The following is a 55,414-nucleotide window of genomic DNA, read 5'->3' on the forward strand; positions in this document are numbered from 1 at the left end:
CCCCCCCCCCCCCCCCCCCCCCCCCCCCCCCCCCCCCCCCCCCCCCCCGGGTCGGGGTCCATACGCCCTGCATACGCGCACGTACAGACGACACGGGGGATTCGCCCTTATCATGGCCCGCTTCGATTGCAACAAGCGGATGACCGCGTGACCGTATCCACCCTCGCATTTGTCTTCCCCGGTCAGGGCTCGCAGTCCGTGGGCATGCTGGCCGAGCTGGCCGAGCTGCACCCGCAGGTGCGTGAAGCCTTCACCGAAGCATCCGATGGTGCCGGCGTCGACCTGTGGGCGCTGTCCCAGGGTGGCCCGGAGGAAATGCTCAACCGTACCGAATACACCCAGCCGGCCCTGCTGGCGGCGAGCATCGGCGCGTGGCGCGCCTGGAACGCCGTCGGCGGTCCGCGCCCGTCGGTGCTGGCCGGCCACAGCCTGGGCGAATACACCGCCCTGGTCGCTGCTGGCGCGCTGAGCCTGCATGACGGTGCCCATCTGGTGCGCCTGCGCGGCCAGCTGATGCAGGAAGCCGCGCCGGCCGGCGTCGGTGCCATGGCCGCCGTGCTCGGTGCCGAAGACCAGCTGGTGCTGGACGTCTGCGCCGAAGCCGCTGGCAGCCAGGTGGTGGTGCCGGCCAACTTCAACTCGCCGGGCCAGATCGTCATCGGTGGCGACGCCGCCGCGGTCGACCGCGCGCTGGCGCTGCTGGCCGAAAAGGGCGTGCGCAAGGCCGTGAAGCTGGCCGTCAGCGTGCCCTCGCACACCCCGCTGATGCGCGAAGCCGCCAACCGCCTGGCCGAAGTGATGGCCGGCCTGTCCTGGCAGGCGCCGCAGCTGCCGGTGGTGCAGAACGTCGATGCCAAGGTGCACGACGGCGTCGACGCCATCCGTGCCGCGCTGGTGCAGCAGCTGTACCAGCCGGTGCAGTGGACCGGTTGCGTGCAGGCCCTGGCCGCCCGTGGCATCACCCAGATCGCCGAATGCGGTCCGGGCAAGGTGCTCACCGGCCTGGTCAAGCGCATCGACAAGGCAATCGACGGCCGTCCCCTGGCCACCCCAGGCGACTTCGAAGGCGCCCGCGAGGCGTGGTCGGCCTGATCCCCCTGTTCCTGCCGACCGTGCCGGTGGCCGCTGCAAGCGGCACGGGCGCGGTCGCTGCCCACGTCTGAGGACAACATCATGAGCAAGCCCCTGCAGGGTGAAATCGCACTGGTCACTGGCGCCAGCCGTGGCATTGGTGCCGCCATCGCCGATCTGCTGGCCGCCCAGGGCGCCACCGTCATCGGCACCGCCACCACCGACTCCGGCGCTGCCGCGATCGGCGAACGCCTGGCCGCCCACGGTGGCCACGGCCGCGCGCTGAACGTCACCGACGCCGCCGCGCTGGACAGCGTGCTGGACGGCATCGCCAAGGAATTCGGCGCGATCTCGATCCTGGTCAACAACGCCGGCATCACCCGCGACAACCTGCTGATGCGCATGAAGGAAGACGATTGGGCGTCGATCATCGACACCAACCTGACCAGCGTGTTCCGCACCAGCAAGGCGGTCATGCGCGGCATGATGAAGGCGCGCAAGGGCCGCATCATCAACATCGCATCGGTGGTGGGCGTGACCGGCAATGCCGGCCAGGCCAACTACGCCGCTGCCAAGGCCGGCATCATCGGTTTCAGCAAGTCGCTGGCCAAGGAAATCGGCTCGCGCGGCGTCACCGTCAATGTCGTCGCCCCCGGCTTCATCGATACCGACATGACCAAGGCGCTGCCGGAAGAAGCCCGCACCGCCCTGATCAACGATATCGCCCTCGAACGCCTCGGTTCGCCGGAAGACATCGCCCATGCGGTGGCCTTCCTGGCCAGCCCGGCGGCCGGCTACATCACCGGCGAAACCCTCCATGTGAACGGCGGCATGTACATGCCGTAAGCAAGGGGCGCATGGATTGCGCCGCAAGTGGTTGATCTGCGAGGTTTTTTGCATGCATGCAAGGCCCCGCCGGTTTCCACTACACTATCCCACGGCCATCGCCATCCGATGGCGATCACTTTTGAACCACTACTCCATCTGGAGCGATACCCCATGAGCACCATCGAAGAACGCGTCAAGAAAATCGTCGTCGAACAGCTTGGCGTCAAGGAAGAAGAAGTCACCAACAGCGCATCGTTCGTCGATGACCTGGGCGCTGACTCGCTGGACACCGTTGAGCTGGTGATGGCCCTGGAAGAAGAGTTCGAGTGCGAGATCCCGGACGAAGAAGCCGAGAAGATCAGCACCGTGCAGGCCGCCATCGACTACATCAAGGCCCACGTCAAGGCCTGATGTCAGACGGCAGTGCGCGCGCGGGTTCCGCTCGCCGCGCACCGCACCCCATGGGGCCGCAGTTGCGGCCCCGTGTGTTTGAGCATCACATCGAAGCAAACCGAGTTGCCCGTTGACATCATCGGGTCAGGAGAATCAGCAATGAAGCGTCGCGTCGTCGTAACCGGCCTGGGTATCGTCTCGCCGTTGGGCAATGATCTGGCCAGCAGCTGGGAAGGCATCACCCATGGTCGTTCGGGCATCGGTCCGCTGACCAACGTTTCTGATGCCTACCTGGATCGGTTCACCACCAAGATTGCAGGTGAGGTCAAAGGCTTTGACATCACCGCCGACAACGAACTGTTCGGCAAGTACCGGGTCAGCGGCAAGGATGCCAAGAAGATGGACCCGTTCATCCATTACGGCCTCGGTGCCTCCTTCATGGCCCTGCACGATGCGGGCCTGGACATCACCGAAGCCAATGCCGAGCGCATCGGCGCCATCGTCGGCGCCGGCATCGGCGGCCTGCTGGGCATCGAAGAGCAGACCATCGATTTCCACGAGGGCAAGAAGATCTCGCCCTTCTACGTGCCCAAGACCATCATCAACATGCTGCCGGGCCAGCTGAGCATCATCACCGGCCTGAAGGGTCCGTCGTTCTCGGCGGTCTCGGCGTGCGCGACCTCGAACCATTCGATCGGTACCGCGATGCGCATGATCCAGTACGGCGATGCCGACGTGATGGTGGCCGGTGGCGCCGAGCGCGGTTCCTCGCCGACCGCCCTGGGCGGCTTCTGCGCGATGAAGGCCATGAGCACCCGCAACGATGCCCCGGAACAGGCCTCGCGCCCGTGGGACAAGGACCGCGACGGCTTCGTGCTGGGTGACGGCGCCGGCATCCTGGTGCTGGAAGAGTACGAACACGCCAAGGCACGCGGCGCCAGGATCTACTGCGAACTGGCCGGCTTCGGCGCCAGCTCCGACGCGTACCACATGACCGCGCCGAGCGAGAACGGCGAAGGCGCTGCCCGCTGCATGGCCATGGCCATGCGCGATGCCGGCGTGACCCCGGACCAGGTCGGTTACCTCAACGCACACGGCACCTCCACGCCGCTGGGCGACCTGGGCGAAACCATGGCCATGAAGGCCGCCTTCGGCGACCACGCCTACAAGATGATGGTCAGCTCCACCAAGTCGATGACCGGCCACCTGCTGGGTGCCGCCGGCGGCGTGGAAGCGATCTTCTCGGTGATGGCGCTGCAGGACAACGTCATTCCGCCGACCATCAACCTGGAACAGCCGGGCGAAGGCTGCGACCTGGATTACGTGCCCAACGAAGCACGCCAGGCCAAGGTCGACGTGGTGATGTCCAACGGCTTCGGCTTCGGCGGCACCAACGGCACGCTGATCTTCAAGCGCGTCTGACCGAGATGCGGCGCCGGGCCATTGCCCGGCACCGCATTGGTAGAGTCGAGCTTGCTCGACTGGACGTGTGCCGCAGTCGAGCAAGCTCGACTCTACGCAGCAGGAAGCCGCCGCAAGGCGGCTTCCGTGCATCTGAACCCCGAACTGGCCGCCATGACCCACGCCCCGCTGATCCACCCGCTGCCGCATACGATCGACCTGCTGGCCCTGCAGCAGCACGATCCGGCGCGCTTCCCGCTGCTGATGGAATCCACCGCCTCGGGCACCGCCCAGGGCCGCTGGAGCCTGCTGCTGGCCGCGCAGGGCGACTGCCTGCGGCTGGACGCTGACGGCCAGGTGCGCGACCAGCACGACGTCGTGCAGCCGGGCAGCTTCCTGCAGGTGCTGGACCGCGCCTGGCAGGCCGTGCGCCTGCCGCATGACGGCAGCCACAGCCTGCCGTTCCGCGGTGGCTGGGCGCTGATGCTCGATTACGAAGTGGCCAGCCAGATCGAAACCGTGCTGCCGGCGCGTGCGCGCGATGACGGCCGCCCGACCGCGCTGGCCCTGCGCTGCCCGGCCGCGCTGCTGCACGACCACGAGAACGACGCCAGCTTCGTCATCGCCGAGGCCGGTGAGCAGGCCCTGCTGGACGCGCTGGTGGCGCAGGCCTCGGCCGCGCTGCCCGAAGCAGGGCAGGGCTGGCAGCCGCCGCAGTCGGTGGGCGAGGACGCGCCGCAGCGCTTCACCGACGGCGTGCGCCGGGTGATCGAGTACCTGCGTGCCGGCGACGTGTTCCAGGTGAACCTGTCGCGGCGCTGGAGCGCGCAGTTCGCCGCGCCGGTCAGCCCGCAGGCGCTGTACGCACAGCTGCGCCGCGCCAATCCCGCGCCGTTCGCCGGCCTGTTCACCGCGCACGGCCGCCACGTGGTCAGCTCCTCGCCGGAACGGCTGGTGTCGGTGCATGCCGGCCACGCGCAGACCCGGCCGATTGCCGGCACCCGCCCGCGCTTCGAAGGCGACGACGATGCCGCGCGCATCCAGGAACTGGTCGGCCACCCCAAGGAGCGCGCCGAGCACGTGATGCTGATCGACCTGGAGCGCAACGACCTGGGCCGCATCTGCCTGCCCGGCACCGTGGTCGTCGACGAACTGATGACCGTGGAAAGCTATGCCCACGTGCACCACATCGTCAGCAACGTCAGCGGCCACCTGCGCCCCGAGGTCACCCCGGGCGAGGTGATCGCCGCGACCTTCCCGGGCGGCACCATCACCGGCTGCCCCAAGGTGCGCTGCATGCAGATCATCAGCGAGCTGGAACAGGTGCCGCGCGGCGCCTATACCGGCGCCTTCGGCTGGCTGAACCGCGATGGCGACCTGGACCTGAACATCCTCATCCGCACCGCCGAAGTGGACGGGCACGAAGTGAGCTTCCGCACCGGCGCCGGCATCGTGGTCGACTCGGACCCGGACAAGGAACTGGACGAGACCCGCGCCAAGGCCCGCGGCCTGCTGCGGGCGCTGGGCCAGCAGGGGTAACCGGATCCCCGGTGGGGCCGGTCATGGATTGTGGTGGGTGCCGACCGTTGGTCGGCACGGACGCCTCCGCCGGGCATGGCCCGGCGCTACCGACGGTTCATCCACGCATGGCGTGGCTCTACTGGTAGGTGCCGACCGTTGGTCGGCACGCAGACGCCGCCCCGGTCATGACCCCACACCACCCGGCACGGTATCCTGCACGGCGGAATCGCATTCAGAGGTAGTCCATGGCGGGAGCCAAGCGCGGGTGTCTGTTCGTGGTCACGCTGGTGGTGGTGCTGGGCGCCGTCCTCGCCGGCGCGGGCGCGTGGTTCTTCTACCAGCAGGGCCAGTTCGCAGACCGCCACATCACCCCGTCCGCCGAGAGCGTGGTCATCGCCAGCGGCGATGGCATGAACAGCGTGCTGCGCAAGCTGCGCGAGGCCGGCGTGGACGAAGGCCAGGACACCCAGTGGCAGTTGCTGGCCCGCCAGCTCGATGCCGCGGGCAAGCTGAAGGTGGGCGAGTATGCGCTGGACAACAGCCTGACCCCGCGCGAGCTGCTGCTGCGCATGCGCGCCGGCAAGGTGCTGCAGCACCGCGTCACCATCGTGGAAGGCTGGAACATCCGCCAGGTGCGTGCCGCGCTGAAGCGCGCCGAGCCGCTGCTGCACACCACCGATACCCTGGACGACGCCGCGCTGATGCAGCGCCTTGGCTTTGGCGGCCAGCATCCGGAAGGCCGCTTCCTGCCGGAGACCTACGTCTACCAGCGCGGCGACAGTGACATGGACGTGCTCAAGCGCGCCCATGCCGCGATGGAAAATGCGCTGGACGAGGCCTGGGAAAGCCGCGCCGCCGACCTGCCGATCAACAGCCCGTATGAACTGCTGACGATGGCCTCGATCATCGAAAAGGAAACCGCACTGGCCAGCGAGCGCCCGCAGATTGCCGGGGTGTTCATGCGCCGCCTGAAGATCGGCATGCGCCTGCAGACCGATCCCACCGTCATCTACGGCATCGGCACGGCCTACGACGGCAACATCCGCCGCCGCGACCTGACCACCGATACGCCCTACAACACCTACACCCGTGCGGGCCTGACCCCGACCCCGATCGCCATGCCCAGCCGCGATGCGCTGATGGCCGCCGCACAGCCGGCCGCCGGCGACGCGCTGTACTTCGTCGCCGTGGGCGATGGCAGTGGCGCGCACGTGTTCTCGCCCAGCCTGGACCAGCACAACGCCGCCGTAGCCCGCTACCTGCAGCAGCTGCGCCAGCAACGTACCAAGGAGACCCCGGCGCAATGAGTTCCGCGCTGCTTCGCCACCCGCGTTTCGTCAGCCTGGAAGGCGGCGAGGGCGCGGGCAAGACCACCGCCATCAACGCCATCCGCGATTGCCTGCGCAGCCACGGCCATGAGGTCGTGCTGACCCGCGAGCCGGGCGGTACGCCGCTGGCCGAGCGCATCCGCGGCCTGGTGCTGAAGCCCGACGCGGAGATCGCCGCCGAACCGCTCAGCGCCGAAGCCGAACTGCTGCTGGTGTTCGCCGCACGCGCCCAGCACGTGCGCCAGGTCATCCAGCCGGCACTGCAGCGCGGCGCCTATGTGCTGAGCGATCGCTTCACCGATTCCAGCTACGCCTACCAGGGCGGTGGCCGCGGCCTCGACCCGCAGTGGATTGCCGACCTGGAGCGCCGCGCCGTCGGCCTGCTGCCGGGCCTGACCCTGCTGCTGGATGTGGACGTGGCCGTGGGCCGCGCCCGCGCCAATGGCCGCGACCTGTGGCCGGACCGCATCGAAAGCGAGCAGGACGATTTCTTCGAACGAGTGCGCCAGGTCTTCCGCAGCCGCGCCCAGCAGGATCCGCAGCGCTTCGCCCTGATCGATGCCGGCCAGGTGCAGGAACGCGTGGCCGCCGATGTGGTGGCCAGCGTCGAGCGCTGGCTGCAGGCCGGGGAGGGCGCATGAGCAGCTTCTCGCCTTGGCAGCAGCGCGCCTTCGACCAGACCATTGCCGCGCTGGATGCCGACCGACTGGGCCATGGCCTGCTGATCTGCGGCCCGGCCGGGCTGGGCAAGCATGAAGTGGCGCTGGCCCTGGCCGACCACGTGCTGGCCCGTGGCGATGCCGCGCACGCCACGCGCACGCGCCAGCTGATCGCCGCCGGTACCCATCCGGACCTGCAGCTGGTCAGCTTCATTCCGAACAAAAGCGGCGACAAGCTGCGCACCGAGATCGTCATCGAGCAGGTGCGCGAGATCACCAACAAGCTGGCGCTGACCCCGCAGTACGGCGTGGCCCAGGTGGTGATCGTCGACCCGGCCGATGCCATCAACCGCTCGGCCGCCAACGCGCTGCTGAAGACCCTGGAAGAACCGCAGCCCGGCCGCTACCTGTGGCTGATCAGCAGCGACCCGGCGCGTTTGCCGCAGACCGTGCGTAGCCGTTGCCAGCGCCTGGAATTCAAGCTGCCGCCGCGCGATGAAGCGATGGCCTGGCTGCAGCAGCAGGGCCACAGCGAAGCGGCCGCACGCGAAGCACTGGATGCGGCGCGTGGCCATCCCGGCCAGGCCGACAACTGGCTGCGCGAAGACGGGCTGAGCCTGCGCCGCGACGTCGGCCGCGAGCTGGAACAGCTGGCCGCCGGCAAGACCGGCGCGGTGGAGCTGGCGCAGAAGTGGTGCGGTGATGAAAACGCGGCGCTGCGCCTGCGCTTCGCCGCCGATCTGGCGCTGGCCCAGGCCAGCACCGATGCCTTGACCGCGCCGGACCGATTGCACAAGCTTGCAGCCTGGTTCGATGCTGCCAACCGCACCCGCGACCTGCTGCGCACCACCGTGCGTGCAGACCTTGCGGTGGTCGAGTTGCTGCTGGCCTGGAACAAGGTGAACGAGCGGCCTGCCGCAAGGGGAAATCGATGAGTGCCAGCAACGCCCGCCAGGGCATCCTGTCCCTGGCTGTAAAGGACAAAGCCGCGCTGTACAGCGCGTACATGCCATTCGTGAAGAATGGCGGCATCTTCGTGCCCACGCCCAAGCGTTACTTCCTGGGCGACGAAGTGTTCCTGCTGCTGACCCTGCCCGATTCCAGCGAGCGCCTGCCGGTGGCCGGCAAGGTGATCTGGGTGACCCCGGCCGGCGCACAGGGCAACCGCGTGGCCGGCATCGGCGTGCAGCTGGCCGACGGCCAGGAAGGCGAGAACGTGCGCCACAAGATCGAGACCCTGCTGGCCGGCCTGACCAGCTCGGACAAGCCGACGCACACGATGTGAGGTAGCGCCGGGCCATGCCCGGCGACGCCTTCGAAACACCCGTGAACCGCTACCCAGTAGAGCCGAGCCATGCTCGGCTGCAGGCCTCGAAAAGGCCCGTGAACAGAAATGTGAAAAACTGTTGACGGCCTCTGAAAAGCCCCTATAATGAGCGGCTCAGCAACACACCGGGCGGTTAGCTCAGCGGTAGAGCATTGCCTTCACACGGCAAGGGTCACAGGTTCGATCCCTGTACCGCCCACCATGTTGCAGAACGAAAGAAGCCTCCAGCAATGGGGGCTTTTTTGTTGCCCGCGATTCCGTACAGATGCCGTATTGGCGCATCGTCATGCGGAACCTGCCAGACAGTGGTTTGCCTCGCGCACCAGTTGCCGCGCCGCCACGATCAAACCATCGGTGTGGAAGTTGCCCAACTGTTCCTCCGGCACACCTTCGACGCGCGCACGGTCTGCGGCCTGCAGAAGATCGAGCAGCGCGCTGAGCCCCGCCAGCGAGCGACTGAGTGATGCTTGATTGCCGGCGCCGATCCTGCGGGCGTGGCACGGCTGACCATCTGCACCATCACCTTTGCGGATGGCATCGAGACAGGCGAAGAACGTGGGTGCCTGCACGGGCAGATTCTGTTCGTTCAACGCGCATTCGATCTCGCGCGCGAGGTCTTCGGGCACGTCCTTGGCGAGGTCGCCGATCAGCGCGTGCAGGCGTGGGTGGGATGCGGTTCGATTGCTCATGGCGAAACCCTCACTGGCGTAGAGCCACTTTCCGTAAGGAAGGTGGCGGACGGTGCGGGTTGGCGTACCTAGGCAAACGAACTCCCAACGAGAAGAAGGCCTGGCGGATCTGTCGATCCCCACGCACCGGCCGCCATTGAAGGCAATCGGTGCATTCTCTTTGCTGCGGCGTAAACCGTAGCGATTGGGAGTTCATTCGTTTATTCGAGACGCCAATCCCGACCAAGGCAACCTGCCTCGGCGAGGCGATCATCGATTTGCACAAACACGGAAGTCAGTGAGGAAAGTTGCAATAACGCCAACCATGTCGGTGTACCAGCACCCATGGCGTAGCCAGCCGCGTTACCTGAACCAAGCCGTGCCGCTACACAGTCCCGGCAGGTGGCAAACACGTCACCCGGCGCAGCCCCCGGCGAACGTGCCATGGATGAAAGCAGACGTTCCATCCATGCGCTGTGTCGCCGACCCCGGCAGGCGTAGTCTCGGCCCACGTTGTCCCCTCTGGCTCTGGAGTCCCACCATGCCGCTTGCCCGTATCGATCTTCGCAAAGGTAAATCCGCCGATTATCTGCAGCGTGTGGGGGAGGCCATCTACCAGGCCCTGCGTGCGGTGGGTGTGCCGGAAAACGACCGCTTCCAGGTCTTTCAGGAACACGAGGCCGGCACCCTCGTCTTCGACCCCGGCTACCTCGGCGTGGCGCGCACGGATGACTTCATCTGCGTGCAGATCACCTGGAGCGAGGGGCGCACGCAGGAGCAGAAGAAGGCGCTCTACCTCGGCATTGCCAATGGCCTGCATGAGGCGGTGGGCATCCGCCGCGAGGACGTGTTCATCAATCTGGTGGAAGTAAAGCCGGAGAATTGGTCGTTCGGGAATGGCGTGGCGCAGTACGTGAGTTGATGGCCTGCGTCACCGTGTCGCAGGGGCCAAACCCTGAACGTGGTCCAGGGTTGGCTGCCGCGCCGTAGAATGGGCGGGTGCGTCGCCCCCGATTCCACCGCAGGTTCCAGACCCTGGCATGGCTTGCCATGCTGCTGGTGCTGCTTGCCCCGCTGGTGAGCCGCTGGATGGCCCATGGGCTGGCGCCGGCTGCCGCGCCGGTGATGGCGGGCATGGACCATGGTGCGATGGATCATGGCGCCATGGATCACAGCGCCATGGGTCACAGCGCGCACGTCGAACACGCGCAGCACGCGATGGCCGGGCACCACGACCACCACGCGATGACGATGGCGCACGACGAGACCGCCGCCAAACCGGCGGTCGATCCACACGCCGAGCATGAAATGGGCGTGGACTGCGAGTACTGCCTGATCGCGGCACGTCTGATCACGCTGCTTGTTGCGGCGTTCCTGCTGCTGGTGCCGTTGGCGCCGGTATGCCGGGCATTGGCGGGATCTGTCCGCGCGCTGCCCTCGCGGCTGCGCGGAACACTGGGCGCGCGTGGGCCGCCGCTGGCGTTCGCTGGCTGAGCCGCGCACGCGAAAGCCGCCGGGCATGGCCCGGCGCTACCAATCTGGTTGAGGCCGCCGGACATGGTCCGGTGATATCGATCTGGTTGAAGCCGCCGGGCATGGTCCGGTGATATCGATCTGGTTGAGGCCGCCGGGCATGGCCCGGCGCTACCGATTCGGTTGAAGCCGCCGGGTATGGCCCGGTGCACCCGCGTGCGACTTTCTTTCTGCTGCCCTCGTTGATGGGGCGGCATTGCATGCCGTGGAAACATGAAAACGAACCCGAATGTCGTTGCCCTGCGCTGGGCGACGCTGCCGGCGCTGTGCGCCTGCGCCCTGTACACCGCTCCGGCCCGCGCCGATGCGGCAGACCCCACCACCCTGGACACCGTGCGCGTGGTCGATACCCGCCATGGCGAACTTTCGGCCGTGCCCAGCGCGGGCTCCACCCTCGGCCTGAGCGTGCTGCAGACGCCGGCCGCACTCACCGTCATCGACCGCGACCAGCTGGAACAGCGCGGCGACAGCAACCTCAACGATGCGATCAGCCGCGCGGGTGCGATCAGCGCGATGCCGCATCCCGGCAATGGCCTCAGTGCGCTGTCCAGCCGCGGCTTCACCGATGGCGCGTCGGTGATGCGCCTGTACGACGGCCTGCGGCAGTACGGCGGGGTAGGCGTCACCTTCCCGTTCGATACCTGGTCCATTGAGCGCATTGAAGTGCTGCGCGGCCCGGCCTCGGTCATCCATGGCGACGGTGCCATCGGCGGGGTCATCAACATCGTGCCGAAGAAGCCGACGCGCGGTGCCATCGAGAACGAGATCAGCGTGACCGTGGGCAGCGAGGACACCGCGCGCCTGGGCTTCGGCAGCGGCGGTGCACTGACGCCGGAGCTGGCCTACCGTGTGGATGTGAGTGGCAATTACAGCGGCGGGTGGGTCGACCGTGGCCGCAACAACGATGCGACGTTCTCCGGCGCACTGGTGTGGCAGCCGCGCACAGACCTGCAGCTGACCCTGACCCATGCGCAGGGCTACCAGCAGCCGATGCGCTACTTCGGAACGCCGCTGGTGGATGGTCGGCAGCTGGATGCGCTGCGCCACCGCAACTACAACGTGGCTGACAGCGAGATCCGCTTCCGCGACCGCTGGACCCAGCTGGATGCGCTGTGGACGCCGACCGCGAATGTCGAATGGCGCACGCGCGTCTACCAGATCGACAGCCAGCGCGACTGGCGCAATGCCGAGGCGTACGTCTACAACGATGCCACGGGGCTGATCGATCGCTCGGACAACACGCAGATCACCCACAACCAGGACCAGACTGGGCTGACCTCGACGCTGCGCGTGCAGGGGCAGGTGGGCGGGCTGGCCAACAGCTTCGCGGTGGGCCTGGACGCGAATCGCGCGCACTTCAAGCACACCAACAACACCTACGCCGGCAGCTCCGGGCCGGTCGATCCGTTGCATCCGGTGCCGGGCGAGTTCGCCAGCGATGCCCTCAACCTGCCGCGCTACCGCAACAGTGCCGAACAGTACGCGTTGTTTGCCGAAGACCACCTGACGCTGAGTGAGCGCTGGTCGGTGTTGGGTGGGCTGCGCCATGACCGCGCGACCATCGACCGCACCGATCTGATCAGTGGCGCGGCAGCCTTCTCCAAGACCTACAGCAGCACCGGCTGGCGCGCGGGTACGGTGTTCGCGCTGCGGCCGACCTTGAGCCTGTACGCGCAGTATTCGCAGGCGGCCGATCCGGTCAGTGGCCTGCTGATGATCAGCCCGGCCAACGGTGCGTTCGACCTGGCCAAGGGCCGGCAGTTTGAGGTCGGCATGAAGCAGGCCTTCGACGGCGGCGAGTGGACGCTGGCGGCGTACCGCATCCGCAAGACCGGCCTGCTCAGCCGTGATCCGCTGCAGCCCGATCGCCGCGTGCAGGTGGGCGCGCAGACCTCGCGTGGCATCGAGGCATCGTTGAACTGGGCGTTCGCACCGCACTGGTCGCTGGATGCGAATGCCACGGTGCTGAAGGCCGAATTCGAGGACTTCCTGGAAACCACCGGCTCGCCGGCGGTGGTGGTCTCGCGCGATGGCAACGTGCCGCCGAACGTGGCCGAGCGGATGGCGAACGTGTGGCTGAGCTGGCAGTTCCTGCCGGACTGGACCGTGGCCGGTGGCGCGCGCTATGTCGGCAAGCGTTACGCGGACAACGCCAACACCCTGGAACTGCCGGGCTACAGCACCACCGACCTGGCCCTGACCTGGCAGGCGGCGCCGCGTACGCGGGTGACTGCACGCGTGTTCAACGTGTTCGACAAGGCGTATTACGCGACGGCGTACTACACCAGCACGCAGTGGCTGCTGGGCGCGGACCGCCGCGTCGAGTTCACTCTCGACCATCGCTTCTGAGGATGTAGCTGATGTCGCTGCGATCCACTGCCAAGCGCTGGACCTACCTGCTGCACCGATGGCTGGGCATCGGTGGCTGCCTGCTGATGCTGCTGTGGTTCGTCAGCGGCATGGTGATGCTGTTCATCGGCTACCCGAAGTTGACCCCGGGCGAGCGGCTGGCCGCGTTGCCGGTGCTTGATGGCACACGCGTGCCGCAGGGCCTGCCGGTGCTGCCCCACGCCGTGCAGGCCGAACCGGAAAGCGTGGCGCTGACCACGCTGCGCGGTGAACCGGCCTACGTGGTGCGCAGCGGTGCCAACATTGGCGCGTGGTCGGCAGACACCGGTCACGCGCTGCTGCCGGTGTCCGCACAGCGCGCCGAGCTGTCAGCGGCGGCGTTTGCTGGCGGCCCGGCATTCCCCGGTGCGGTACGCGTGGACGAGGATCGCTGGACGCATTCGCGTGGGCTGGACGCGCATCGGCCGCTGTACAAGGTGGAAGTGGGCGGCCACCAGCCGGGCAGCCTGTACGTTTCCTCGCGCACGGGGGAGGTGGTGCTGGATGCGCCGTACCACCAGCAGCGCTGGAATTACGTCGGCGCGTGGCTGCACTGGCTGTACTTCCTGCGCATGCAGTCGGTGGACCCGGTGTGGACGTGGGTGGTGATCGTGCTGTCCGCGCTGTGCACGGTGGCGGCCATCAGCGGCATCGTGGTGGGCGTGTGGCGCTGGCGCTTCCGTGGCCGCTACCGCTCGGGTGCGAAGACGCCCTACGTGGAGCCATGGATGCGCTGGCACCACCTGGTCGGCCTGATGGCCTGCGCCTTCGTGTTCACCTGGATCTTCAGCGGGCTGATGTCGATGAACCCGCTGCAGGTGTTCAGCACTACGGCAGGTGCCGTGGATGCCGCGCGCTATCGCGGTGCGACGGTGGCGCTGGATACCGCCGTGGCGCAGCCGCAGGCCTTGCTCGCGGCAGCGTCGAGCGAAGGCTTCGCACCGGTGGAAATCCAATGGCGTCGCATCGGCGGTGAATTGTTTGCGGTGCTGCTGGACGGGCAGGGCGGTACGCGCATCGTTTCGCTCGCCGATGGGCATCTGCACATCGCCCGGGCCTTGCCCACCGCGTGGCTTCAGCAGCACGCGCTGGCGATGAGCACGGCACCGCTGCGTGCATTCACGATCCTGCGCACGCCTGATGCGTACTTCTACCCGCGCGCTCCCGAGGCGATGAACGGTGCGGCGGTACGGCGCTTCCCGGTGGCAGTGGCCGATTTCGGCGACGCGCACGCCACGCGCGTGTACTTCGATCTGGCGACCGGCGATCCGCTGCTGACCCTGGGTCATCGCGAGCGGGTCGGCCGTTGGCTGTTCTACTTCCTGCACAGCTGGGACCTGCCGGGCATGCTGCGGCAGGAGAACACGCGGCTGGGCGTACTGCTGCTGTTGAGCGTGGCGGGTGCGGGCCTGTGTGCCACTGGCGTCGTGATCGGCACGCGGCGACTACGGATGAAATTCGCCCGGCCCCGCCAGCGCAGGGGCTGACCGCGACCGATCTCGCGTGGTGATACGCGACTGGGTGATGATCGCCGCCACGGTCATTGTCATCCGCCTTCGCTATGATGGGTCGATCTGAAGTGGGTACGCATATGGAAGTACGACTCACGCGCGAGCAGGTTCTCGCGCTTGCGCCGGATGCGGCGTCGGCCAAGGCCGGCGCCGGTCTGGCCATCGATGGCAAATGGGGCCTGCTCGGTGCCGATGACGAGGCGCTGTGGGGCGAATGCCAGGGCAGTGGTTCCAAGCCCTACCAGACCCAGGTGGACCTGGAGGCGCTGGTCAGCCGCTGTTCCTGCCCCAGCCGCAAATTTCCCTGTAAACATGGCCTGGCCCTGCTGCTGTTGTACGCGGCCGGCAACCCGCGCTGCGTGCCGCAGGCGCGCCCGGCGTGGGTGGATGAATGGCTGAACGGGCGCCGCGACCGCGCCGCGCGCAAGGAGGCCGCCGTTGAGGCGGCCGCCGCGGCTCCGCCGCCCGATCCGCAGGCGCAGGCCGCCGCCACTGCCAAGCGTGAACAGACGCGGTGGAGCCGCATCGACGCCGGCGCCGCCGAGCTGCAGCGCTGGATCGCCGACCAGTTCCGGCAGGGCCTGGCCAATCTGCCGGCCGATTTCCACGCGCAGGGCCGCACGATGGTGGCGCGCATGATCGATGCACAGGCGCCCGGACTGGCCAGCCAGCTGGACGCGGCGCTGGGCGAGGCCACACCCGGCCTGGCCGGGCTGGGTGAACTGGGTGCCCGGCTGGGCCTGCTGCAGCTGCTGACCCAGGCCGTGGCCCGCCGTGCGGCGTACGAACCGGCCCGGCTGGCCGACCTGCGCGCTGCACTGGGCTGGCCGGTGGACCGCGAGGTGGTGCAGCGCGATGGCGAGGCCGTGCACGACCGGTGGCACGTGCAGGGCCAATGGCTGCTGGAACAGCCGGGCAACCTGGTCGAGCGCCGGGTCTGGCTGCACGGGCTGGACAGCGGTCGCAGCGCGCTGGTGCAGGATTTCAGCCACGGTGGTCGTGGTTGGCAGGAACAGTGGCGCACGGGCAGCGTGCATGCGGCGCGACTGCATTTCCACGCCGGCAGCGTGCCGCTGCGGGCGGTGGTGACCGATTTCGCGCCAGCGGGCGCCGAGCATGAGGTGCCGCGCGCGGACAGCTTCGACGCCGCCTCGCTGGCCTTTGCGCGCAACCCCTGGCTGCCACAGGTGCCGATGCGCCTGCAGGACGTACACATCGCCCATGACGGCATGCAGTGCTGGCTGCAGCATGCCGAAGGCGCACTGCCGCTGCAGCTGCCCGGCCTGCAGGCCTGGGCGTTGATGGCCTTCGCAGGTGGCCATCCGCTGTGCGTGATGGGCGAGTGGGACGGCCAGGTGCTGTTGCCGTTGTCGGCATGGAACGCGCGCGACGAGCGCTGGGAAAGGAGTGCGGCATGAACCAGAGCTGGTTGAAGCCGGCGTTGCTGGGCATTGATCGCCCGCAGGTGATCGCCGTGGGTGGCGCGCTGGACGCGGTGCTGCAGGCGGTTGCCGCTGCGGACGAACCGGCCCTGGCCTACAGCCGCCAGGTAGGCGTGTTGGCGGCATGCGAGCGCGCCGCCGTACGTACGGCCGCAACGGTGGACGTGCCGCCGCCGGCGCCGGATGACCCGCTGCAGATGGCGGCAGATCACCCGTGGGTGCCGCTGCTGGCCAACGTATTCGAACCGGGCCAGGTTTCGCCCTGGGGCAAGCGGTTGCGCCAGCAGGCCTGCGAACGGCTGGCCGCGTACGGCCGGCACCTGCCGGTGGCCGTGCTGCCGCAGGCGCTGGATGCCGGCGCTCGTTTCGCGGCGCTGCGCGAGCCACTGCGTGCCGTGCTGGGGGTGCGTGGGCACTGGCTTGCTGCCTGCAATGCGGAGTGGCGCTATGCCGGCGCGGCGGTGGAAGCGCAGGCCAGCGCAGCCGATGACGAGCAGGTGTGGAACGAAGGCAGCAGCGAGGCGCGCCTGGCGATGTTCCAGCAGCAGCGCGTGGATGATGCGGCGGCAGCACGCACGCGGCTGCAGGACAGCCTGAAGGAACTGCCTGCACGCGAGCGCGCGGCCTTCATCGCCGCGCTGCAGCCAGAACTGCATGCCGACGATGTGCCCTTGCTGCAGGGATTGTTGAAGGACCGCAGCCGCGAGGTGCGCGCACTGGTCGGGCCGATGCTGGGGCGCTTGCCTGCATCGCCGCACGCGGCGTACCTGCAGGCGCAGATGGAAGGGCTGCTGCAGCAATCACGTAGTGGCCTGCTGCGTCGCCTGGCCTGGACGCTGGAGGCACCGGCCGCGCTCGATCCGGGCTGGGCCGATGCGGGCATCGACAGCAAGCGGCCCAACGGCGAAGTGCTCGGCGAGCGCGCGTGGTGGCTGTATCAGCTGGCCCGCCAGCTGCCCTTGGCGTGGTGGTGCCGCACGCTGGAAAAGCCCGCTGCCGACGTCGTGGCCTGGGCGCGAGAAGGTGACTGGTACCAGGCGCTGCTGCGCGCGTGGCTGGAGCGCGTGGACGCCAGCGAAGCAGACTGGGTGGAAGCGCTGATCGCGCTGAAGGAAACCCATCCACGCAAGAGCGAGCTGCTGGCCCTGCTGCCGGCGGTGCAGCGTGAGCGGCACTGGCCGGCCAGGCTGCAGGACCTGATCTCGCAGAACCTGCTGGGCGACGTGGTGGACAGCACCGGCGCAGCGCGATCGCTGAGCGCGGCCTATTCGCAGGCGCTGGCGCCCAGCGTCGGTGCGCTGTTCGGCGACGAACGCCTGCGCTACGACTACCTGCTGCGCGACCGCCTGCTGGAACTGCTGGCGGTGCTGCATCCGACCACGCTGGCCAGCGTGCAGATCGCCGAACCACCGGCCACGGCTACCGACGCGATGCTGCACGTCGCCCACCAGGCACGTGCGCTGCTGGCCCTGCGCCAGGCCCTGTATTCCCCCTTCTGACCGAACCCCATACACACGGAGCCACCATGACCACTGCCGTCCTGCGCCAGCACGCCGAACACCAATACGCCGAGGAACTGGAGGAACTGCGACGCCAGGACAACCGCCAGCGCCCGGCCAACTGGACGATGTCGCCGTGGGCGGTCGTCACCTATCTGGTCGGCGGCACGCTGGACAATGGCTTCGTGGTCAGCCCCAAGTACATTGGTGACCGCCGTCTGATGGAGATCGCCGTGGCCACCATCGCCACCGATCGCGCGCTGCTGCTGTTCGGCGTGCCGGGCACGGCCAAGTCCTGGGTGTCCGAGCACATGACCGCCGCCATCAGCGGCGATTCGACGCTGCTGGTGCAGGGCACTGCCGGCACCAGCGAAGAGCAGATCCGCTACGGCTGGAACTATGCCCAGCTGCTGGCCAATGGTCCCAGCGAGAAGGCACTGGTGCCCAGCCCGCTGATGAACGCGATGCGTCTGGGCAAGATCGCCCGTATCGAGGAACTCACCCGTATTCCCGCCGATGTGCAGGACGCGCTGATCACCGTGCTTTCGGAAAAGACCCTGCCGGTGCCCGAGCTGGGCAGCGAAGTGCAGGCGGTGCGCGGTTTCAGCGTGATCGCCACGGCCAACAACCGCGACAAGGGCGTCAACGAGCTGTCCAGCGCGCTCAAGCGCCGCTTCAACACGGTCATCCTGCCGGTGCCGTCCAGCGAGGAAGACGAAGTGGCGATCGTGCTCAAGCGCGTGGCCGAGATGGGCGCCGCGCTGGACCTGCCGGCCGAGCCGCCAGCGCTGCAGGAGGTGGCGCGTGTGGTGCGCATCTTCCGCGAGCTGCGCAACGGTGTCACCGAAGATGGCAAGTCCAAGCTGAAGAGCCCGACGGCGACGCTGTCCACCGCCGAGGCCATCTCGGTGATCAACAACGGCATGGCCCTGGCCGGCCATTTCGGCGATGGCGTGCTGCGCCCGGCGGACATGGCCGCCGGCATGATCGGCGCCATCGTCAAGGATCCAGTGCAGGATGCGCTGGTGTGGAAGGAGTACCTGGAAACAGTGGTGAAGGAACGCGGTGAGTGGAAGGATCTGTACCGCGCCTTCCGCGAACACGCCTGAGCAGGCCCGCGCCGATGAGTGAAGGGATTTCCCTGTTCGGCATCCGCCACCACGGCCCGGGCTGCGCCCGCAGCCTGCTGGCCGCGCTGGAAGCGTTGCAGCCGGACTGCGTGCTGATCGAAGGCCCGGCCGGCACCGAAGACCTGCTGCCGCACATGCTGGACGCGGCCATGCAGCCACCGGTGGCCCTGCTGTCCTACAGCGTGGAAGACCCGCAGCTGGCGGTGTTCCACCCGTATGCGCTGTATTCGCCGGAATGGCAGGCCCTGCAGTGGGCCATGCGCAATGCGGTGGACGTGCGCTTCATGGATGTGCCGCCAGCCCTGTCGCTGGAATGGATGGAGCAGGCGCGGCAGGCGCCGCCGCCGCGCGAGGCGGATGCCGAGGCCGAGGCCGGGGAGAGTGCCGATACTGCGCCGGCAGCGCCCGATGCTGAAGACGCTGCCGAGGCGCGTCCGGCCGATCCGCTGGACTGGCTGGCGAAGGTCGCCGGGCATGCCGATGGCGAGGCCTGGTGGAACCACATGGTCGAGGAGCGCGGCGACGGCCAAGGGCTGTTCGAGGCGATTGCCGAAGCGATGACCGCCCTGCGCGAACACACGCCCGATTACCCGGGCCGGCGCGGCGAGCAGGAAGCCATGCGCGAGGCACACATGCGCGCGGCACTGCGTGCGGCGGGCAAGACCTTCAGCCGCGTGGCCGTGGTCTGCGGCGCGTGGCACGTGCCGGCGCTGCAGCCGGCGGCCCTGCGCGCCAACAGCGCCGCCGCCGACAACCGCCTGCTGAAGGGCCAGGGCCGGCGCAAGACGCAGAGCACCTGGGTGCCGTGGACCTATCGCCACCTGAGCGCGGGCAGTGGTTACGGCGCCGGTGTCGATGCGCCGGGCTGGTACGACCATCTGTGGCGCAATGCGGGCCAGCACGGCCAGCGTGCGGTGGGCTGGTATGCGCGCGTGGGCCGTCTGCTGCGCGAGCACGGCCTGGATTGTTCCTCCGCGCACCTGATCGAAGCCACGCGCCTGGCGGACACCCTGGCGGCCTTGCGCGGTCGCCCCGCGCCCGGCCTGGAAGAGATCGGTGAGGCCAGCCGCAGCATCATCTGCAATGGCGACGACGCGCCGATGCAGCTGATCCGCGAACAGCTGCTGATCGGCAACGCGCTGGGCCAGGTGCCCGACAGCGTACCGGTGGTGCCGCTGCAGCGTGATCTGGAAGCGCAGCAGAAGCGCCTGCGGCTGAAGCCCGAGGCGCTGGAAAAGACCCTCGACCTGGATCTGCGCAAGGACAACGACCTGGCCCGCAGCCATCTGCTGCACCGCCTGCGTCTGCTGGGCATCGAATGGGGGCGGTTGGCGCGTACCGGTCATTCCGCACGCGGCACCTTCCACGAAATCTGGCAGCTGGCCTGGCAACCGCACTTCCTGGTGTCGCTGGTGGAGGCCAGCCGCCATGGCCAGACCCTGGTAGATGCGGCGTCCAACCTCGCGGTCAGTCATGCACGCGCTGCCGCCGACCTGCCGGCACTATCCGAGCTGGTCGACCAGGTGCTGCTGGCCGATCTGCCGCAGGCCGTGCAGGCCATCGCCGCCGAACTGGAAGCGCGTGCGGCCACCGATGCCGATCCGCTGGCCCTGCTCGGTGCGCTTCCGCCGCTGGCCAACATCCATCGCTACGGCAACGTGCGGCAGACCGAAGGCGTGCAGGTCGCGCACCTGTTCGACAGCATGCTGGAGCGTGCGGTGATCGGCCTGTCGCTGGCATTGACCGGTCTGGATGAAGCACGCGCGGAAAGCGCGCGTGAGATCGTGCTGGCCGCCGAACGCGCGATCGGCCTGCGTGATGATGCCGACGGCCGCGACGCCTGGCGGCAGGCGCTGCGGCGGGTGGCACTGTCGCAGGCGAGCAGCGCGCTGCTGCGTGGTGTCAGCCTGCGCCTGCTGTTCGACGCCGGCGCGCTGGAAGCCGAGACCGTGCATACCCAGCTGCAGCAGCAGCTGTCGCCGGGCGCCGAACCGCTGCAGGCGGCCCAGTGGCTGGACGGTTTCCTCAACCGCAATGCCACCGTGCTGCTGCATGACGATGCGGTGTGGCGGATGATCGATGGCTGGGTGGTCAGCCTGGACGAAGCGCAGCTGGTGCGGGTGTTGCCGCTGGTGCGCCGTACCTTTGCTGCGTTCGAGGCCGCTGATCGCCGTGACCTCGGCACCCGGGTCAAGCAGGCACCCGTGACGAAGGCGGTGGCCAGCGAGGCCCCGGACTGGAACCTGGCACGTGCCGAGCGCGCGCTGCCGATGCTGCGCGAACTGTTGGGGATTGCCGGATGAGCACACCAGACGATCTGTCCAAGGACACTGTGGGCAGCGTGCCGACCACGCGCGAGCAGCGCTGGCGGCTGATCCTCGGCCAGCAGGCCGATGGCAGCTGTGGCGAACTGCCCAAGCCGCTGCAGGGGATCGACCAGGCGCTGTCCGCCCTGTACGACCCCGATGGCCAGGGCGGCCTGGGCCGGCGCGGCGGGCGGGGTGGTTCGGCGCCGAACGTGGCGCGCTGGCTGGGTGACATCCGCCGCTATTTCCCCTCCACCGTGGTGCAGGTGATGCAGCGTGATGCCCTGCAGCGCCTCAACCTGACCCAGATGCTGCTGGAAAAGGAAATGCTCGAGCAGGTGCAGCCGGACGTGCACCTGGTGGCCAACCTGATCGGCCTGAGCCAGGTCATTCCAGCGCAGACCAAGGACACCGCGCGCATGGTGGTGCGTGCGGTGGTGGACGATCTGCTGCGCCGGCTGGAGGAACCGATGCGTTCGGCGGTGACCGGTGCGCTGGACCGCGCCCGCCGCAACCGCCGGCCGCGCCTGGCGGAGATCGACTGGCACCGCACCATCCGCAGCAACCTGCGGCATTGGCAGCCGGAGCTGCGCACCGTGGTGCCACAGGAACTGGTGGGCTATGGGCGCAAGGCCCGCAAGCCGCAGCGCGAGGTACTGCTGTGCATCGACCAGAGCGGCTCGATGGCGGCCTCGGTCGTGTATTCGAGCATCTTCGGCGCGGTGATGGCCTCGCTGCCGGCGGTATCCACGCGGCTGGTGGTGTTCGACACCGAAGTGGTGGACATGAGCGAGCAGCTGGATGATCCGGTGGACCTGCTGTTCGGCGTGCAGCTGGGCGGCGGCACCGACATCCATCGGGCGGTGAGTTACTGCCAGGGGCTGATCCGCGAACCGCACGGCGCGATCCTGGTGCTGATCTCCGACCTGTACGAGGGCGGGGTGGAGGACAAGCTGCTGGCGCGTGCGCGCGAGCTGGTGGAGTCGGGCGTGCAGTTCATCGTGCTGCTGGCGCTGAGCGATGAAGGCACGCCGTCCTATGACCAGCAACTGGCAGGCAAGCTGGCCGCATTGGGCGTACCCTCGTTTGCCTGCACGCCCGATGCGTTCCCCGGCCTGATGGCTGCGGCCATCAGGCGCGATGACATCAACCAGTGGGCCGGTGCCAATGGCCTGCTGGCGACCCGTGGCCGCTGAAGCGGGCAACGACCGAACATGATTGGATCCAACTGAATGCCCTCCGCTGTCCATCACCGCCTGCGCATCGCTGGCGACCAGTACGCCGGCCAGAAAGTGGTCGACCAGCAGTTCCACGGATGTGATTTTTCCGGTGCCGACCTGACCGCCACCGAGTTCGTGAACTGCAGTTTCTATGATGCCGAAAGCCGCACCGGCTGCCGCTTCAATGGCGCCACGCTGAAGGAAGCCAGTTTCCGCAGCTGCGACATCAGCATGTGCCATTTCAACTTCATCAAAGCGCTGGGCCTGGAAATCAGCGAGTGCCGCGCGCAGGGCGCGGATTTCAGCAACGCCAGCTTCATGAACCAGATCACCACGCGCACCTGGTTCTGCAGTGCCTTCATCAAGAAATCGAACCTGCGTTACGCCAACTTCTCGCGGGTGACGCTGGAGAAGTGCGAGCTGTGGGAGAACCGCTGGGACGGCGCCAACGTCAGCGGCGCCAGTTTCGCCGGTTCGGATCTGTCGGCCGGCCAGTTCGAGGGCATCGACTGGAGCAGTGCCAACTTCACCGACTGCGACCTGACCGGTTCGGAGCTGGGCGACCTGGACCTGCGCGTGGTGAACCTGCGTGGTGCCCGCCTGGATGTGCAGCAGACGGCGCTGTTGATGCAGCGCATCGGCATCACCGTGGTGCCGTAGAGTCGAGCTTGCTCGACTGGGTCTGCTGCATCCACAGCCATCAGTCGAGCAAGCTCGACTCTACGAAAGCGCCCGCGCCAGCACCTGCCAGATGCGCGGGTCCTGGCACTGCGACACGTTGAAGCGCACATAGTCGGCCACGCGCTGCGATTGGCTGAAGGCATTGCCCGGCGCCACCACCACGCCTTCGCGCAGGCAGTGCCGGGCCAGCGCCGCGGCGTCGCGGCCATCGGGCAGCTGGCACCACAGGAACAAGCCGGCTTCAGGCACCAGCCACGGCGTGATGCCCAGGCGCTGCACCTGCCGCAGGGTGTGCTTGCGGGCATCGGCCAGGCGCGCGCGGATGGCCTGCATGTGCCGGCGGTAGCCGCTGTCGGTCAGCGCAATGTGCATCAGGTGCGCGGCCAGGTGGCCGCCGCCGAAGCTGGTGGCCAGCTTCAGGTCGACCAGTGCGTCGATCCAGTCCGCGCGCGCAGCGATGTAGCCACAGCGCGACGCGGCCGAGACGGTCTTGGAGAAGCTGCCCACGTGGATCACCCGTGACAGCCCGTCCAGTGCGGCCAGGCGCGGGGCAGGGCGCAGCTCGAAGTCGGCGAAGATGTCGTCCTCGACGATGGTCATCCCGCTGCGTTCGGCCAGGCCCAGCAGCCGGTGTGCGGTGGCTGCCGACAGCACCGCGCCGGTCGGGTTGTGCAGGCCGGAGTTGGTGATGTACAGCCGCGGCGCGTGCGCCTGCAGGGCCGCCGCGAACGCGTCCAGATCCGGCCCGCTGTGCGTGTACGGCACGCCGATGGCCTGCACCTGGTGCGCCTTCAGCAACGCGTGGTAGTTGAAGTAGCTGGGATCGTCGACCAGCACGCTGTCGCCCGGCTTCAGCAGAAGGCGGCAGACCAGATCGACCGCATGCGTGCCCGATTCGGCCAGCAGCACCTGGTCCAGCGGCACCTCGATGCCGAGCCCGGCCGCGCGCCGCTGCAGCGACTGGCGCAGCGACGGCAGCCCGAGCGGGCTGGCGTAGTCGGTGAGTGCTGAAGGCTCGGCACGCGCCATCCGACGCAGGCCGCGGCGCAGGCCGTCCTGGTACAGCCACTCGCTGGGCATCCAGCCGCAGCCGGGCTTGAGGTGTTCGGCCGGCGTTTCCAGCGATTGCCGCGACACCCATAGCGGGTCCACCGCGCGATCCTGGCGTGGCTCGATCGCCGCCAGGGCCAGCGGCGGCAGCGGCCCGGCCACGTAGAACCCCGAGCCGGCGCGCGCGGCGATCACGCCTTCGGCCGCCAGCCGCTCGTAGGCCTCGACCACGGTGGACACCGAAACGCCCATGGTCGCCGCCTGTGCGCGCACCGAGGGCAGGCGCGCGCCGGGTCCATCCTGGCGTGCGGCGATGCGCGTGCGCACGGCATGGATGACGCTGTCGATACGGCTGGGGGATCGGGACATGGCGGCGACTGTGTGGGAAGTGTGACCAGTACAGTTACTTGCGACTGTACTGGATTGTAGCTGGGTGCAGGCGTGCGGCAATGGCCCAATGGCTGCCCGGGCCAGTGGTGCCATCGCAACGGATATCAGCGTGGAACGGTCGGCACGTGGGTGGATCAACGGCTTCATCGGTGTGGTGATCTTTGCAGGCTCGCTGCCCGCCACGCGCCTGGCAGTGCTGGAGCTGGATGCCGGCTTCGTCACCGCCGCGCGCGCCAGCATCGCCGCCGTGCTCGGCCTGGTCCTGCTGCTGGCCCTGCGGCAGCCACGGCCGGCGCGCGCGGACCTGCCCGGCCTGGCGATGGTCAGCCTGGGCGTGGTGGTGGGTTTCCCGTTGCTGACTGCGCTGGCCCTGCGCCACGCGTCGTCGGCCCACACCATCGTCTTCGTCGGCCTGCTGCCGCTCAGCACCGCGCTGTTCGGCGTGCTGCGCGGTGGTGAGCGGCCACGGCCGGCGTTCTGGCTGTTCTCGCTGTTGGGCAGTGCCTGCGTGGTCGGCTACGCGGCACGCAACGGCATCGAGGCCTCGCTGCAGGCCGATCTGCTGATGCTGGCAGCCATCGTGGTCTGCGGACTCGGTTACGCCGAGGGCGGGCGCCTGGCCCGGCATCTGGGCGGCTGGCAGGTGATCAGCTGGGCGCTGCTGCTGGCGTTGCCGGTGATGCTGCCGCTGATGGTGGTGATGCGCCCGGCCTCTTTGGGAGCCATCGGCGCACCGGCCTGGTGGGCACTGGGCTATGTGGCGGTATTCAGCATGCTGGTCGGCTTCCTGTTCTGGTACCGCGGGCTGGCCCAGGGCGGCATTGCGGCCGTCGGCCAGCTGCAGCTGCTGCAGCCGTTCTTCGGCCTGGCGCTGGCGGCGCTGCTGCTGCATGAAACGGTCAGCGCCGGCATGCTGCTGGTGACCCTGGCGGCGGTGGCCTGCGTGGCGGGAGCGCGCCGCTTCAGTCGATGACCGCGGCGGTCCCGTGGCACGCTGTGTGTCGGCCCGCGATGTCGCGTTTGGCCCGCCATGGGCAATAATGCGATCTCTACCAGGGCATGGATCGCGATGTAGATGACGGTTTCCGGATCGCCTGCCGACGATGGCGTCACCACGCTGCTGAAGCGCTGGAGCACGGGCAACGATCTGTCCGCGCGCGACCGCCTGCTGCAGATGCTGTACGCACAGCTGCGTGGCATGGCCGCGGTGCGACTGAGCGGTGATTCGCCCGGCCTGCTGCAGCCGACCATGCTGGTGAACGAGGCGCTGATGCGCATGCTCGACCCCGGTACGGCCTACAACGATCGCGTGCACTTCCTGGCCCTGGCGGCGCTGAAGATGCGCAGCGTCATGGTCGACCATGCACGTGCGATGGGTGCGGCCAAGCGTGGCGGCGACCAGCTGCATCTCACTCTGGAACACGCGGACCGCGAAGGCGTGGACGACCAGGATGCCGTGGACGTGCTGGCCCTCGATGCGGCACTGCTGGCCTTGGCCGATGTCGATGCACGCGCCAGTTCCACGGTCGAGTGGATGTACTTCGGCGGCATGCGCCGCGAGGAAATCGCCGCGGCACAGGGCGTCTCGGTGCCGACCGTCGATCGCGACCTGCGCTTCGCCAAGGCCTGGCTCAAGCGCCACCTGGGTGGCATGCCGTCACGGGATGACGGTGCATGAACGACGCGGTGGACTGGGGCGCGGTCCGCGCGCTGTTCGATTCGGTCTGCGAACTGCCTGAGCCGCTCTGGGAGAGCGAGCTGCATGCCCTGACCGGCGACCCTGCGCTGGTGCATGAGACGCTGGCCCTGCTGCGCGCGCAGACCCAGGCCCTGGGCGGCATGCAGGCTTCGATCGACAAGGTGCTCGCTTCGCTGGATGCAGATGACATCCAGGTGGGGCAGCTGATCGGGCCGTGGCGGCTGGTACGGCTGCTGGCGGCCGGGGGCATGGGCCGGGTCTTCCTGGCCGAGCGTGCCGACCAGCTGTATCGCCGCCAGGTGGCGATCAAGGTGATGCGCCGCAGCCTGGATCCCGCGCTGGCGGAGCGGCTGCAGGCGGAGAGCCAGATCCTGGCCGACCTGCAGCACCCCAATATCGCCCACCTCTATGACGTGGGCCGTGCGGGCGCCGACCAGCCTTACCTGGTGATGGAATTCATCGACGGGCAGCGCCTGGATGAAGCCTGCCGCTCGCCGGACATCACCCTGACGGGGGTGCTGGGCCTGTTCTGCAAGGTCTGCCGCGCGGTGCAGGCCGCGCACGCGCAGGGCGTGATCCACTGCGACATCAAGCCGGCCAACGTGCTGGTGCGCAGCGATGACGAACCGGTGCTGCTGGACTTCGGCATCTCGCGGTTGATGAGTGATGGCAGCAGCGAGGTGGGCGCCTACGCCACGCCGCGCTACACCAGTCCGGAGCGGCGCTCGGGACGGCCGGCGGCGGTGGCCGATGACATCTACAGCCTCGGGGTGATGCTCGACGAACTGCTGGCGCTGGGTGGTCCGGCCGTGCGCCTGGATGGCGACCTGATGGCCGTGGCCGCGCGCGCCCGCGCCCCGGTCGCCGCCGATCGCTACGCATCGGTGGATGCGCTGGCCGAAGACGTGATCCGTTTCCAGCAGCATCGCCCGGTGCGTGCGCTGCGCCCCAGCCGCGTGCGGCGCGCACGCCTGTTCGTGCGCCGGCAATGGCGGGCCTGCGCCGTGGCAGCCTGTGCGCTGCTGATGGCGGTGGGTTTCGTGCAGCGCATCGGCGATGCCCGCGCCCGCGCCGAAGAGAACGCGGCGGCCGCCTCCGGCATCGCCGATCTGCTGGTGGCAGCGTTCGATTCGGCGGAGCCGGGCATCCGCGGTGACCGCCCGATGACGGCGCGCGAGGTCCTCGATCTCGGTGCGCTGCGGATCGACCAGGACATGTCCGCCTCGCCGCTGGTGCGTGCGCGGCTGCAGGCCGCACTCGGCCGCGCCTACCGCAACCTGGGCCAGCCGCGCGAAGCCGGCGCGCTGCTGCAGAGCGCCGTGCTTGGCCTGCGTGACGCCGCTGCGCCACCGCACGAGATTGCCGCGGCTGAGGCGGCCCGCGCCCTGCTGCAGGTGGAGGACGGCCAGCAGGATGCCGCGCTGCAGGGAGCACGCCGCGGGCTGGCGCTGCTGGAGGACGACGATGACCCCGGCGTGCGCATCGACCTGCTCAATGCCGTGGGGCGCGCCCACGCCAGCCGCGAGGATTTCGATGAAGCCGCCGCCGCCTATGCGGAGGCGCTGGCGCTCGCCCGTCACGGCACCGGCGTGGCAGCCGACGCTGGCCTGATGACCACGCTGTCCAACCTGGGCACGCTGTACCGGTCGCAGGGCAAGCTGCCGCTGTCCGAGCAGACGCTGCGCGAAGCCGCCGCCATCGGTGGCGATGCGTCGCCCCTGCACGGGCCGGCCCGCCTGCGCGTGCTGCGCTCGCTGGTCTACACGCTGCTGGCGCAGGGGCGTGCCGACGAGGCGATGCGCCTGGCCGAAGAGACCTTCGCCATCACCCGCCAGCTGTTCGGCACCGGCAGCAGCTACACGGCTGCGGCCGAAGCAGCGCTGGCCGGCCAGTACCTCGATCTGGGCCGCTACAGCGAATCGCAGCAGCATTTCGATGCGGCCATCGCCACCAGCGTCCGCGTGGACGGTGCCGACAGCCTGGCCTACGCCGGCATGATCTACGGCCGGGCCATCATGGAGGAGGCGCGCGGTGACCTCGCCACGGCCGAGCGGGGGTACCGGCAGACGCTGGCCCTGCACCAGCGCCTGCTGGGCAACCAGCATCCGCGCAGCCTGGACGTGCAGATGGTGCTGGCACGGCTGCTGATGCGTGCCGACCGCACCGACGATGCCGAGCCGCTGCTGCGCGAAGTGGGCGAGGTGTGGCGGAGGACCCTGGCGGCAGATTCACAGCAGCTGGTGACGCTGGAACTGGTGGAACTGGAGTGGCTGACCCGCGCCGGTCGCATCGCCGAAGCGCGCGAAGCGCTGGCCGCGTTCGATCGCCGCAATCCCTCGCCGGTGCCGAGCCTGGCGCTGCGCCAGCAGATGCAGGCCGCGCTGCTGGCCCAGCGCGGTGGCGACAGTGATGCCGCCGCGCGCTGGGCGACGGTGGTGGCTACCTTCGAGAGTTTCTACGGCGCCGATTCGACGGCAACGGCGAAGTGGCGCATTCCCTACGCGGAGAGCCTGCTGCAGGCGGGCGATGCGGCAGCGGCAACGGCCCAGCTGCAGCGCGCCCGTCCGCAGCTGGTCGGTCTTTCGCCGCATTCAGAGTTCCTGCTGCGCGCGGCGGCCCTGGACGCGCAGCTGGGCAACGCGAAGGTGGCCGGGGCGCGATAGGTTGCATGCGGTTTCTCCGATTGTTCCATGACAGGCATACGCACTGCAGGGACAACAGGGGAAACGCAACATGCACGAAGATCAACCGGTCCACCGCCCGGAAAAGCGGAACAGCGGGCTGCTGCACCGATTTGCCAAGGCCTACGGCAAGGCACGGGAATGGCACTGCTCGCGCCTGCGTGCATCAGTGGTCGGGGTGCGCTTTGCGGTATGGGGGGACAGCGGGCGCTTCACCTCGCATGGAGGATGGCGCATTTCGCGCATCAGCCGCAGCGATTGGGATGCCTGAAGCCATGGGCGATACGCAGCGGCTATCGTGCGCGGGGGAAATCGGTATTGGCCGTAGCGTGGGGGCATCGCCCATGCTGCGGCGGATGAAACCTTCCCCCATTTCCTTTGCAGGCCAGGTCGGCCTGGTGACCGGCGCGGCCGGTGGTCTCGGCCTGGCCTACAGCCGTTTGATGGCCCAGCGCGGCGCGCACGTGGTGATGCATGACGTGGGTGCCGGCCTGGATGGTCGCGGCAGCGACGCCAGCCGCATCGGCGACGCGGTGGCTGCACTGCAGGCACAAGGCCTGTCGGTAGAAGCGGCCTCGGGCGCGATCGACGAGCGTGCGTGCTGCCACGCACTGGTCCGCGACGTGCTGCAGCGGCACGGCCGCATCGATTTCATCGTGCACAACGCTGGCTGGGTGGCGTACGAACTGCTCGAGGCAGTGGATGACGATGCGCTGGAGCAGATGCTGCGCGTGGCAGCCAAGACGCCGCTGTGGCTGGCCCAGGCCGCCTGGCCAGCGATGCGCGAGGCCGGTGGTGGTCGCATCGTGGTGACCACCTCCGACCGCGCGCTGTACCCGCAGTACGCGCAGAAGGGCCTGGCCGGTTACGCGATGGCGAAGATGGCCGCGCTGGGGCTGGCCAACGTGCTGGCGCTGGAGGGCGCCGAGCACGGCATCGTGGTCAATGCGGTTTCGCCGGTGGCCAAGACCCGCATGTGGGGCATCGATGGCGAACCCGACGAACTGCACCCGGACGCGGTGGCCAACGGCGTAGCGTTCCTCGCATCGACGCGCTGTCGCGAAGGCGGCTGGGTGCTGCGTGCGAGCAACGGGCAGTTCCATGCGTTGCGCCTGCAGGAAGCCGAACACGTGGGTTACCCGCGCGACCTGCGTGCGGTCGTCGCGGACAGCATCGAATCGGTGGCCCTGCAGTGGCCGGTGATCGCCCGGCCGAGTGTCGACGCACGCGGCTGAGCGCGTACCCTAGGCAGCCCCCCCGCTGCCTGTGTCGACATGATCGATCTGCGCCTGCTCCGCCAGTTCGTGGCGGTGGCCGAAGAACTGCATTTCCATCGCGCCGCCGCGCGCCTGCACATGTCGCAGCCACCGCTGACGGCGGCGATGCGGCGGCTGGAAGATGAGGTCGGTACCCGCCTGATCGTGCGCGGCAACCGCACGCTGGGGCTGACCGCCGCCGGGCAGACCCTGCTGGTGGAAGCGCGTGCCACGCTACAGCAGGCCGGTCAGGCCCTGCAGCGCACCCGCGAAGCGGCGGCCGGGCAGATCGGCAGCCTGCGCGTGGGTTATGTGGGCAGCGCCCTGTACGGTCGGCTGCCGGATCTGATCCGCCGGTTCCGCCAGGCATTTCCGCAGGTGCAGCTGCACCTGCAGGAGGCCACCTCGCGGCAGCAGCAGCAATGGCTGCGCGAGGAGCGCATCGACCTCGGCGTGTTGATCCCGCCCATTCCATCCACCGAACTGGCGTTGCAGAGCTTCGACCACGATCGCCTGGCCATCGCCTTGCCGCGCAGCCACGCTTTGGCCGCATGCGAGCCGCTCAGCGTGGCGATGCTGGTGGACGAACCCTTCGTGTCCTGGCCGGCAGGCGAGGGCATCGGCTTCCATGCGCAGGTGCTGGGCCTGTGTACCTCGGCTGGATTCACCCCGCGCGTGGTGCAGGAAGCGCAGGGCATGCATGCGGTGCTGTCGCTGGTGGCGGTGGACGCGGGCGTGGCGATCGTGCCGGCCAGCATGGCCAGCTTCCGTCCGCAGGAAGTGGTGTACCGCGTGATCGATGGCGCCGAGGCTGGTTTCGAACTGCAGTTCTGCACACGGCCAGGCGCGGCGGGGCCGGTGCTGCAGCACTTCCTGGCGATGGCTGCCGGGCCGGATCTGTCGTGATCGACATCGTGGCATGCGTTCGCCGGCCACGCAGCACCTGGTACGCGGGCTGCAGCACGCTGCTGCGCCGCTGTGCGTGCTCCGCAGGGCAAGGGTTTCAGGGCAGCGGGATGACGATCCGTAGATTCCTGATCGGTGCCTGCGGGTAAGCCCTACAGCCAGCGTCGGTGCAGGCGGTCAGCATCCCTTCGCCGGCTGTCATGGCTGGCTGGGATTGGCGTCCCACAAACAACTCTGGCGCGTGTCCGGAAAGATGTCCAAGGAGGGCGTTTTCCGGATGACGCGGCCCGCTGGTCCGTGGTGGGTGATGCGTGGGGATCACCGCGATCCGCCGGTCCGCTCCAGAGTTTTCCGGTACGCCAACCCGCATCGCCCGCCGCCCATCCACGGCATTGCGTGGATGTGAGCGCTGCAGCTCTGTGCAGGCAGAGCGCACCTCATCTGGGGAGTGGCGGCGGGTGATGCATTTATCGCGGGTGTGGCGGTTGGTTCTGGACTAAGGCAACAGGTCGCGCGTCATGCGGAAGACATCGGTGACCACGTACAGGCCGGAGTGCCGCGCAAGGTGCGCGCTGTCCGGCCCCTGCGCGATGCCGCTGGCCAGCAGGCGGAACTGGTGGGCGGGGTCGGGCTGGTACTGCAGGCGGTACAGCGCGTAACGGTCCAGGTATTCGCAGCCGTCGTTGAGCTGCTTGCCACGGGCGATGACGCCCTGCAGGTGTTCCCATGCCAGCGGCGTGTCCTGCACGATGTCGTAGAACTCGACGATGGGCGCGCCCTGGCTGACCTCCAGTACGTGGAAGGCATGGTGGCGGTCGCCCACCTGCATGCCGACCACGTCACCGGCGCGCCACGCGGTGTGCGCTTTCGCATGCGAGGGGCGGCGTGCCGGCATCAACGCGGGGCTGCGCAGCAGTGCCTCGATATCCGCGCGGCGACGGTGAAATACGTCATTCAGCGCCACGGCGGCATTCAAGGCGGCGATCGCCGCAACCGCTGCGTCGGTCAGTTCCGCATCGGCAAAGCCCTGGCGATGCAGGCACACCGCCAGCGCCAACGCGGTCTTGTGGACATACAGCGGCGCGACCTCGGCCGGATCGGCCTGCAGGATGCAGTTCCAGCGCAGCAGTACGTTTTCGATCACCTCTGCACCGATCTTCGCAGGTTCGCGCTCGGCCGCTTCAGGGGGGAGTCGCGCCCAGAGCGCGCAGCGCTTGACGTCGCCGTCGATGGCCTCGACCAGCCCGGCGGCGGCGAGCAGTTTCAGTACGTCCAGGTGTTTGATCGCCATGTACGCGGCCGCTTCCGATAGGGCCGCCCAGTCTATCGAGCGTCGAACAGGTGTTCGACCATGTAGTCGATGAACACCCGCAGGCGCGCGCTGGGCTGGCGATTGCCGGGCCACAGCAGCGAAAACTGGCCCTGCTGGTGTGGCAGCGCGGGCAGCACATCCTGCAGGCGACCATCGGCGAGCGCGTCGGCCGCAAGGAAGTCAGGCATCCAGCCGGCGCCCATGCCGCCGATGGTGGCCGACAGCATCGCCTCCATGTTGTTGCAGGTCATGCTGGTGGCCATGTCGGCGGCGGCGTCGCCGTGGTGGCCGGGCAGGGACCACGGCTGCAGCTTGCCGCTGCTGGGAAAGCGGAAGCGCACCGCCGCCAGCCGCTGCAGGTCCGCCTGCTGCTGCGGCATGCCGCATGCCTGCAGGTACTGCGGCGACGCACACACCATGAAACGGAACGTGCCCAGCTGGCGTGCCATCAGGCTGGAGTCGGCCAGCTCGCCGCTGCGGATCACCGCATCCAGTCCTTCGTTGACCACATCCACCAGCCGGTCGTTGAAATCCAGTTCCAGCTGCACCTGCGGATAACGCTGCTGGAAGCCGGGCAGCACCGGCACAAGGAAGCGGTAGCCGATGGTCGGCAGGCCGATGCGCAGTACCCCGCGCGGTGCATGCTGCCGATGGGCGAGATCGGCCTGGGCCTCGGACAGCTCATCCAGTGCACGGCGGCAGCGCTGCAGCAGCAGTTCGCCTTCGTCGGTCAGGTGCAGGCGTCGGGTGGTGCGATGGAACAGGCGCGTGCCGAGGTCCTGTTCCAGCCGGGCGATGCGCTTGCCGACCGCCGAAGCCGTGAGGCCGAGCACGCGGGCGGCGCCGACGATGCTGCCGGCTTCGGCAGTGCGGACAAAAGCGAGCAGGGCGGAAATCGAGTCCATCCTGGGATCATTGCGGAATGTATGGACGCAATCAACATCCTCACAGCGTGTTTTTCCAAGGCTGACGCACATTCATCATCACGGCCCTTCGTAAAAGGAGGACCGCATGGCCCCCCGTTGTGCCCAGGATTCCCTCGCCGCTGGACGCGGTGCGCTGCTCGCCGTGTGCCTGGCCGCGCTTGCGCTGCCGCTGGCCTTTTCCGCAGGTGCGGTGGTCGTCCCGTCGCTGCAGCCGGGGCAGGGCGTGTCGCCGCTGGCGCTGGCCTGGGTGACCAATGCCTTCATGCTGACCTTTGGCGGCCTGCTGCTGGCGGCCGGTGCGCTGGCCGACCGGCTCGGCCGGCGTCGCGTGTTCCTGGCCGGAACCGCCGGCTTCGCCGCCACCACCGCCTGCGTCTGCCTGGCGCCTGACCTGGTATGGCTGGATATCGCGCGCGGCCTGCAGGGCGTGGCCGCCGCTGCCGCGCTGGCCGCGGGCACCGCAGCATTGGCGCACGCCTGGCAGGGGCCGGGCCGTGCACGCGCGTTCGCCCTGCTCGGCACCACCTTCGGGGCCGGCCTTGCGCTGGGACCGCTGCTGGCCGGTGCCCTGCTGCAGCTGGCCGGCTGGCGCAGCGTGTTCGCCACCAGCGGCGTGCTGGCCCTGCTGGCCTGCGCGCTGGGCGCGCGCGTACTGCGCGAAAGCCGTGGCAACCGCGTGCGCCTGGATGTGGCGGGCATGCTGGTGTTCAGCCTGATGCTGGCCAGCCTGACCCTGGCGCTGCTGTGGCTGGGCGAGTACGGCATCGGCATGCCGCGCGTGCAGATCGCGTTCCTCGCCTGCGTCGTGCTGGCGTCGCTGTTCGTCTGGATCGAGCGCCGGCAGGCAGCGCCGCTGCTTGATCTCTCGCTGTTCTCGCAGCGCGCCTTTGTCGGCGTGCAGCTGCTGCCGGTGGCAACCTGCTTCGGCTACGTGGTGCTGCTGGTGGTGCTGCCGCTGCAGCTGCTGGGCGTGCACGGGCAGGGCACGGGCATCGTCGGCCTGCAGATGCTGGCGCTGTCGGCGCCGTTGCTGGTGCTGCCGATGCTGGCCGCGCGCTGGGCGCAGCACGTCGGCAGCACGCTGCTGTGCACGCTGGGCCTGCTGCTGTGCGCGCAGGGCCTGTGGTGGTTGTCGCGGCATGCCGCCACGCCGGTGCCGGTGCTGTGGATTCGCCCGTTGCTGCTGATCGGTGCGGGCGCGGCGCTGCCGTGGGGCCTGATGGACGGCCTGTCGGTCAGCGTGGTGCCGGTGCAGCGTGCGGGCATGGCCGCCGGCATGTTCGGCACCGTGCGCGTGGCCGGCGAAGGCATTGCCCTGGCGGCGGTGACCGCGCTGCTGGCGGCGCTGATCGGACGCCACCTGCCGCTGGCATGGCCGGAGGCCACGGCATCGGCATCGATGTACCTGGTGACCGGTGATCTGGAAACCGCGCAGGCATTGCTGCCGCACGCCACGGTGGCCGAACTGAAGCAGGCCAGTGGCGAGGCGCTGGCCACCCTGTTGCGCGTGTTGTCCGCGCTGACCGTTGCCTGCGCGCTGCTGCTGCAGCTGCTGCTGGGGCGTAGTGCCCCGTCGCATGAAGGCGTGGCCGACACGGTGTAAGAAGCGCTGGGTGTCATCGCGGTGTAGGCAAGGACTCACGCGGCCTATGCCGTTGCACGCCTAGAGTCGGTCATCCCCGTCCCCCACGGAGACCTGCCATGTGGCTGCTTGATCATCTCTGGCCCAGCCGCCGCCCGTTGCCGCCGCCGATGGCCCTCGAACCGCCATTGCCACCGCGCAGGCCGTGGCTGAAGCGCCCTGCACGGGCCGGGCGCAGCGGCATGGCGCCGTGGCAGAAGGTCGCCCCGGCCACGCGCCGCACGCGCCACTAGGTCGTGCGGTCGGCGGGGTGGTTGACCCCGTCATTGACCGGGATGATGCCCAGCGCAAAGGGATCGATGCCTTCCAAGCAGGCGACGTTGTAGCCGTACTGGTCCGGGTTGGAGCGGCGCCGGTGATGGGTGTAGATGCCGCAGACACCGCAGAAGTAATGCTCCGCCACGTGGGTGTTGAACTGGTACAGGCGCAGCTGGTCCTGGCCGCGCACCACCTGCAGCCCCTCGCGGGTGACGCTGGCGGCGATGGCGCCGCGGCGTCGGCACATCGAACAGTCGCAGCGGCGCGGGTCGACGATGCCCTCGGGCAGATCCAGCAGCAGCTCCACTGCGCCGCAATGGCAGGTGGCACGGTGCCGGGGCTGCACGGCCACGCCGGCTACGGAGGTGATTCCCATCGCTGTTCCCCGCTGTGGTGACCCGGCCAGTATGCGCTGACAGGCCGGCCCGTGCCCGTTGCTGAATGGGCCGGTGATGCCAGCGTCAGCCAGCTTGTGGCTAACTATGCCGCCCCCCGTACGCGACAGGATGCCCGTGAGAGCCGCAGGACGTTGGATGACAGGATGTGCCATGGCGCTGCTGGCGCTGTGGGTGGCCGGTTTGTTCGCCTACCAGCTGCCCGGGCCGGGCTGGCTGTCGGCGGGCGTGGCCGTGCTCTGGCTGCTGGCGGCGCTGTGGACGGCGTTGATGGTGGCGCGCGGGAAAGGCACGAAGCGCTGGACCGGCTTCTACGTGGCGTCGGTGGCACTGGCGGGCCTGTGGTGGCTTCTGCTGACCCCGCGCCAGGACCGCGACTGGGCCGACGACGTGGCCCAGCGCCTGCACGTTGAATCCTTTGATGGCCGCCACGTGGTACTGGACAACGTGCGCGACTTCACCTGGCGCACGGAAACCGACCATGACGCGCGCTGGGTGCGCCGCGAATACGACCTGGACCAGCTGCGCTCGGCCGATCTGGTGTTGTCGTACTGGATGGGCCCGGCCATCGCCCACACCCTGGTGTCGTTCGGTTTCGACGATGGCCGCCACCTGGTGTTCTCGCTGGAGATCCGCAAGGAGCAGGGCGAATCGTTCTCGGCGCTGGGTGGCTTCTTCCGTCGCTTCGAGATGACCCTGGTTGCCTCGGAAGAGACCGACATCCTGCGCACGCGCACCAATGCCCGTGGCGAGGACGTCTACCTGTACCGCCTGCATGGGCTGGACCGCGGCCAGCTGAAGGCGCTGTTCGCCGCCTACCTCGATGAGGCCAAGCAGCTGGACGCAGCGCCGGCGTTCTACAACACGGCCACCAGCAACTGCACCACGATCGTCTTCGATCTGGCCCGGCATATCGCCCCCGGCCTGCCGCTGGACTATCGCCTGCTGCTGTCCGGCTACCTGGCTGAGTACGCACAGGAGGTGGGGGCGCTGATGCCCGGCGTGCCGTATGCCGAGCTGCACGCCAAGGGCCGCATCACCGAGCGCGCGCTGCACATGGCCGCGGGCGAGAACTATTCCACCGTGATCCGCCGCGGCATTCCCGGCACCGAGCAGGACCCGCAGCAATGACCCTCGATTTCCCGATCCGCTGGCAGCGCGTGCTGCCGGCGCTGCTGGCTGCGTTCGTCCTGCTGGGTGGCAGCGGCTGCGCCATGGTTACCGTCAAGCAGGTGGCGTCCAGCGATTCGCTGGTGAACAAGCGCGCCGACGTGCTCAATACCGGCAAGCTCAGCCCGGCCTCGCGCGAGACGCTCAGTGCCGCCGGCCTGGACGAATCGCAGTGCGAAAAGGACTTCCTGGTCTGCCGCAGCACGCTGCTGATGACCGATGACCTGAATGTCGAGCAGCGGCTGTCGACCCTGTCCGAACTGTGGGTGAAGGCTGCGCTGGCACTGACCCCGAAGAAGCACGCCGCCGGCGAGCCGCCGATGAGCGATGCCGCACTCGATGCCTGGCTGGAAGCCGCGCGCTACGGCTATGCCTACCTGTTCTTCAGCGGTCGCTCGCCCTCGGACCGTGCGTTCGAGGACCGGCAGACGCAGGTGCGCGATTACTACAACTACGCGGCGGAAAAGGCCGCCGTGGTGCTGTTCGCGCGTGCGCGGGCGGCGGCGCTGGCCGGCGAGGATTACACCCGGCCGATGTCCGCCGGCAGCTGGACGCTGGCCGCCAACTACGAGCAGCTGGCGCTGAAGAGCATTCCTTCGCAGCTGGTGCCGGCCGGTTCGGTCAGCTTCGTCGGCCTGCGCAGCACCTACCGTCGCGATGGTTTCGGTGCCGAACTGGTGATGGTGATGGACCCGCCGAAACTGGTGGTGCCGGTGGTGGCCGCCGACGGACCCAAGGCTGAGACCCCACCGGACGAAGATGACGGCGCGCGCGGTCGCCGCCATCGGCATGACGACAGCGTGCCCGAGTTCAGCGAGATGTCCTCGGTCAATGTCACCGCGCTGCTGCGCTTCGAGGGCGACAGCCTGGACGATGTGATGCGCACGCGGCGGGTCGAACTGGATGCTTATTCGCCGGAAGCCACCGAGCGCATCACCCTGCATGGCGAACAGGTGCCGCTGGCCGGCAACTTCACCGCGGCCTATGGCCTGTGGCTGGCGCAGAGTGGCTTCGCCACGCAGTCGCTGCGCACGCTGTTTGGCCTGAGCGAGGGCATCGGCGAGCCGCACATCTACCTGATGCAGCCGTGGGACCCGAACCGCCGCATCATCTTCATGCTGCACGGCCTGGCCAGCAGCCCGGAGGCCTGGGTGAACCTGGCCAACGAGATCATGGGCGACCCCGAGCTCCGCCGGCAGTTCCAGGTGTGGCAGGTCTATTACCCGACCAACGCGCCCATCGCGCTGAACCGCTACGAGATCGCAAACGCCTTCAATGACACGTTGCAGCACTTCGACCCCAGCGGGAACACGCGCGCGTCGAAGGACATGGTCTACATCGGCCACAGCATGGGTGGCGTGCTGGCGCGGCTGCTGGTCAGCGATTCCGGTGATGTGCTGTGGAACGACCTGCTGGCCAACTACGACCTGAAGGGCGAGCGCCTGAAGCGCGTGCAGGGCAAGCTGGGGCCGCTGCTGCATTTCAAGGCGCAGCCGAACGTGGAGCGCGCGATCTTCATCGCCGCTCCGCACCAGGGCACCGACATCGCCGGCAACAAGGTCGGCCGCCTGATCGGCCGGCTGGTGCGCCTGCCGCTGACCATCCTGGGCAAGTTCGAGGATGTGTTCCTGGCGCTGGCGCAGGCCGAGCAGCAGGTCGATGGTACCGCCAAGCCGAAGATCCCCAACAGCATCGACAACCTCAAGGCCAGCGATCCGTTCGTGAAGGCCGCCGCGCAGCTGCCGATCGAGCCGGGGCTGAAGTACCACTCGATCATCGCCCAGCGCAAACCGGAACTGCCGCTGGAGAAATCCGACGATGGCCTGGTGCCGTACTGGAGCGCGCACCTGCCGGGCGCGCAGTCGGAGAAAGTGATCATCTCCGGGCACAGCGTGCAGGAAAGCCCGCAGGCGGTGCTGGAAGTGCGGCGCATCCTGCACCGTGACATCGATGAGGTGGCGACCGGTAACCGGCCGTGACATGCGGGGGTCGGAGCCGTTTTCTGCGAAAGCGGAGCAGACCCCGGGGTCAGATCCCTTTCCGCAGGAAAGGGCTCTGACCCCAAACAGCGACTACACCCGCCGCGCGACCACCGCGCCCAGCACCGCCAGCCCCACCGTGATCGCCAGGCACAGCACGTAACCGGTGTGCGGCGCCTGCTCGATGAACAGCGCGAACAACGCACCCGACAACGCAAGCGCGGTAGCCACGCACAGCGCCTCGCTCAACTGCAGGGCCGAACTGTTGCGGCCCTGTTCCTGCGGCGCGGACAGCGACAGCGTCAGCACCGACAGGCTGGCGTAGATCATGCCCATGCCGAAACCGGTGACCGTCCAGCCGAGCAGCGCGACCGGCAGCGGCACCGCGTTGAACAGCACCGCCAGGGTGGCGGTGATGCCGATGGTCATCAGTACCGTGCCCACGCGCAGCAGCTGCTGCCGCGACCAGCCGCGCTGCTGGTGGCCCTGCAGCCATGAGCCACTGAACCAGCCCAGCGCGCCCAGGCTGAGCACGGCGCCGGCCCAGCTCGGCGACAGCCCGCGCTCGCGCTGCAGCAGCAGTGGCAGGTAGGCCTCGCAGGCGAAGAACGCCGCGGCGGCCACGCCACGCAACGCGATCACGCTGGGCAAGCCGCGGCGCAGGCGCAGCGTGCCCGGCGGCAACAGGCGGTGCCCGCACAGCAGCAGCCCGACCACGGCCACGCCCATGCAGGCCAGCGCCGGCACGCCCTGCTGCTGGCCACCGAAATACAGCAGCAGCGCGGCCAGCGATGCACCGATGGCCCAGCGCACGACATCGCCGCTGTTGTCCTCGTCGCGGGCTTCAACGGGCGCCTGCCGCGCCAGCGCCGGGCGCAGCATCAACGCCGCCGGAATCGCCAGCAGTGGCACGATCAGGAACACCCAGCGCCAGCCCAGGTGCTGCACGATCAGGCCGCTCAGCGCCGGCCCGACCATCGACGGCACCACCCAGCCGGCTGAAAACGCAGCGAAGACCTTCGGCCGCAGCCCCTCGGGATAGTTGCGGCCGACCATCACGTACAGCGCCACCGAGATCGCGCCGCTGCCCAGGCCCTGCAGCAGGCGCCCTGCGACCAGCGTGCCCATGCGCGTGGCCAGGCCGGCCAGCAGCAGGCCCAGCACGAAGCAGGCCAGGCCCCACCACAGCGGTCGCGCCGGGCCGCTGCGGTCGGTCCAGCGCCCGGCCACGGTCATGCCGACCACGCTGGTGGCGAGGGTGCCGCCGAAGGCCAGCGCGTACAGGCGCAGGCCATCCAGTGCCTCGGCCACGGTGGGCATCGCCGCGGCCACGGCCAGTGCTTCGAAGGCGAGCAGGGCGACCAGCACGACCATGCCGATGGTGGTGCTGCGGTGGGCAGGCGAAAGGATGGAATCGGGTGCGGACGTGGCCGTCGCTGGTGCTGCGGTGGGGGTGTTCATGCGGGGGAAGATGCTCGGGCCGCGCTTGTCATCCGGCGGCGAAGGACGCAGCATGACACCTGAACCATGGTTGAGGTCAAGCAATGCAGGAAGCGGAACTGAGCGTGGGTGAAGTGGCCCGTCGCAGCGGCGTTGCGGTATCGGCGCTGCACTTCTACGAGCGCAAGGGCCTGATCAGCAGCCTGCGCACGGCGGGCAACCAGCGCCGCTATGCGCGCGACGTACTGCGCCGCCTGGCGGTGATCCGCGTTGCGCAGCGCGTGGGCATGCCACTGGAAGCGGTGGCCCGCGCATTCGAGACCCTGCCGCAGGGCCGCGCGCCGACCAAGGTCGACTGGGCGCGGCTGTCCGCGCGCTGGCAGCAGGAACTGGAAGAGCGCATCCACATGCTGCAGCTGCTGCGCGATGAACTGACCGGCTGCATCGGCTGCGGCTGCCTGTCACTGAAGCGCTGCCGCCTGGCCAACCCCGACGACGTGCTCGGCGAACGCGGCGACGGCCCCATGCGCTGGGGCTGAGCCGCCTCCGGTAGCGCCGGGCCATGCCCGGCGTCGGTTGCCGCAGTTACCAGACGGTGAGGGTCTCGCCGCTCTGGATGCCTTCCACGGCACGCTGGAAGGCCAGTGCCGCACGCTGCGCGGGTACGGCTTCGAAGCCGGGGAAGTAGGGACCGTAGGACGCCAGCGATTCGGCCAGCACGTTCGGGCTGACCGCGTTGATGCGCAGGCCGCGCGGCAGCAGTTCGAGCGCGGCGGCGCGCACGAAGCCTTCCAGTGCCTGGTTCACCGCGGTGGCGTTGACGCCGTCGCGGATCGGCTGCGCGCTGATGATGCCGGTGGTGAGGGTGATCGAGCCGCCCGGGGTCAGGTGATGTTGCGCCGCCAGCGCCAACCGCACCTGGCCGAGCAGCTTGTCCTGCAGGCCGCTGTTGAACTGCGCGGCGGTCATCGTCTGCAGTGGCCCGAAATGCACGTTGCCGGTGGTCGAGATCACCGCATCGACCGGGCCGGTCTGGGCGAACAGGGCCGCGACGCTGTCATCGTCGGCCAGGTCGACGCGCAGCGCGCCGCTGCGGCGGCCGGCGGCAAGGATCTCGTGGTTCTGGCCAAGGTGGCGGGCGACCGCCTGGCCGAGGGTGCCGCTGGCACCGACAAGCAGGATCTTCATCGTGGCGTCCTCTTGGGGAAGAACTGCAGTCTGCGCCGCCGGATATGGGTTTGGTAAGCGGCGTATGATTCGCATATTCCTAACCAAGGGTTAGCAATGGATACCTTGCGCTGCATGCAGGCCTTCGTGGCCGTGGCCGAGCACGGCAGCTTCGCGGCGGCCGCCGTGCAGCTGCAGGTGTCGGCGGTGATGGTCGGCAAATACATCCAGCAGCTGGAAGCGCATCTGGGCACCGCGCTGCTGCAGCGGAACACCCGCCACCAGCGGCTGACCGAGGCGGGCGCGGCCTATCTGGCCGGTTGCCGGCAGGTGCTGGAGCAGGTGCAGCAGGCCGAGGCCGATGTGGCCGGGCTGCAGCGGCAGCCGCAGGGCCTGCTGCGGATCAGTGCGCCCACCACCTGGGGCAGCTGCGTGCTGGCACCGTTGCTGTCGGGCCTGCTGCGCGCGCAGCCACTGTTGAACATTGAACTGGACCTCAGCAACCGCCGGGTGGACCTGATCGAGGACGGTTTCGATGCGGCGATCCGGGTCGGGCCGCTGCCCTCGCAGGAACTGGTGGCGCGCCCGCTGCCGCCGTATGCGATGAGCCTGTGCGCATCGCCGGCCTACCTGCGCCGGCGCGGCACGCCACGCACGCCGGCCGACCTGGCCGGGCATGACTGCCTGAGCCATCTGGCCTGGCGCGGCGGCCATGGCTGGCAGCTGGCCAATGGCGAGCAGGTCGATTGGGATGCCCGGTTGACCAGCAACGATGGCTACGCGCTGCGCGAAGCGGCCGTGGCCGGTGCCGGATTGATCCTGCAGCCGACGGCGCTGCTGGCGGCGGATATCGCGGCCGGGCGCCTGAAGCCGCTGCTGCGCGGGTATGTGCCCGAGCCGCGGCCGATGCATCTGATCTACCTGCCGGACCGGAGGCCACGCCCGCGGCTGCAGTGTTTCGTGGAGTACGTGCTGCAGCACGTGGGGTAGATCGACGCCATGCATCGATCCAAGCGGTCAGTAGATCGACGCCATGCGTCGATGCCGGCGTGTCGGTGCACTGGGAAGGCTCCATCCACGCACGGCGTGGATCTACTGGTGGTCGGGTCAATCATTCGCCGCCGACAACGCCCGCCCACGCTGCTGCGCCGCCTGCAGCGCCTTGGCCACCAGCGCCTCGAAACCATCGGCCTGGAAGCTCTCGATCGCCGCCTGGGTGGTGCCGTTGGGCGAGGTCACCCGGCGCCGCAGTTCGGCCGGGCTCTCACCGGCTTCGTCCAGCATCCGCGATGCGCCCAGCAGGGTCTGCACCACCAGGGCGCGCGCTGCATCGGCCGGCAGGCCCTGGGCAATGCCGGCCGCTTCCATCGCTTCGGCCAGCAGGAACACATAGGCCGGGCCGCTGCCGGACACGGCGGTGACCGAATCCATCAGCGCTTCGTCATCAATCCACACCGTGCGCCCGGCGCTGGCCAGCACGCGATCAGCCTGTGCCTGCTGCTGCGCATCCACCGCCGCCGTGGCATACAGGCCGGTCACGCCGGCGCCGAGCAGGGCAGGGGTGTTGGGCATCGCGCGCACCACCGGCAGCGCACCGCCCAGCCAGCGCTGCAGCTGCGCGCTGGTGATGCCCGCGGCAATCGACACCACCAGCGGCGCCTGCGCCTGGGCCAGCGCCTGCAGCGACTGACAGACCTCGCGCAGCACCTGCGGCTTCACCGCCAACAGCCAGGTCTGGCCCTGCGCGGCGGCCTCGGCGGCCGTTTCGTGGGTCTGCACGCCGAAATCGGCGGCCAGTGCCTCACGCAGCGCGGCCACCGGCTCGGCCACGTGGATCTGCGCCGCCGGCACGCCCTGGCGGACCAGCCCGGCAATGAGGCTGCGGGCCATGTTGCCGCCGCCGATGAAGGTGATCGATTCAACTGTCATGCGGGAGTTCCTTGGTTCAGGCCGGGCGCGGGCGCGCACCGAACAGGGCGGTGCCGATGCGCACCAGGGTGGCACCTTCGGCGATGGCCTCGGCGTAGTCGCTGCTCATGCCCATCGACAGGGTGTCCGCCTGCGGATGGCGCGCGGCCAGCGAGTCAAAAAGTGTGCGCATGCGCACGAAGGCGTCGCGACGGCGCTCGGCTTCCGGCCACGGCGCGGGAATGGCCATCAGCCCGCGCAGGCACAGCGTGGGCTCGGCGCCGATGGCCTCGGCCAGCGCGTCCACGTCCTGCGGCGCACAGCCGTGCTTGCTGGATTCATCGTCGATGTTGACCTGGATGAGCACGTTCAGCGGCGAGCGCCCGGCCGGGCGATGGCGGGCCAGGGCCGCTACCAGCTTGGGCCGGTCCACGCTCTGCACCCAGTCGAAGTGGCTGGCCACGGCCTCGGCCTTGTTCGACTGCAGGTGGCCGATCAGGTGCCATTCCAGTCCCAGCGCCTGCAGCGCCTGCATCTTGGCCAGGGCTTCCTGCACGTAGTTCTCGCCGAAGGCGCGCTGGCCCTGCGCGGCCAGGGCGGCCACGGCCTCGGCCGGCTGGGTCTTGGAAACCGCCAGCAGGCGCGGCGGTGGCCGCCCGGCGGCCTCGGCGGCGTTGTGCAGGTTGCTCAGGATCTCGGGCAGGGCAGTGGCCACGTAACGCGTTCCAGTGTGACAGGAGGCTATACTGCCGCCAGGGGAAAGATCCTTCCAGTCGAAGCCGTTATTGGGGAGTAGCCGCTCATGGATATCGCCGAGCTGTTGGCGTTTTCCGTAAAGAACAAAGCGTCCGACCTGCACCTGTCTGCAGGCCTGCCGCCGATGATCCGCGTGGACGGCGATGTTCGCCGGATCAACATCCCGGCCCTGGACCACAAGCAGGTCCATGCGCTGGTGTACGACATCATGTCCGACAAGCAGCGGCGCGATTACGAGGAATTCCTCGAAGTCGACTTCTCCTTCGAGATTCCGTCGCTGGCGCGCTTCCGTGTCAACGCCTTCAACCAGAACCGCGGCGCCGGTGCGGTGTTCCGTACCATTCCGTCCGAGGTGCTGACCCTGGAGGACCTGGCCTGCCCGCCGCTGTTCCGCGAGGTGATCCAGCAGCCGCAGGGCCTGATCCTGGTGACCGGTCCGACCGGTTCGGGCAAGTCGACCACGCTGGCGGCGATGATCGACTACATCAACAAGAACGAATACGGGCACATCCTCACCGTCGAGGATCCGATCGAATTCGTGCACACCTCGCAGAAGTGCCTGATCAACCAGCGCGAAGTGCACCGCGATACGCACGGCTTCAACGAAGCACTGCGCTCGGCACTGCGTGAGGATCCGGACATCATCCTGGTGGGCGAACTCCGCGACCTGGAAACCATCCGCCTGGCGCTGACCGCTGCGGAAACCGGCCACCTGGTGTTCGGCACGCTGCACACCAGCTCGGCGGCAAAGACCATCGACCGCATCATCGACGTGTTCCCGGCCGGCGAAAAGCCGATGGTGCGCTCGATGCTGTCCGAATCGCTGCGCGCGGTCATTTCGCAGGCGCTGCTGAAGAAGGTCGGCGGCGGCCGTACCGCGGCGTGGGAAATCATGGTCGGCACCCCGGCCATCCGCAACCTGATCCGCGAAGACAAGGTCGCGCAGATGTACTCGGCCATCCAGACCGGCCAGCAGTACGGAATGATGACCCTGGACCAGCACCTGCAGGACCTGGTCAAGCGCAGCCTGATCACCCGCAACCAGGCCCGCGAGTACGCCAAGGACAAGCGTCTGTTCGAGTAAGGCGAGGCAACGGTGGGGCGGTGCGCATGCATGCCGCCGTCCCGCGATGTCCTGTCCACCGACCGATCTCTGGCAAACGCCCATTGGGAGCCCGCCATGAACAGCACCGCCAGTACCGCCAGCAGCATCGATTTCACCTCGTTCCTCAAGCTGATGGCGCACCAGCGCGCCTCGGACCTGTTCATCACCGCAGGCATGCCGCCGGCGATCAAGGTCAACGGCAAGATCTCGCCGATCACGCAGACGCCGCTGACCCCGCAGCAGAGCCGCGACCTGGTCCTCAACGTGATGACCCCGGCGCAGCGCGAGGAATTCGAGAAGACCCACGAGTGCAACTTCGCCATCGGCCTGGCCGGTGTCGGTCGTTTCCGCGTGAGCTGCTTCTACCAGCGCAACCAGGTCGGCATGGTGCTGCGTCGTATTGAAACGCGCATCCCGACCGTGGAAGAACTGAGCCTGCCGCCGATCATCAAGACGCTGGCGATGACCAAGCGCGGCATCATCCTCTTCGTCGGCGCCACCGGCACCGGCAAGTCGACCTCGCTGGCGGCGATGATCGGTTACCGCAACCAGAACTCGACCGGCCACATCATCACCATCGAAGACCCGATCGAGTTCGTGCACAAGCACGAGGGCTGCATCATCACCCAGCGTGAAGTCGGCATCGATACCGACAGCTGGGAAGCCGCCCTGAAGAACACCCTGCGCCAGGCGCCGGACGTGATCATGATCGGTGAGGTGCGTACCCGCGAGGGTATGGATCACGCCATCGCCTTCGCCGAAACCGGCCACCTGGTGCTGTGCACCCTGCATGCCAACAACGCCAACCAGGCGATGGACCGCATCATCAACTTCTTCCCGGAAGACCGCCGCAACCAGCTGCTGATGGATCTGTCGCTGAACCTCAAGGGCGTGGTCGCGCAGCAGCTTGTTCCTTCGCCGGATGGCCGTTCGCGCAAGGTCGCGATGGAGATCCTGCTGGGCACGCCGCTGGTGCAGGACTACATCCGCGACGGCGAGATCCACAAGCTCAAGGAGCTGATGAAGGAGTCCGTCGAGCTGGGCATGAAGACCTTCGACCAGAGCCTGTTCGAGCTGTACCAGGCCGGCGAGATCAGCTACGAGGACGCGCTGCGTTACGCCGATTCGCAGAACGAAGTGCGCCTGCGCATCAAGCTCAGCCAGGGCGGCGATGCGCGCACCCTGTCGCAGGGCCTCGATGGTGTGGAGATTTCCGAAGTTCGTTGATCGCTGCGGGCGCCATCGGGCGCCCGTCACGCCAGGGAGGGCGACATGCGTGCGATGGCAGTGATGATCCTGATGGCGGCCGTGCTGCTGCAGCCGGCCTGCAGCCGGGCGCCGTCGCCGGCCGCAGCGCCTGCGGTTGCGGCCCAGGGCTGCGCGGATCCGCAGGCACAGCAGTGGTATGTGCCCTCGGCCGAGGCGCTGCTGCCGCCCCCTGGGGAACTGCTGCCTTTCCCCGGTTTCCATGCTTTGAGCACGACCAGCTACGTGCGCCAGCTGCGCTGGGTCGAGGGGCTGCCCGAGCCCTCGTTCCGCTGCGGACTCCTGCCTGTGCAGGCCTACCGCTTTGCCTGGATTCCCTCGTTCTTCTCCGGCATCACCGTACGCGCGCAGCGCAATGCGGCGGGCCAGGCGTGGATCATTGCCCGTGCTGGCCCGGGATTGGAGCCGCACCTGCAGCAACCGCCGCCACCGGGTGTCGAAGACCCGGACGCCATACGCTGGTCGTGTCCGCCGCCGCGTGCGTTGAGCGAGCGCGAATGGGCATCCGTCGTTGCCGCGTTCGCTGCGATGCAGGGCGAGGACGAACGGTTCGGTCTGGATGGTTCGACGTGGGCGTTCGAGTCGCTGCGCGACGGCAAGCAGCGTCTGATCACCCGTTGGGAACCGCGTGATCCGACCTTCCGCAACGCCGGGCGACTGATGATGGCGCTGGCCGGATGCACCGACGCCCTGCAGGCGATGGGGTGAGTTGAGCAGCACTGGCGCCGCTCCTGCGCCTCTGCGATAGTCGCGCCGTCACCGCGTTCGCGGGACAGGGGGAGCCGGCACCATGCCGGCGCGACACACAGGGTTGCACATGGAATTGCACGATCCGTACCGGGCGCCGTCGACGACGGCGCCTCCGCCGCTGCCTGCTGCCCAGGGGCCGGTGGACATGACCGCCATCGCCTTCAACAGCGAGGGCCGTCAGCTCACTGCGGCCACCATCGCCGCGGGTTACTCCTCGTCGCTGGTGGTACGCCGCTGGCTCGCTACGATCATCGATTCCGTGGTGTTTGCGCTGGTCTTCCTTGCTCCGGGTGTCCTGCTGCGCGAGACGCTGGCACAGACGGTGATGCCGTTTCTGCTGCTGCTGCTCGTTGCCTATTACCCGGTCATGGAAACCCAGCTGGGTGGCTCGCTGGGCAAGCTGGCCACCGGTACCCGGGTGGTGAACCTGCAGGGCGGCTGGCCCTCGTGGTGGCAGTCCATCATCCGCACGCTGATGCGCCTGGTCGAGGTCAATCCGATGCTGATCGGTGGCATTCCCGCCGGCATCGCCGCACTGGTGTCCAAGCACCACCAGCGCCTGGGCGACATGATGGCCCGCACCTACGTGCTGCATCGCGAGGACATCGACCGCGTGCGCCGGTCATCGCGCGGCATCGCCGCCGCGTGACGGTGCAGACCGCAACGTCCGCCTGAAAGACGCCGGCCGCGCACCGGCACCACCACACCACGCCAGAAGGTTCGCACATGGACATGCACGACCCCTATCGCGCGCCGGCCCCATCGCCGGTGCCTCCGCCGCTGCTGCCTGTGGCAACGCGCAGTTTCGAAGTCTCCACCGCGGCGGCGTACTACTCGCCGTCCACCCTGAAGATCGCCGCGCTGTCGCTGGCGTCGATGGGCCTGTATCCGATGTACTGGTTCTGGCAGAACTGGCGCGCGATCAAGCGCGAGACCGGCGGGACACAGTGGCCGTGGGCGCGCGCGGTGTTCTGCCCGCTCTGGTCGTTCCTTTGCTTCAGTGACCTGCGCGACGTGGCGCAGTCGCGGCGTCGGCAGCTGGCCTTCGCGCCGGCAGTGCTGGGCGTGCTGTTCTTCGTGCTCAACCTCGCCGGTCGCCTGCCCAACGGTGCCGCCCTGATCGCGCTCTTCGGCTTCGTGCCGCTGCTGCCGGTCAACAGCCTGCTGCGGCAGTACCACCATGATGAAAAAGTGGACATGCAGCGCATGGATCGCTTCGGTGTCTGGCACATCCTGTTGACCCTGGCCGGCGGCGCGGTGCTGCTGCTGTCCGTGCTGGGCTACGCGATGGGTAATGTGGATTGATGAAATCCAGTCATGACCGACTGCCATCCAGGTCGTTCAATCCAGCGGGGGTAGGGGCGTATCGTCGTCGTTCCCCCTCTGGAGCTTGACGATGCAGACACGTGAACTCGGCCGCAGTGGCCTGAAGGTTTCCGCCCTTGGCCTGGGCTGCATGGGCCTGAGCCACAGCTATGGCCTGCCGGTCGAGCACGGCCAGGGCATCGCCCTGCTGCATGCCGCCGTCGAGCGCGGCGTGACCTTCTTCGATACCGCCGAAGTCTATGGCCCGTACACCAATGAAGCACTGGTCGGCGAGGCACTGGCGCCGTACCGCGACAAGCTGGTGATCGCCACCAAGTTCGGCTTCAAGGATGCCCGCACCGATACAGGTCTGGACAGCCGCCCGGAGAACATCCGCGCGGTGGCCGAGGCCAGCCTCAAGCGCCTGCGCACCGACCACATCGATCTGTTCTACCAGCACCGCGTGGACCCGAACGTGCCGATCGAGGACGTGGCCGGCACCGTGCGCGACCTGATCGCCGAAGGCAAGGTCGGCCACTTCGGCCTGTCCGAGGCCAGTGCCGCGACGGTGCGCCGTGCGCATGCGGTGCAGCCGGTGGCCGCGGTGCAGAGCGAGTACTCGCTGTGGTGGCGCGAACCGGAGCGCGAACTGCTGCCGACCCTGCAGGAACTGGGCATCGGCTTCGTGCCGTTCAGTCCGCTCGGCCGCGGCTTCCTGACCGGCACCATCACCGCCGATACCACCTTCAGCGACAACGACTTCCGCAACAGCGTGCCGCGTTTCGAAGTGGAAGCGCGCCGTGCGAACCAGGCGCTGGTGGATCGCATCGCCACGATTGCCGCAGCGCGTGGCGCGACCCCGGCGCAGGTGGCACTGGCCTGGCTGCTGGCGCAGGCGCCGTGGATCGTGCCGATTCCGGGCACCACCAAGGTCCATCGCCTGGAAGAGAACCTGGCTGCGACCGAACTGGTGCTGTCCGCGGACGAGCTGCAGCGCATCGCCCAGGTACTGGAAGAAGTGTCGATCGTCGGCGAGCGCTACAACGCGCAGCGCGCGGCCCAGGCCAAGGGCTGATCTGATCTGTGCTGTGGTGGGTGCGGATTGTTGGCGGTGGGTGCGGACCGTTGGTGGTGGGTGCGGACCGTTGGTCCGCACTCCTTGACCCTCACCCCATCGGCCCGCGCAGCGCATCCAGCACCGTGCGCATCGCCACGCTGACGTGGCGGCGCGACGGGTAGTAGGCGTAGTAGCCGTCGAAGGTCGGGCACCAGTCATCCAGTACCGACTGCAGGCGGCCCTGTTCCAGCAGGGCCAGCACCTGGTCCTCGGGCAGCCAGGCCAGGCCGCTGCCGGCCAGCGCGGCCTCGCGGGTCATGCCCATGGTGTTGAAGGTCCACTGGCCGCTGACGCGCACGCTCAGTTCATTGCCGTCCTGGCCGAAATCCCAGGGCATCAGCCCGCCGTGGGTGGGCAGGCGCAGGGTGATGCAGTTGTGCGCCGCCAGCTCCTGTGGGTGCTGAGGCACGGTGTGCTGGCGGAAGTAGCTGGGCGCACCGACCACGCGCATGCGCAGCGGCGGGCTGATCGGCACCGCCACCATGTCGCGGGCCAGGCGTTCGCCGAGGCGGATGCCGATGTCATAGCGTTCGGCAACGATGTCGGCCAGCGCGTAGTCGGCGGTCAGTTCGACGTTCAGATCGGGGTACTGCTGCAGCAGCGGCGCCAGCCGTGGCCAGGCGAGGTATTCGGCGGCGTGGCCGGTGGCGTTGATGCGGATGGTGCCGGCGGGGCGCTCGCGGTATTCGGCCAGCGCGGCCAGTTCGTTCTCGATTTCGGCCAGGCGCGGGGCGAGGGTATCGAGCAGGCGGGCGCCGGCTTCGGTGGTGGACACGCTGCGGGTGGTGCGGGTGAGCAGGCGCACGCCGAGGCGTTCTTCGAGGCCGCGCATGGCGTGGCTGAGGGCGGACTGGGAGACGCCGAGCTGGGCGGCGGCCTTGGTGAAGCTGCCCTGGCGGGCAACGTGGACGAAGGCCTGCAGGTCGTTGAGGTTTTCGCGGGGCATGAGGGGATGATACGGCCGGGCTGCGCCCGGCACCTGCCGAAGCAACGTCAACTTCAAAAGCTGGCTTCCTGTGGGAGGCGGGGTGGCTCAGGTTGCGGGGGACGGCGCAAGTACGTCCATGTAGCCTCGGTCGCGCCATCCATGGCGCTCACGCCCCCGCAACCTGAGCCACCCCGCCTTCGACAATTTCCCGCGATCTGTCGGAACGGCATTCTGCTTTGGTGGGTGCCGACCGTTGGTCGGCACTGGGTCGGACGAGTGGGATGTCGATTTCTGGGTCTGTGGTTCGTCGAATGGATGACTTTCAACGGGAGCTGCACATGAGCACTGACACCAAGCCGAAAGGCCCGGCCTCGTATTTCCCCTCCATCGAGAAGAGCTACGGCCAGCCGATGGCGCACTGGCTGGGCCTGCTGGCGAAGAAGCCGGGCCTGAAACACATGGAACTGGTCAGCTACCTGAAGACCGAGCACGGCCTGGGCCACGGCCACGCCAACGCCCTGGTCGCCCACCACCTGAACGCCCAGCGCTGACCCGCCGCAACCGAGCGAAGCGACCCGCTTCTGCTCTTGCTCTTCTTTTTTCTCTTACGTGGGTGGACGCGCCCGGCCAAGCGCGGCTGTTGCTGCCAACCCGCCCAGCCACGAGGGGCTGCGCCGTTCGCGGGCAACCCAACTGAACGATTTCATCTGCAACTGTCACCCGGATCGTGTCTAATACCGCTCCCCACCTGCGGTCCCCACCCGAATGTCCCTCCAATCCCATGGCCCGGCGCCGTGCGACGACGCTGACGGCCACCTCGTCACCGCCGGTCCGCTGACCCCGCCCCCAGACAGCGCCGGCACCCCCGCCGACGAGAAAGCGCTGCGCCACTCGGTCGCCGAGGACGTGCAGGGCATGGTCCTGGCCACGCTGGTGGCCTCGCTGGGCCTGGCCATCTTCGCCAAGGGCGGGCTGATGATCGGCGGCATGGCCGGCGCGGCCTTCCTGCTGCACTACGCGATGGGCTGGAACTTCGGCCTGGTGTTCGTGCTGGTCAACCTGCCGTTCTACTGGGTGGCCGTGCGCCGCATGGGCTGGGAGTTCACCCTCAAGACCTTCGCCGCGGTCACCGCCTGCGGCGTGCTCACCGACATCCTGCCGCGCTGGGCTGATTTTGCGCATATCGCGCCGCTGTACTCGGCGCTGGTCGGCGGCGCCCTGTCCGGCCTGGGCATCCTGTTCTTCATCCGCCACCGTGCCAGCCTCGGCGGCATCGGCATCCTGGCGGTGTACCTGCAGCGCACCCGCGGCTGGAGCGCCGGCAAGGTGCAGATGTCCTTCGATGCCTGCCTGATGGTGGCCGCGTTCTTCGTGCTGTCGCCGTCGAAGGTGATGTACTCGGCCATCGGCGCAGTGGTGCTCAGCCTGGTGCTGATGTTCAACCATCGCCCCGGCCGTTACATGGGCGTGTAACCGCACATACCGCGTTCGCCGGGCATGGCCCGGCGCTACCGGACCCAACGCGGATGTGCGTCAGCGGCCCGCCGCCTGCACCCACGGCGGGGCCAGCTTCAACAGCTGCGCATGCACCGGGCAATCCTCGGCATGCGCGCCGGGCAGGTAGCCCAGGCTCATCAGGAACTCGCCGGTGATCTCGCCGCCGGTGAAGCGGAACGTCTTCTTGAACAGCTTCACCCAGTCGGCCTTGCTGCGCGGGTGGTGCGCGTCCAGCCACGCGGCGAAGCTGCCATGGCTGGCCCGCAGCTGCTGGATCACCTGTGCGTTGTGGATGGCGGCCAGCACCTTCAGCCGGTTGCGGATGATGCCGGCGTCGGACAGCAGGCGCTCGATGTCCTGCTCGGCATAGGCCGCCACGCGGTCCACGTCGAAGCGATCGTAGGCCGCGCGGAAGCCCTCGCGCTTCTTCAGGATGGTTTCCCAGCTCAGCCCGGCCTGGTTGATTTCCAGCACCAGCCGCTCGAACAGCTCGCGCTCGTCGCGCTGCGGGAAGCCGTATTCATTGGCGTGGTAGAACTCATGCACCGGGTGGCCCGGGGCGATGCGGCAGTATCCTGACAAGGTGTTCTCCTGGCGGGCGGGCGTCCCATTATGCGCGGCGTGCAGGCGCCGGAGGCGCCCACCGGCTAGAATGGCGCCATGTCTGTAACGCCTACCTCCCTTGCCGATCACCTGCTCGTCGCGCTGCCGTCGCTGATCGACGCGACCTTTGCCCGCAGCGTCGCGCTGATCTGCCAGCACGACGAGAACGGGGCCATGGGCGTGCTGGTCAACCAGCCTTCCGAATACACGCTGGGCGAGGTGCTTTCGCAGATGGACATCACCACCGGTGATGATGAGCTGCAGGCGCGCGTGGTCCTCAACGGCGGTCCGGTGCATCCGGAGCGCGGTTTCGTCATCCACGACGACGCGCGCGACTGGGATTCCAGCCTGCGCGTGAGCGAGGGGCTGTACCTGACCACCTCGCGCGACATCCTCGAGGCGATGGCCCGCGGTGAAGGCCCGGCCAACGCCGTGGTCACCCTGGGCTGTGCCGGCTGGGGGGCAGGGCAGCTGGAAAGCGAACTGGCCGAGAACAGCTGGCTGACCGTGCCGGCCGATGCCGAGCTGGTGTTCCAGCTGCCGCTGGAGCAGCGCTGGCAGGGCGCGGCCGCGCGCATCGGCGTGGACCTGTTCCGGCTGACCGATTACAGCGGCCATGTCTGAGCCGTCCGCGCCCGCCCCGGTTCCTGCCGCCCCGGCCATCCGCCGCGATGGCACCGTGCTGGGGTTCGACGTGGGCTCGCGCCGGATCGGCGTGGCCATCGGCAGTGCCTTCGCTGCGCATGCGCGCGCGGTGGCCGTGGTCGATGTGCACGGCAACGGCCCGGATTGGGCTGCGATCGAGCGCCTGCTCAAGGAATGGAAGCCCGACGGCCTGGTGGTGGGCGATCCGCTCACCCTGGATGGCCAGGACCAGCCCAACCGCAAGCGCGCGCAGGGCTTCGCCCGCCAGCTGCGGGAACGCTTCAAGCTGCCGGTGGCGATGATCGACGAGCGTTCCAGCTCGGTCGAGGCCGCCCGCCGCTTCGCCGTCGAGCGCGCCGAAGGGCGCAAGCGCCGCCGTGATGCGGCCGCCCTCGATGCCGTGGCCGCGGCGGTGATCATCGACCGCTGGCTGTCGTCCCCCGACGACGCCACCCCCATTCCCTGACTGCCGACTCCCGCCATGACTGCCCAGCAACTCGATGCTTCCGGACGCCTGCGCCACCTGCTGACCCTTGAGGGCCTGCCGCGCGAAACCCTGCTGCAGCTGCTCGACCGGGCAGGGCAGATCCGCGATGCCGCCGTCGGCCGCGTCGGCAACAAGCGCCAGGTGCTGGCCGGCTCGGCGGTGTGCACGCTGTTCTTCGAACCCTCGACCCGCACCCGCAGCTCGTTCCAGCTGGCCGCCCAGCGCCTGGGCGCGGACGTGCTGAACTTCGACGCCTCCACCTCTTCCACGCGCAAGGGCGAAACCGCCTGCGACACGCTGAAGAACCTGGAAGCGATGGGCGTGCGCGGCTTCGTGGTGCGCCACCCTGATGACGGCGCGGTGGCCGCACTGGCCGCCGCGGCCGGCGAGGGCACCGCCCTGGTCAATGCCGGCGACGGCCGCAGCTCACACCCGACCCAGGGCCTGCTGGACATGCTGACCCTGCGCCAGGCCAAGGGCCCGGATTTCTCCAAGCTGAAGGTCGTGATCGTCGGCGACGTGAAGCACTCGCGCGTGGCCCGCACCGACCTGCATGCACTGCGCACGCTGGGCGTGGGCGAGATCCGCGTGTGCGGTCCGCAGTCGCTGCTGCCGGACGACGAGACCCTGAAGGGCTGCGTGGTCGGCGATGATTTCGACGCGATGCTGGAAGGCGTCGACGCGCTGATGATGCTGCGCCTGCAGCGCGAGCGCATGGAAGAGGGCCTGGTGCCGTCGCTGGAGCAGTACCACGCGCAGTACGGCCTGAACGCCGAACGCCTGGCCCGTGCCGGCAAGGATGCAGCGGTGCTGCACCCGGGCCCGATCAACCGCGGCGTGGAAGTGACCGACGACGTGGCCGACGGCCCGCAGTCGTGGGTGCTGCGCCAGGTCGCCAACGGCGTTGCCGTGCGCATGGCCGTGCTGGAAACTCTGCTGGGCTGATCGCCCGCTCGGGTGGGTGCCGACCGTTGGTCGGCACTGCCTCAGGTTTGCTCTGCTCTGGTAGATGCCAACCTTGGTTGGCACTGAACTGCCTGGATGGGTGCCTTGGTGGGTGCCGACCGTTGGTCGGCACTGCCTTACCTGCCTTGAAGTGCTTACCCGATAGCAATGGACAGGTGATGGGCACACGCTCGTGTCCATGAACCGCGCACGCCTGCGGCTTGGCCGCCATTCCCGTATCGGCCATTCCTACATCCTGACCACGGTCACCCATGGGCGTCGACGCTACTTCGACGATCCCACTGCCGCGCAGGCGGTGATGGACGCTCTCCATCGGATTGACACGGAAGGCCTGACGCATTCCCTTGCCTACGTGGTCATGCCCGACCACATTCATTGGCTCGTGGAGCTCCGCGCATTCTCGCTGGACTACATCATGCAGCGCTTCAAATCGAGCAGTGCATTGCAGGTCAATCGCAGGCTCGGCCGATCAGGAAGTTTCTGGCAATCGAGCTATCACGATCACGCAATCCGGTCTGATGAGTCGCTGTTTCGTCATGCGATGTACGTGTTGGGCAATCCGATCAGGGCGGGATTGACCACGCAGCTTGGTGAGTATCCCCATGCGTGGTGTCGATGGAACATGGATGGGACGCTGCAGGCAGTGGATCATCCAGAATCGGTGTGACAGTGCCGACCAACGGTCGGCACCTACCAAAGGCCCTGCCAATCTGCCGGGGCCTTACCGGGCTTCCATCGCGTCGATGTAGGCCAGTTCGTTCAACGACTTCGGGTCGTTCGGTTGAATCTCCAGCACGTGCTCGAAGGTCGCGCGCGCTTTCTTCAGTTCGCCCAGTTCGATCAGGGTGAAGCCGATACCCCGCAGTGCCACCGGGCGGCTTTTGGCCGATACGCTGTCGCGATC

54 protein-coding genes and 1 tRNA gene (1 of these 55 cut by a window edge) are annotated in these 55,414 nt (G+C 68.5%); 43 read left to right on the forward strand and 12 right to left on the reverse strand.

The window, feature by feature from the left end; all coding sequences use genetic code 11:
- Positions 1-147 precede the first annotated feature (147 nt).
- The 10 genes from fabD to IAE56_RS02895 all read left to right on the forward strand — a co-directional run bounded on the left by fabD (position 148) and on the right by IAE56_RS02895 (position 8,730).
- Entirely contained in the window at positions 148-1,092 is a 945-nt protein-coding gene (gene fabD / locus IAE56_RS02850; RefSeq protein ID WP_200751389.1) for an ACP S-malonyltransferase, read from the forward strand.
- Positions 1,093-1,173: 81 nt separating this feature from the next.
- Positions 1,174-1,917, forward strand: coding sequence for a 3-oxoacyl-ACP reductase FabG (fabG, locus tag IAE56_RS02855; protein ID WP_200751390.1), 744 nt, complete (start codon positions 1,174-1,176; stop codon positions 1,915-1,917).
- A 153-nt stretch (positions 1,918-2,070) separates the two neighbouring features.
- Entirely contained in the window at positions 2,071-2,310 is a 240-nt protein-coding gene (gene acpP, locus IAE56_RS02860; protein ID WP_005415509.1) for an acyl carrier protein, read from the forward strand.
- A gap of 141 nt (positions 2,311-2,451) precedes the next feature.
- Positions 2,452-3,714, forward strand: coding sequence for a beta-ketoacyl-ACP synthase II (gene fabF, locus IAE56_RS02865; RefSeq protein WP_200751391.1), 1,263 nt, complete (start codon positions 2,452-2,454; stop codon positions 3,712-3,714).
- A gap of 153 nt (positions 3,715-3,867) precedes the next feature.
- Positions 3,868-5,232 carry an aminodeoxychorismate synthase component I gene (locus IAE56_RS02870; protein ID WP_200751443.1) on the forward strand — a complete coding sequence of 455 codons (1,365 nt, stop codon included), beginning with the start codon at positions 3,868-3,870 and terminating at the stop codon, positions 5,230-5,232.
- A gap of 227 nt (positions 5,233-5,459) precedes the next feature.
- Complete coding sequence (gene mltG, locus IAE56_RS02875) at positions 5,460-6,521, forward strand: endolytic transglycosylase MltG (RefSeq protein ID WP_200751392.1); 1,062 nt, start codon at positions 5,460-5,462, stop codon at positions 6,519-6,521.
- The gene (gene tmk / locus IAE56_RS02880; RefSeq protein ID WP_108767988.1) at positions 6,518-7,183 is read left to right on the forward strand and encodes a dTMP kinase; all 666 of its coding nucleotides are present in this window, start codon (positions 6,518-6,520) and stop codon (positions 7,181-7,183) included. The genes mltG and tmk overlap by 4 nt, the downstream gene beginning before the upstream one ends.
- Positions 7,180-8,136: a DNA polymerase III subunit delta' gene (locus IAE56_RS02885; RefSeq protein ID WP_200751393.1), complete on the forward strand. Its 957-nt coding sequence runs from the start codon at positions 7,180-7,182 to the stop codon at positions 8,134-8,136. The genes tmk and IAE56_RS02885 overlap by 4 nt, the downstream gene beginning before the upstream one ends.
- A complete protein-coding gene (locus IAE56_RS02890) occupies positions 8,133-8,486 on the forward strand; it encodes a PilZ domain-containing protein (protein ID WP_079220849.1) in 354 nt (117 codons plus the stop codon). The genes IAE56_RS02885 and IAE56_RS02890 overlap by 4 nt, the downstream gene beginning before the upstream one ends.
- 169 nt (positions 8,487-8,655) lie before the next feature.
- Positions 8,656-8,730: transfer RNA gene (locus IAE56_RS02895), tRNA-Val, on the forward strand.
- An 82-nt stretch (positions 8,731-8,812) separates the two neighbouring features.
- Here IAE56_RS02895 and IAE56_RS02900 read toward each other — a convergent pair.
- Positions 8,813-9,217, reverse strand: coding sequence for a hypothetical protein (locus IAE56_RS02900; protein ID WP_200751394.1), 405 nt, complete (start codon positions 9,215-9,217; stop codon positions 8,813-8,815).
- Between the two features lie 520 nt (positions 9,218-9,737).
- Between IAE56_RS02900 and IAE56_RS02905 the strand changes: the two genes are divergently transcribed.
- From IAE56_RS02905 to smqnr, 10 genes are all read left to right on the forward strand, one after another.
- Positions 9,738-10,118, forward strand: coding sequence for a tautomerase family protein (locus IAE56_RS02905; protein ID WP_108760295.1), 381 nt, complete (start codon positions 9,738-9,740; stop codon positions 10,116-10,118).
- A 128-nt stretch (positions 10,119-10,246) separates the two neighbouring features.
- Positions 10,247-10,690: a DUF2946 family protein gene (locus IAE56_RS02910; RefSeq protein WP_200751395.1), complete on the forward strand. Its 444-nt coding sequence runs from the start codon at positions 10,247-10,249 to the stop codon at positions 10,688-10,690.
- Between the two features lie 252 nt (positions 10,691-10,942).
- The gene (locus tag IAE56_RS02915; protein ID WP_200751396.1) at positions 10,943-13,078 is read left to right on the forward strand and encodes a TonB-dependent receptor; all 2,136 of its coding nucleotides are present in this window, start codon (positions 10,943-10,945) and stop codon (positions 13,076-13,078) included.
- 11 nt (positions 13,079-13,089) lie between these two features.
- Positions 13,090-14,604: a PepSY domain-containing protein gene (locus IAE56_RS02920; RefSeq protein WP_200751397.1), complete on the forward strand. Its 1,515-nt coding sequence runs from the start codon at positions 13,090-13,092 to the stop codon at positions 14,602-14,604.
- A 104-nt stretch (positions 14,605-14,708) separates the two neighbouring features.
- Positions 14,709-16,046, forward strand: coding sequence for an SWIM zinc finger family protein (locus IAE56_RS02925; RefSeq protein WP_200751398.1), 1,338 nt, complete (start codon positions 14,709-14,711; stop codon positions 16,044-16,046).
- Positions 16,043-17,569: a DUF5691 domain-containing protein gene (locus tag IAE56_RS02930; RefSeq protein WP_200751399.1), complete on the forward strand. Its 1,527-nt coding sequence runs from the start codon at positions 16,043-16,045 to the stop codon at positions 17,567-17,569. The genes IAE56_RS02925 and IAE56_RS02930 overlap by 4 nt, the downstream gene beginning before the upstream one ends.
- 26 nt (positions 17,570-17,595) lie before the next feature.
- Entirely contained in the window at positions 17,596-18,678 is a 1,083-nt protein-coding gene (locus IAE56_RS02935; protein ID WP_200751400.1) for an AAA family ATPase, read from the forward strand.
- A gap of 14 nt (positions 18,679-18,692) precedes the next feature.
- Positions 18,693-21,002 carry a DUF5682 family protein gene (locus tag IAE56_RS02940; RefSeq protein ID WP_200751401.1) on the forward strand — a complete coding sequence of 770 codons (2,310 nt, stop codon included), beginning with the start codon at positions 18,693-18,695 and terminating at the stop codon, positions 21,000-21,002.
- Positions 20,999-22,201, forward strand: a complete 1,203-nt coding sequence (locus IAE56_RS02945) for a VWA domain-containing protein (protein WP_200751402.1) — start codon at positions 20,999-21,001, stop codon at positions 22,199-22,201. Before IAE56_RS02940 ends, IAE56_RS02945 begins: the two co-directional genes overlap by 4 nt.
- A gap of 36 nt (positions 22,202-22,237) precedes the next feature.
- Positions 22,238-22,885 (forward strand): SmQnr family pentapeptide repeat protein, encoded by a 648-nt coding sequence (gene smqnr / locus IAE56_RS02950; protein WP_200751403.1) that lies wholly within the window; start codon positions 22,238-22,240, stop codon positions 22,883-22,885.
- Positions 22,886-22,945: 60 nt separating this feature from the next.
- Here smqnr and IAE56_RS02955 read toward each other — a convergent pair whose 3' ends face one another.
- A complete protein-coding gene (locus IAE56_RS02955) occupies positions 22,946-24,325 on the reverse strand; it encodes a PLP-dependent aminotransferase family protein (protein WP_200751404.1) in 1,380 nt (459 codons plus the stop codon).
- Positions 24,326-24,455: 130 nt separating this feature from the next.
- On the opposite strand from IAE56_RS02955, the gene IAE56_RS02960 reads away from it, so the two are divergent.
- From IAE56_RS02960 to IAE56_RS02980, 5 genes are all read left to right on the forward strand, one after another.
- Positions 24,456-25,319 carry a DMT family transporter gene (locus IAE56_RS02960; RefSeq protein WP_108767998.1) on the forward strand — a complete coding sequence of 288 codons (864 nt, stop codon included), beginning with the start codon at positions 24,456-24,458 and terminating at the stop codon, positions 25,317-25,319.
- Positions 25,320-25,421: 102 nt separating this feature from the next.
- The gene (locus IAE56_RS02965; RefSeq protein ID WP_108767999.1) at positions 25,422-26,024 is read left to right on the forward strand and encodes an ECF-type sigma factor; all 603 of its coding nucleotides are present in this window, start codon (positions 25,422-25,424) and stop codon (positions 26,022-26,024) included.
- Positions 26,021-28,708 (forward strand): tetratricopeptide repeat protein, encoded by a 2,688-nt coding sequence (locus tag IAE56_RS02970; protein WP_200751405.1) that lies wholly within the window; start codon positions 26,021-26,023, stop codon positions 28,706-28,708. The genes IAE56_RS02965 and IAE56_RS02970 overlap by 4 nt, the downstream gene beginning before the upstream one ends.
- Positions 28,709-29,082: 374 nt before the next feature.
- A complete protein-coding gene (locus IAE56_RS02975; RefSeq protein ID WP_200751406.1) occupies positions 29,083-29,961 on the forward strand; it encodes an SDR family NAD(P)-dependent oxidoreductase in 879 nt (292 codons plus the stop codon).
- Between the two features lie 39 nt (positions 29,962-30,000).
- Positions 30,001-30,888 (forward strand): LysR family transcriptional regulator, encoded by an 888-nt coding sequence (locus IAE56_RS02980; protein WP_200751407.1) that lies wholly within the window; start codon positions 30,001-30,003, stop codon positions 30,886-30,888.
- Between the two features lie 496 nt (positions 30,889-31,384).
- Here IAE56_RS02980 and IAE56_RS02985 read toward each other — a convergent pair whose 3' ends face one another.
- Together IAE56_RS02985 and IAE56_RS02990 are read right to left on the reverse strand one after the other, a co-directional pair.
- Complete coding sequence (locus tag IAE56_RS02985; RefSeq protein ID WP_200751408.1) at positions 31,385-32,179, reverse strand: hypothetical protein; 795 nt, start codon at positions 32,177-32,179, stop codon at positions 31,385-31,387.
- Between the two features lie 32 nt (positions 32,180-32,211).
- Positions 32,212-33,105: a LysR substrate-binding domain-containing protein gene (locus IAE56_RS02990; protein WP_200751409.1), complete on the reverse strand. Its 894-nt coding sequence runs from the start codon at positions 33,103-33,105 to the stop codon at positions 32,212-32,214.
- 106 nt (positions 33,106-33,211) lie between these two features.
- On the opposite strand from IAE56_RS02990, the gene IAE56_RS02995 reads away from it, so the two are divergent.
- Together IAE56_RS02995 and IAE56_RS03000 are read left to right on the forward strand one after the other, a co-directional pair.
- The gene (locus IAE56_RS02995) at positions 33,212-34,729 is read left to right on the forward strand and encodes an MFS transporter (RefSeq protein WP_200751410.1); all 1,518 of its coding nucleotides are present in this window, start codon (positions 33,212-33,214) and stop codon (positions 34,727-34,729) included.
- A 98-nt stretch (positions 34,730-34,827) separates the two neighbouring features.
- On the forward strand, positions 34,828-35,001 hold the full coding sequence (locus tag IAE56_RS03000; RefSeq protein WP_164073627.1) for a hypothetical protein: 174 nt from the start codon (positions 34,828-34,830) through the stop codon (positions 34,999-35,001).
- On the opposite strand, the gene IAE56_RS03005 is transcribed toward IAE56_RS03000, so the two are convergent.
- The gene (locus tag IAE56_RS03005) at positions 34,998-35,402 is read right to left on the reverse strand and encodes a GFA family protein (protein ID WP_200751411.1); all 405 of its coding nucleotides are present in this window, start codon (positions 35,400-35,402) and stop codon (positions 34,998-35,000) included. The genes IAE56_RS03000 and IAE56_RS03005 overlap by 4 nt on opposite strands.
- A gap of 172 nt (positions 35,403-35,574) precedes the next feature.
- Between IAE56_RS03005 and IAE56_RS03010 the strand changes: the two genes are divergently transcribed.
- Both IAE56_RS03010 and IAE56_RS03015 read left to right on the forward strand, forming a co-directional pair.
- Positions 35,575-36,552 carry a DUF4105 domain-containing protein gene (locus IAE56_RS03010; protein WP_200751412.1) on the forward strand — a complete coding sequence of 326 codons (978 nt, stop codon included), beginning with the start codon at positions 35,575-35,577 and terminating at the stop codon, positions 36,550-36,552.
- The gene (locus tag IAE56_RS03015) at positions 36,549-38,570 is read left to right on the forward strand and encodes an alpha/beta hydrolase (RefSeq protein WP_200751413.1); all 2,022 of its coding nucleotides are present in this window, start codon (positions 36,549-36,551) and stop codon (positions 38,568-38,570) included. The genes IAE56_RS03010 and IAE56_RS03015 overlap by 4 nt, the downstream gene beginning before the upstream one ends.
- A gap of 93 nt (positions 38,571-38,663) precedes the next feature.
- Here IAE56_RS03015 and IAE56_RS03020 read toward each other — a convergent pair whose 3' ends face one another.
- Positions 38,664-40,085, reverse strand: coding sequence for an MFS transporter (locus IAE56_RS03020; protein ID WP_200751414.1), 1,422 nt, complete (start codon positions 40,083-40,085; stop codon positions 38,664-38,666).
- Between the two features lie 29 nt (positions 40,086-40,114).
- Between IAE56_RS03020 and soxR the strand changes: the two genes are divergently transcribed.
- Positions 40,115-40,549, forward strand: coding sequence for a redox-sensitive transcriptional activator SoxR (gene soxR, locus IAE56_RS03025; protein WP_200751415.1), 435 nt, complete (start codon positions 40,115-40,117; stop codon positions 40,547-40,549).
- Between the two features lie 46 nt (positions 40,550-40,595).
- Here soxR and IAE56_RS03030 read toward each other — a convergent pair whose 3' ends face one another.
- On the reverse strand, positions 40,596-41,198 hold the full coding sequence (locus IAE56_RS03030; protein ID WP_200751416.1) for a short chain dehydrogenase: 603 nt from the start codon (positions 41,196-41,198) through the stop codon (positions 40,596-40,598).
- Positions 41,199-41,294: 96 nt separating this feature from the next.
- Between IAE56_RS03030 and IAE56_RS03035 the strand changes: the two genes are divergently transcribed.
- The gene (locus IAE56_RS03035) at positions 41,295-42,167 is read left to right on the forward strand and encodes a LysR family transcriptional regulator (protein WP_200751417.1); all 873 of its coding nucleotides are present in this window, start codon (positions 41,295-41,297) and stop codon (positions 42,165-42,167) included.
- Between the two features lie 117 nt (positions 42,168-42,284).
- Here the strand turns inward: IAE56_RS03035 and proC are convergent, their stop codons facing one another.
- Together proC and IAE56_RS03045 are read right to left on the reverse strand one after the other, a co-directional pair.
- On the reverse strand, positions 42,285-43,106 hold the full coding sequence (gene proC, locus IAE56_RS03040) for a pyrroline-5-carboxylate reductase (RefSeq protein WP_200751418.1): 822 nt from the start codon (positions 43,104-43,106) through the stop codon (positions 42,285-42,287).
- 16 nt (positions 43,107-43,122) lie between these two features.
- Positions 43,123-43,800, reverse strand: a complete 678-nt coding sequence (locus IAE56_RS03045) for a YggS family pyridoxal phosphate-dependent enzyme (RefSeq protein ID WP_200751419.1) — start codon at positions 43,798-43,800, stop codon at positions 43,123-43,125.
- Positions 43,801-43,887: 87 nt separating this feature from the next.
- Between IAE56_RS03045 and IAE56_RS03050 the strand changes: the two genes are divergently transcribed.
- From IAE56_RS03050 to IAE56_RS03075, 6 genes are all read left to right on the forward strand, one after another.
- Positions 43,888-44,925 carry a type IV pilus twitching motility protein PilT gene (locus tag IAE56_RS03050; protein WP_004147099.1) on the forward strand — a complete coding sequence of 346 codons (1,038 nt, stop codon included), beginning with the start codon at positions 43,888-43,890 and terminating at the stop codon, positions 44,923-44,925.
- Between the two features lie 96 nt (positions 44,926-45,021).
- On the forward strand, positions 45,022-46,173 hold the full coding sequence (locus tag IAE56_RS03055; RefSeq protein ID WP_200751420.1) for a PilT/PilU family type 4a pilus ATPase: 1,152 nt from the start codon (positions 45,022-45,024) through the stop codon (positions 46,171-46,173).
- Between the two features lie 45 nt (positions 46,174-46,218).
- A complete protein-coding gene (locus IAE56_RS03060; RefSeq protein ID WP_200751421.1) occupies positions 46,219-46,920 on the forward strand; it encodes a hypothetical protein in 702 nt (233 codons plus the stop codon).
- A gap of 109 nt (positions 46,921-47,029) precedes the next feature.
- The gene (locus IAE56_RS03065; protein ID WP_200751422.1) at positions 47,030-47,611 is read left to right on the forward strand and encodes an RDD family protein; all 582 of its coding nucleotides are present in this window, start codon (positions 47,030-47,032) and stop codon (positions 47,609-47,611) included.
- 77 nt (positions 47,612-47,688) lie between these two features.
- Positions 47,689-48,267, forward strand: a complete 579-nt coding sequence (locus IAE56_RS03070) for a hypothetical protein (RefSeq protein WP_200751423.1) — start codon at positions 47,689-47,691, stop codon at positions 48,265-48,267.
- Between the two features lie 91 nt (positions 48,268-48,358).
- Entirely contained in the window at positions 48,359-49,342 is a 984-nt protein-coding gene (locus IAE56_RS03075) for an aldo/keto reductase (RefSeq protein WP_200751424.1), read from the forward strand.
- Between the two features lie 91 nt (positions 49,343-49,433).
- Here IAE56_RS03075 and IAE56_RS03080 read toward each other — a convergent pair whose 3' ends face one another.
- Entirely contained in the window at positions 49,434-50,330 is an 897-nt protein-coding gene (locus tag IAE56_RS03080; protein ID WP_200751425.1) for a LysR family transcriptional regulator, read from the reverse strand.
- A 320-nt stretch (positions 50,331-50,650) separates the two neighbouring features.
- On the opposite strand from IAE56_RS03080, the gene IAE56_RS03085 reads away from it, so the two are divergent.
- Both IAE56_RS03085 and IAE56_RS03090 read left to right on the forward strand, forming a co-directional pair.
- Positions 50,651-50,863, forward strand: a complete 213-nt coding sequence (locus IAE56_RS03085) for a DUF4287 domain-containing protein (protein ID WP_200751426.1) — start codon at positions 50,651-50,653, stop codon at positions 50,861-50,863.
- Positions 50,864-51,077: 214 nt separating this feature from the next.
- Positions 51,078-51,785, forward strand: a complete 708-nt coding sequence (locus tag IAE56_RS03090; protein ID WP_108768023.1) for a YitT family protein — start codon at positions 51,078-51,080, stop codon at positions 51,783-51,785.
- A gap of 60 nt (positions 51,786-51,845) precedes the next feature.
- Here the strand turns inward: IAE56_RS03090 and IAE56_RS03095 are convergent, their stop codons facing one another.
- Complete coding sequence (locus IAE56_RS03095) at positions 51,846-52,391, reverse strand: DNA-3-methyladenine glycosylase I (RefSeq protein ID WP_200751427.1); 546 nt, start codon at positions 52,389-52,391, stop codon at positions 51,846-51,848.
- Positions 52,392-52,469: 78 nt separating this feature from the next.
- Here IAE56_RS03095 and IAE56_RS03100 point away from each other — a divergent pair, with 78 nt between their 5' ends.
- From IAE56_RS03100 to IAE56_RS03115, 4 genes are all read left to right on the forward strand, one after another.
- Complete coding sequence (locus IAE56_RS03100) at positions 52,470-53,036, forward strand: YqgE/AlgH family protein (RefSeq protein ID WP_200751428.1); 567 nt, start codon at positions 52,470-52,472, stop codon at positions 53,034-53,036.
- The gene (ruvX, locus tag IAE56_RS03105; RefSeq protein WP_108768026.1) at positions 53,029-53,523 is read left to right on the forward strand and encodes a Holliday junction resolvase RuvX; all 495 of its coding nucleotides are present in this window, start codon (positions 53,029-53,031) and stop codon (positions 53,521-53,523) included. Before IAE56_RS03100 ends, ruvX begins: the two co-directional genes overlap by 8 nt.
- 15 nt (positions 53,524-53,538) lie before the next feature.
- On the forward strand, positions 53,539-54,489 hold the full coding sequence (locus tag IAE56_RS03110) for an aspartate carbamoyltransferase catalytic subunit (RefSeq protein ID WP_200733420.1): 951 nt from the start codon (positions 53,539-53,541) through the stop codon (positions 54,487-54,489).
- A gap of 199 nt (positions 54,490-54,688) precedes the next feature.
- Entirely contained in the window at positions 54,689-55,177 is a 489-nt protein-coding gene (locus IAE56_RS03115) for a transposase (RefSeq protein WP_200751429.1), read from the forward strand.
- Between the two features lie 54 nt (positions 55,178-55,231).
- On the opposite strand, the gene IAE56_RS03120 is transcribed toward IAE56_RS03115, so the two are convergent.
- On the reverse strand, positions 55,232-55,414 hold the end of the coding sequence (locus IAE56_RS03120) for a tetratricopeptide repeat protein (RefSeq protein ID WP_200751430.1). 552 nt of this gene lie beyond the right edge of the window; only the last 183 of its 735 coding nucleotides appear in the window; its start codon lies off the right edge, out of view — the gene reads right to left on this strand; the stop codon is at positions 55,232-55,234.

Origin of the sequence: Stenotrophomonas sp. S41, assembly GCF_016624625.1 — a bacterium.
Lineage (GTDB): Bacteria > Pseudomonadota > Gammaproteobacteria > Xanthomonadales > Xanthomonadaceae > Stenotrophomonas.

Bases quoted from the DNA above. Each gene is read 5' to 3' on its own strand.
- IAE56_RS02945 (WP_200751402.1), top strand. From the start codon at position 20,999: ATGAGCACACCAGACGATCTGTCCAAGGACACTGTGGGCAGCGTGCCG.
- ruvX (WP_108768026.1), top strand. From the start codon at position 53,029: ATGTCTGAGCCGTCCGCGCCCGCCCCGGTTCCTGCCGCCCCGGCCATC.
- IAE56_RS02915 (WP_200751396.1), top strand. From the start codon at position 10,943: ATGAAAACGAACCCGAATGTCGTTGCCCTGCGCTGGGCGACGCTGCCG.
- IAE56_RS03000 (WP_164073627.1), top strand. From the start codon at position 34,828: ATGTGGCTGCTTGATCATCTCTGGCCCAGCCGCCGCCCGTTGCCGCCG.
- IAE56_RS02970 (WP_200751405.1), top strand. From the start codon at position 26,021: ATGAACGACGCGGTGGACTGGGGCGCGGTCCGCGCGCTGTTCGATTCG.
- IAE56_RS02925 (WP_200751398.1), top strand. From the start codon at position 14,709: ATGGAAGTACGACTCACGCGCGAGCAGGTTCTCGCGCTTGCGCCGGAT.
- fabG (WP_200751390.1), top strand. From the start codon at position 1,174: ATGAGCAAGCCCCTGCAGGGTGAAATCGCACTGGTCACTGGCGCCAGC.
- fabF (WP_200751391.1), top strand. From the start codon at position 2,452: ATGAAGCGTCGCGTCGTCGTAACCGGCCTGGGTATCGTCTCGCCGTTG.
- IAE56_RS03110 (WP_200733420.1), top strand. From the start codon at position 53,539: ATGACTGCCCAGCAACTCGATGCTTCCGGACGCCTGCGCCACCTGCTG.
- IAE56_RS02890 (WP_079220849.1), top strand. From the start codon at position 8,133: ATGAGTGCCAGCAACGCCCGCCAGGGCATCCTGTCCCTGGCTGTAAAG.
- IAE56_RS03030 (WP_200751416.1), bottom strand. From the start codon at position 41,198: ATGAAGATCCTGCTTGTCGGTGCCAGCGGCACCCTCGGCCAGGCGGTC.
- IAE56_RS03080 (WP_200751425.1), bottom strand. From the start codon at position 50,330: ATGCCCCGCGAAAACCTCAACGACCTGCAGGCCTTCGTCCACGTTGCC.
- IAE56_RS02900 (WP_200751394.1), bottom strand. From the start codon at position 9,217: ATGAGCAATCGAACCGCATCCCACCCACGCCTGCACGCGCTGATCGGC.
- IAE56_RS02885 (WP_200751393.1), top strand. From the start codon at position 7,180: ATGAGCAGCTTCTCGCCTTGGCAGCAGCGCGCCTTCGACCAGACCATT.
- IAE56_RS03065 (WP_200751422.1), top strand. From the start codon at position 47,030: ATGGAATTGCACGATCCGTACCGGGCGCCGTCGACGACGGCGCCTCCG.
- IAE56_RS03050 (WP_004147099.1), top strand. From the start codon at position 43,888: ATGGATATCGCCGAGCTGTTGGCGTTTTCCGTAAAGAACAAAGCGTCC.
- IAE56_RS03085 (WP_200751426.1), top strand. From the start codon at position 50,651: ATGAGCACTGACACCAAGCCGAAAGGCCCGGCCTCGTATTTCCCCTCC.
- IAE56_RS02905 (WP_108760295.1), top strand. From the start codon at position 9,738: ATGCCGCTTGCCCGTATCGATCTTCGCAAAGGTAAATCCGCCGATTAT.
- tmk (WP_108767988.1), top strand. From the start codon at position 6,518: ATGAGTTCCGCGCTGCTTCGCCACCCGCGTTTCGTCAGCCTGGAAGGC.
- IAE56_RS03055 (WP_200751420.1), top strand. From the start codon at position 45,022: ATGAACAGCACCGCCAGTACCGCCAGCAGCATCGATTTCACCTCGTTC.
- IAE56_RS03090 (WP_108768023.1), top strand. From the start codon at position 51,078: ATGTCCCTCCAATCCCATGGCCCGGCGCCGTGCGACGACGCTGACGGC.
- IAE56_RS03020 (WP_200751414.1), bottom strand. From the start codon at position 40,085: ATGCTGCGTCCTTCGCCGCCGGATGACAAGCGCGGCCCGAGCATCTTC.
- acpP (WP_005415509.1), top strand. From the start codon at position 2,071: ATGAGCACCATCGAAGAACGCGTCAAGAAAATCGTCGTCGAACAGCTT.
- proC (WP_200751418.1), bottom strand. From the start codon at position 43,106: ATGACAGTTGAATCGATCACCTTCATCGGCGGCGGCAACATGGCCCGC.
- mltG (WP_200751392.1), top strand. From the start codon at position 5,460: ATGGCGGGAGCCAAGCGCGGGTGTCTGTTCGTGGTCACGCTGGTGGTG.
- IAE56_RS02965 (WP_108767999.1), top strand. From the start codon at position 25,422: ATGACGGTTTCCGGATCGCCTGCCGACGATGGCGTCACCACGCTGCTG.
- IAE56_RS02995 (WP_200751410.1), top strand. From the start codon at position 33,212: ATGGCCCCCCGTTGTGCCCAGGATTCCCTCGCCGCTGGACGCGGTGCG.
- IAE56_RS02935 (WP_200751400.1), top strand. From the start codon at position 17,596: ATGACCACTGCCGTCCTGCGCCAGCACGCCGAACACCAATACGCCGAG.
- IAE56_RS03075 (WP_200751424.1), top strand. From the start codon at position 48,359: ATGCAGACACGTGAACTCGGCCGCAGTGGCCTGAAGGTTTCCGCCCTT.
- IAE56_RS02980 (WP_200751407.1), top strand. From the start codon at position 30,001: ATGATCGATCTGCGCCTGCTCCGCCAGTTCGTGGCGGTGGCCGAAGAA.
- IAE56_RS02985 (WP_200751408.1), bottom strand. From the start codon at position 32,179: ATGGCGATCAAACACCTGGACGTACTGAAACTGCTCGCCGCCGCCGGG.
- IAE56_RS02870 (WP_200751443.1), top strand. From the start codon at position 3,868: ATGACCCACGCCCCGCTGATCCACCCGCTGCCGCATACGATCGACCTG.
- IAE56_RS02955 (WP_200751404.1), bottom strand. From the start codon at position 24,325: ATGTCCCGATCCCCCAGCCGTATCGACAGCGTCATCCATGCCGTGCGC.
- IAE56_RS02930 (WP_200751399.1), top strand. From the start codon at position 16,043: ATGAACCAGAGCTGGTTGAAGCCGGCGTTGCTGGGCATTGATCGCCCG.
- IAE56_RS02975 (WP_200751406.1), top strand. From the start codon at position 29,083: ATGAAACCTTCCCCCATTTCCTTTGCAGGCCAGGTCGGCCTGGTGACC.
- IAE56_RS03100 (WP_200751428.1), top strand. From the start codon at position 52,470: ATGTCTGTAACGCCTACCTCCCTTGCCGATCACCTGCTCGTCGCGCTG.
- IAE56_RS03035 (WP_200751417.1), top strand. From the start codon at position 41,295: ATGGATACCTTGCGCTGCATGCAGGCCTTCGTGGCCGTGGCCGAGCAC.
- smqnr (WP_200751403.1), top strand. From the start codon at position 22,238: ATGCCCTCCGCTGTCCATCACCGCCTGCGCATCGCTGGCGACCAGTAC.
- soxR (WP_200751415.1), top strand. From the start codon at position 40,115: ATGCAGGAAGCGGAACTGAGCGTGGGTGAAGTGGCCCGTCGCAGCGGC.
- IAE56_RS02910 (WP_200751395.1), top strand. From the start codon at position 10,247: ATGCTGCTGGTGCTGCTTGCCCCGCTGGTGAGCCGCTGGATGGCCCAT.
- IAE56_RS02940 (WP_200751401.1), top strand. From the start codon at position 18,693: ATGAGTGAAGGGATTTCCCTGTTCGGCATCCGCCACCACGGCCCGGGC.
- IAE56_RS02990 (WP_200751409.1), bottom strand. From the start codon at position 33,105: ATGGACTCGATTTCCGCCCTGCTCGCTTTTGTCCGCACTGCCGAAGCC.
- IAE56_RS03115 (WP_200751429.1), top strand. From the start codon at position 54,689: ATGAACCGCGCACGCCTGCGGCTTGGCCGCCATTCCCGTATCGGCCAT.
- IAE56_RS03005 (WP_200751411.1), bottom strand. From the start codon at position 35,402: ATGGGAATCACCTCCGTAGCCGGCGTGGCCGTGCAGCCCCGGCACCGT.
- IAE56_RS03060 (WP_200751421.1), top strand. From the start codon at position 46,219: ATGCGTGCGATGGCAGTGATGATCCTGATGGCGGCCGTGCTGCTGCAG.
- IAE56_RS03070 (WP_200751423.1), top strand. From the start codon at position 47,689: ATGGACATGCACGACCCCTATCGCGCGCCGGCCCCATCGCCGGTGCCT.
- IAE56_RS02920 (WP_200751397.1), top strand. From the start codon at position 13,090: ATGTCGCTGCGATCCACTGCCAAGCGCTGGACCTACCTGCTGCACCGA.
- IAE56_RS03010 (WP_200751412.1), top strand. From the start codon at position 35,575: ATGGCGCTGCTGGCGCTGTGGGTGGCCGGTTTGTTCGCCTACCAGCTG.
- IAE56_RS03015 (WP_200751413.1), top strand. From the start codon at position 36,549: ATGACCCTCGATTTCCCGATCCGCTGGCAGCGCGTGCTGCCGGCGCTG.